Source organism: Corynebacterium efficiens YS-314 (genome assembly GCF_000011305.1).
Taxonomy (GTDB): Bacteria; Actinomycetota; Actinomycetes; order Mycobacteriales; family Mycobacteriaceae; genus Corynebacterium; species Corynebacterium efficiens.
In genome coordinates this window covers 2,298,701-2,356,371 of sequence record NC_004369.1, presented here as the reverse complement: position 1 = coordinate 2,356,371, position 57,671 = coordinate 2,298,701, and the positions used below count along the sequence as shown (strand labels likewise).

General features: G+C 63.0%; 55 protein-coding genes and 1 tRNA gene (2 of these 56 running past the window's edge). 32 read left to right on the top strand and 24 right to left on the bottom strand.

From position 1 onward, the window contains the following. Positions 1-342: the end of a BCCT family transporter gene (locus CE_RS11005; protein WP_006768221.1), read on the top strand. 1,506 nt of this gene lie to the left of the window's left edge; the window shows 342 of its 1,848 coding nt (coding positions 1,507-1,848); the start codon falls outside the window, past its left edge; its stop codon occupies positions 340-342. A gap of 236 nt (positions 343-578) precedes the next feature. After that, entirely contained in the window at positions 579-1,028 is a 450-nt protein-coding gene (locus CE_RS11000) for a DUF4383 domain-containing protein (RefSeq protein ID WP_006768220.1), read from the top strand. A 69-nt stretch (positions 1,029-1,097) separates the two neighbouring features. Here CE_RS11000 and CE_RS10995 read toward each other — a convergent pair whose 3' ends face one another. After that, positions 1,098-1,355, bottom strand: a complete 258-nt coding sequence (locus tag CE_RS10995) for a hypothetical protein (RefSeq protein WP_231295032.1) — start codon at positions 1,353-1,355, stop codon at positions 1,098-1,100. A 147-nt stretch (positions 1,356-1,502) separates the two neighbouring features. Further along, entirely contained in the window at positions 1,503-3,515 is a 2,013-nt protein-coding gene (locus CE_RS10990; RefSeq protein WP_006768218.1) for a carboxypeptidase regulatory-like domain-containing protein, read from the bottom strand. Between the two features lie 14 nt (positions 3,516-3,529). Between CE_RS10990 and CE_RS15285 the strand changes: the two genes are divergently transcribed. After that, a complete protein-coding gene (locus tag CE_RS15285) occupies positions 3,530-3,805 on the top strand; it encodes a hypothetical protein (protein WP_143758462.1) in 276 nt (91 codons plus the stop codon). A gap of 96 nt (positions 3,806-3,901) precedes the next feature. Here CE_RS15285 and CE_RS10985 read toward each other — a convergent pair whose 3' ends face one another. Genes CE_RS10985 through CE_RS10975 form a run of 3 tightly spaced genes read right to left on the bottom strand, consistent with a single transcriptional unit; the run spans position 3,902 to position 7,291 of the window. Next, complete coding sequence (locus CE_RS10985; protein WP_006768217.1) at positions 3,902-4,888, bottom strand: LLM class flavin-dependent oxidoreductase; 987 nt, start codon at positions 4,886-4,888, stop codon at positions 3,902-3,904. 18 nt (positions 4,889-4,906) lie between these two features. Continuing rightward, complete coding sequence (gene brnQ, locus CE_RS10980) at positions 4,907-6,184, bottom strand: branched-chain amino acid transport system II carrier protein (protein WP_006768216.1); 1,278 nt, start codon at positions 6,182-6,184, stop codon at positions 4,907-4,909. Further along, positions 6,185-7,291, bottom strand: coding sequence for a MalY/PatB family protein (locus CE_RS10975; RefSeq protein ID WP_006768215.1), 1,107 nt, complete (start codon positions 7,289-7,291; stop codon positions 6,185-6,187). A gap of 163 nt (positions 7,292-7,454) precedes the next feature. Here CE_RS10975 and CE_RS10970 point away from each other — a divergent pair, with 163 nt between their 5' ends. From CE_RS10970 to idi, 4 genes are all read left to right on the top strand, one after another. Beyond that, on the top strand, positions 7,455-7,868 hold the full coding sequence (locus tag CE_RS10970) for a hypothetical protein (protein WP_231295031.1): 414 nt from the start codon (positions 7,455-7,457) through the stop codon (positions 7,866-7,868). A 105-nt stretch (positions 7,869-7,973) separates the two neighbouring features. Further along, positions 7,974-8,552: a DUF3558 domain-containing protein gene (locus tag CE_RS14980; RefSeq protein ID WP_006768213.1), complete on the top strand. Its 579-nt coding sequence runs from the start codon at positions 7,974-7,976 to the stop codon at positions 8,550-8,552. A 481-nt stretch (positions 8,553-9,033) separates the two neighbouring features. After that, a complete protein-coding gene (locus CE_RS10965) occupies positions 9,034-10,191 on the top strand; it encodes a hypothetical protein (RefSeq protein WP_231844055.1) in 1,158 nt (385 codons plus the stop codon). A 25-nt stretch (positions 10,192-10,216) separates the two neighbouring features. Next, positions 10,217-10,789, top strand: a complete 573-nt coding sequence (idi, locus tag CE_RS10960; protein WP_006768211.1) for an isopentenyl-diphosphate Delta-isomerase — start codon at positions 10,217-10,219, stop codon at positions 10,787-10,789. 101 nt (positions 10,790-10,890) lie between these two features. Here the strand turns inward: idi and CE_RS10955 are convergent, their stop codons facing one another. The 3 genes from CE_RS10955 to CE_RS10945 all read right to left on the bottom strand — a co-directional run bounded on the left by CE_RS10955 (position 10,891) and on the right by CE_RS10945 (position 15,096). Further along, entirely contained in the window at positions 10,891-11,979 is a 1,089-nt protein-coding gene (locus CE_RS10955; RefSeq protein WP_006768210.1) for a phosphotransferase, read from the bottom strand. Continuing rightward, entirely contained in the window at positions 11,976-13,769 is a 1,794-nt protein-coding gene (gene treS, locus CE_RS10950; RefSeq protein WP_006768209.1) for a maltose alpha-D-glucosyltransferase, read from the bottom strand. The genes CE_RS10955 and treS overlap by 4 nt, the downstream gene beginning before the upstream one ends. A gap of 73 nt (positions 13,770-13,842) precedes the next feature. Then, positions 13,843-15,096: an alpha/beta fold hydrolase gene (locus tag CE_RS10945; RefSeq protein WP_006768208.1), complete on the bottom strand. Its 1,254-nt coding sequence runs from the start codon at positions 15,094-15,096 to the stop codon at positions 13,843-13,845. A gap of 396 nt (positions 15,097-15,492) precedes the next feature. On the opposite strand from CE_RS10945, the gene CE_RS10940 reads away from it, so the two are divergent. From CE_RS10940 to CE_RS15475, 3 genes are read left to right on the top strand one after another with little or no spacing between them, the layout of a single operon-like run. Beyond that, on the top strand, positions 15,493-17,529 hold the full coding sequence (locus CE_RS10940) for a M3 family metallopeptidase (protein WP_006768207.1): 2,037 nt from the start codon (positions 15,493-15,495) through the stop codon (positions 17,527-17,529). Between the two features lie 40 nt (positions 17,530-17,569). After that, positions 17,570-17,824 (top strand): hypothetical protein, encoded by a 255-nt coding sequence (locus CE_RS10935; RefSeq protein WP_006768206.1) that lies wholly within the window; start codon positions 17,570-17,572, stop codon positions 17,822-17,824. Positions 17,825-17,842: 18 nt separating this feature from the next. Next, entirely contained in the window at positions 17,843-17,983 is a 141-nt protein-coding gene (locus CE_RS15475; RefSeq protein WP_006768205.1) for a hypothetical protein, read from the top strand. Positions 17,984-18,070: 87 nt separating this feature from the next. Here CE_RS15475 and CE_RS10925 read toward each other — a convergent pair whose 3' ends face one another. Then, the gene (locus CE_RS10925) at positions 18,071-18,460 is read right to left on the bottom strand and encodes a MerR family transcriptional regulator (RefSeq protein WP_006768204.1); all 390 of its coding nucleotides are present in this window, start codon (positions 18,458-18,460) and stop codon (positions 18,071-18,073) included. 165 nt (positions 18,461-18,625) lie between these two features. Between CE_RS10925 and CE_RS10920 the strand changes: the two genes are divergently transcribed. Continuing rightward, on the top strand, positions 18,626-20,176 hold the full coding sequence (locus CE_RS10920; RefSeq protein ID WP_006768203.1) for a SulP family inorganic anion transporter: 1,551 nt from the start codon (positions 18,626-18,628) through the stop codon (positions 20,174-20,176). Between the two features lie 3 nt (positions 20,177-20,179). Here the strand turns inward: CE_RS10920 and CE_RS10915 are convergent, their stop codons facing one another. The 4 genes from CE_RS10915 to malQ all read right to left on the bottom strand — a co-directional run bounded on the left by CE_RS10915 (position 20,180) and on the right by malQ (position 26,109). After that, positions 20,180-20,488: a CHY zinc finger protein gene (locus tag CE_RS10915; protein ID WP_006768202.1), complete on the bottom strand. Its 309-nt coding sequence runs from the start codon at positions 20,486-20,488 to the stop codon at positions 20,180-20,182. An 11-nt stretch (positions 20,489-20,499) separates the two neighbouring features. Next, positions 20,500-21,897, bottom strand: coding sequence for a formamidase (gene fmdA / locus CE_RS10910; protein WP_011075815.1), 1,398 nt, complete (start codon positions 21,895-21,897; stop codon positions 20,500-20,502). 83 nt (positions 21,898-21,980) lie between these two features. Further along, a complete protein-coding gene (locus CE_RS10905; RefSeq protein WP_006768200.1) occupies positions 21,981-23,846 on the bottom strand; it encodes an ABC transporter ATP-binding protein in 1,866 nt (621 codons plus the stop codon). 136 nt (positions 23,847-23,982) lie between these two features. Continuing rightward, complete coding sequence (gene malQ, locus CE_RS10900; protein WP_006768199.1) at positions 23,983-26,109, bottom strand: 4-alpha-glucanotransferase; 2,127 nt, start codon at positions 26,107-26,109, stop codon at positions 23,983-23,985. A gap of 324 nt (positions 26,110-26,433) precedes the next feature. On the opposite strand from malQ, the gene CE_RS10895 reads away from it, so the two are divergent. The 3 genes from CE_RS10895 (at position 26,434) to CE_RS10885 (ending at position 29,534) form a co-directional block, all read left to right on the top strand. Next, positions 26,434-28,284 (top strand): AMP-dependent synthetase/ligase, encoded by a 1,851-nt coding sequence (locus CE_RS10895; protein WP_006768198.1) that lies wholly within the window; start codon positions 26,434-26,436, stop codon positions 28,282-28,284. Positions 28,285-28,288: 4 nt separating this feature from the next. Continuing rightward, on the top strand, positions 28,289-28,675 hold the full coding sequence (locus CE_RS10890) for a hypothetical protein (RefSeq protein WP_006768197.1): 387 nt from the start codon (positions 28,289-28,291) through the stop codon (positions 28,673-28,675). Positions 28,676-28,856: 181 nt separating this feature from the next. Further along, the gene (locus CE_RS10885; RefSeq protein ID WP_006768196.1) at positions 28,857-29,534 is read left to right on the top strand and encodes a hypothetical protein; all 678 of its coding nucleotides are present in this window, start codon (positions 28,857-28,859) and stop codon (positions 29,532-29,534) included. A gap of 99 nt (positions 29,535-29,633) precedes the next feature. Here the strand turns inward: CE_RS10885 and CE_RS10880 are convergent, their stop codons facing one another. Further along, the gene (locus tag CE_RS10880; RefSeq protein WP_143758461.1) at positions 29,634-30,302 is read right to left on the bottom strand and encodes a hypothetical protein; all 669 of its coding nucleotides are present in this window, start codon (positions 30,300-30,302) and stop codon (positions 29,634-29,636) included. A gap of 99 nt (positions 30,303-30,401) precedes the next feature. Between CE_RS10880 and hemW the strand changes: the two genes are divergently transcribed. From hemW to CE_RS10825, 11 genes are all read left to right on the top strand, one after another. Continuing rightward, positions 30,402-31,598, top strand: coding sequence for a radical SAM family heme chaperone HemW (gene hemW, locus CE_RS10875; RefSeq protein WP_006768194.1), 1,197 nt, complete (start codon positions 30,402-30,404; stop codon positions 31,596-31,598). 340 nt (positions 31,599-31,938) lie between these two features. After that, entirely contained in the window at positions 31,939-32,967 is a 1,029-nt protein-coding gene (gene hrcA / locus CE_RS10870; RefSeq protein WP_006768193.1) for a heat-inducible transcriptional repressor HrcA, read from the top strand. A gap of 70 nt (positions 32,968-33,037) precedes the next feature. Beyond that, on the top strand, positions 33,038-34,174 hold the full coding sequence (gene dnaJ / locus CE_RS10865; protein ID WP_006768192.1) for a molecular chaperone DnaJ: 1,137 nt from the start codon (positions 33,038-33,040) through the stop codon (positions 34,172-34,174). Continuing rightward, positions 34,174-34,899, top strand: coding sequence for a 16S rRNA (uracil(1498)-N(3))-methyltransferase (locus tag CE_RS10860; protein WP_006768191.1), 726 nt, complete (start codon positions 34,174-34,176; stop codon positions 34,897-34,899). Before dnaJ ends, CE_RS10860 begins: the two co-directional genes overlap by 1 nt. Positions 34,900-34,998: 99 nt before the next feature. Further along, positions 34,999-36,048, top strand: coding sequence for a PhoH family protein (locus tag CE_RS10855; RefSeq protein WP_006768190.1), 1,050 nt, complete (start codon positions 34,999-35,001; stop codon positions 36,046-36,048). Further along, complete coding sequence (ybeY, locus tag CE_RS10850; protein WP_006768189.1) at positions 36,045-36,647, top strand: rRNA maturation RNase YbeY; 603 nt, start codon at positions 36,045-36,047, stop codon at positions 36,645-36,647. The genes CE_RS10855 and ybeY overlap by 4 nt, the downstream gene beginning before the upstream one ends. 45 nt (positions 36,648-36,692) lie before the next feature. Further along, positions 36,693-38,015 carry a hemolysin family protein gene (locus CE_RS10845; protein WP_035108973.1) on the top strand — a complete coding sequence of 441 codons (1,323 nt, stop codon included), beginning with the start codon at positions 36,693-36,695 and terminating at the stop codon, positions 38,013-38,015. Positions 38,016-38,128: 113 nt separating this feature from the next. After that, positions 38,129-39,046, top strand: coding sequence for a GTPase Era (gene era / locus CE_RS10840; RefSeq protein WP_006768187.1), 918 nt, complete (start codon positions 38,129-38,131; stop codon positions 39,044-39,046). Positions 39,047-39,074: 28 nt separating this feature from the next. Then, complete coding sequence (gene recO / locus CE_RS10835) at positions 39,075-39,803, top strand: DNA repair protein RecO (protein ID WP_006768186.1); 729 nt, start codon at positions 39,075-39,077, stop codon at positions 39,801-39,803. Positions 39,804-39,851: 48 nt separating this feature from the next. Further along, complete coding sequence (locus tag CE_RS10830; protein ID WP_162096727.1) at positions 39,852-40,586, top strand: isoprenyl transferase; 735 nt, start codon at positions 39,852-39,854, stop codon at positions 40,584-40,586. A gap of 18 nt (positions 40,587-40,604) precedes the next feature. After that, complete coding sequence (locus CE_RS10825) at positions 40,605-41,711, top strand: VIT1/CCC1 transporter family protein (protein ID WP_006768184.1); 1,107 nt, start codon at positions 40,605-40,607, stop codon at positions 41,709-41,711. Positions 41,712-41,716: 5 nt separating this feature from the next. Here CE_RS10825 and CE_RS10820 read toward each other — a convergent pair whose 3' ends face one another. After that, positions 41,717-42,163, bottom strand: a complete 447-nt coding sequence (locus CE_RS10820; protein ID WP_006768183.1) for a Fur family transcriptional regulator — start codon at positions 42,161-42,163, stop codon at positions 41,717-41,719. A 46-nt stretch (positions 42,164-42,209) separates the two neighbouring features. Beyond that, entirely contained in the window at positions 42,210-42,620 is a 411-nt protein-coding gene (locus CE_RS10815; RefSeq protein WP_006768182.1) for an ArsR/SmtB family transcription factor, read from the bottom strand. 329 nt (positions 42,621-42,949) lie between these two features. Between CE_RS10815 and CE_RS10810 the strand changes: the two genes are divergently transcribed. The 3 genes from CE_RS10810 to CE_RS10800 all read left to right on the top strand — a co-directional run bounded on the left by CE_RS10810 (position 42,950) and on the right by CE_RS10800 (position 45,529). Beyond that, the gene (locus CE_RS10810) at positions 42,950-44,335 is read left to right on the top strand and encodes a glycine--tRNA ligase (protein WP_006768181.1); all 1,386 of its coding nucleotides are present in this window, start codon (positions 42,950-42,952) and stop codon (positions 44,333-44,335) included. Positions 44,336-44,412: 77 nt separating this feature from the next. Then, entirely contained in the window at positions 44,413-44,985 is a 573-nt protein-coding gene (locus tag CE_RS10805) for a hypothetical protein (protein WP_035108971.1), read from the top strand. Between the two features lie 55 nt (positions 44,986-45,040). Next, entirely contained in the window at positions 45,041-45,529 is a 489-nt protein-coding gene (locus tag CE_RS10800) for a hypothetical protein (RefSeq protein WP_011075804.1), read from the top strand. A gap of 15 nt (positions 45,530-45,544) precedes the next feature. Here the strand turns inward: CE_RS10800 and CE_RS10795 are convergent, their stop codons facing one another. Then, positions 45,545-47,584 (bottom strand): TPM domain-containing protein, encoded by a 2,040-nt coding sequence (locus CE_RS10795; RefSeq protein WP_006768178.1) that lies wholly within the window; start codon positions 47,582-47,584, stop codon positions 45,545-45,547. Positions 47,585-47,677: 93 nt separating this feature from the next. On the opposite strand from CE_RS10795, the gene CE_RS10790 reads away from it, so the two are divergent. The 3 genes from CE_RS10790 (at position 47,678) to glmS (ending at position 51,663) form a co-directional block, all read left to right on the top strand. Further along, positions 47,678-48,325 carry a YdcF family protein gene (locus CE_RS10790; protein ID WP_407921258.1) on the top strand — a complete coding sequence of 216 codons (648 nt, stop codon included), beginning with the start codon at positions 47,678-47,680 and terminating at the stop codon, positions 48,323-48,325. Between the two features lies 1 nt (position 48,326). Next, positions 48,327-49,607, top strand: coding sequence for a deoxyguanosinetriphosphate triphosphohydrolase (locus CE_RS10785; protein WP_006768176.1), 1,281 nt, complete (start codon positions 48,327-48,329; stop codon positions 49,605-49,607). Between the two features lie 184 nt (positions 49,608-49,791). Then, positions 49,792-51,663: a glutamine--fructose-6-phosphate transaminase (isomerizing) gene (glmS, locus tag CE_RS10780; RefSeq protein ID WP_006768175.1), complete on the top strand. Its 1,872-nt coding sequence runs from the start codon at positions 49,792-49,794 to the stop codon at positions 51,661-51,663. 6 nt (positions 51,664-51,669) lie between these two features. On the opposite strand, the gene CE_RS10775 is transcribed toward glmS, so the two are convergent. Both CE_RS10775 and CE_RS10770 read right to left on the bottom strand, forming a co-directional pair. Continuing rightward, the gene (locus CE_RS10775) at positions 51,670-51,930 is read right to left on the bottom strand and encodes a hypothetical protein (protein WP_006768174.1); all 261 of its coding nucleotides are present in this window, start codon (positions 51,928-51,930) and stop codon (positions 51,670-51,672) included. 3 nt (positions 51,931-51,933) lie between these two features. After that, the gene (locus CE_RS10770; protein ID WP_006768173.1) at positions 51,934-52,407 is read right to left on the bottom strand and encodes a ribonuclease domain-containing protein; all 474 of its coding nucleotides are present in this window, start codon (positions 52,405-52,407) and stop codon (positions 51,934-51,936) included. Positions 52,408-52,472: 65 nt separating this feature from the next. Between CE_RS10770 and dnaG the strand changes: the two genes are divergently transcribed. Next, positions 52,473-54,371 carry a DNA primase gene (dnaG, locus tag CE_RS10765; RefSeq protein ID WP_173362576.1) on the top strand — a complete coding sequence of 633 codons (1,899 nt, stop codon included), beginning with the start codon at positions 52,473-52,475 and terminating at the stop codon, positions 54,369-54,371. Between the two features lie 12 nt (positions 54,372-54,383). Here dnaG and CE_RS10760 read toward each other — a convergent pair whose 3' ends face one another. The 5 genes from CE_RS10760 to CE_RS10740 form a co-directional block, all read right to left on the bottom strand. Beyond that, on the bottom strand, positions 54,384-54,626 hold the full coding sequence (locus CE_RS10760) for a hypothetical protein (RefSeq protein ID WP_006768171.1): 243 nt from the start codon (positions 54,624-54,626) through the stop codon (positions 54,384-54,386). 54 nt (positions 54,627-54,680) lie between these two features. Then, positions 54,681-56,513 (bottom strand): glycoside hydrolase family 15 protein, encoded by a 1,833-nt coding sequence (locus CE_RS10755; protein ID WP_006768170.1) that lies wholly within the window; start codon positions 56,511-56,513, stop codon positions 54,681-54,683. 53 nt (positions 56,514-56,566) lie between these two features. Then, the gene (locus tag CE_RS10750) at positions 56,567-57,022 is read right to left on the bottom strand and encodes an OsmC family protein (protein ID WP_006768169.1); all 456 of its coding nucleotides are present in this window, start codon (positions 57,020-57,022) and stop codon (positions 56,567-56,569) included. A gap of 193 nt (positions 57,023-57,215) precedes the next feature. Next, a tRNA-Asn gene (locus tag CE_RS10745) sits at positions 57,216-57,288 on the bottom strand. 93 nt (positions 57,289-57,381) lie between these two features. Further along, positions 57,382-57,671 carry the 3' portion of an alkaline phosphatase D family protein gene (locus tag CE_RS10740; protein WP_006768168.1) on the bottom strand. 1,282 nt of this gene lie beyond the right edge of the window, so the window shows 290 of its 1,572 coding nt (coding positions 1,283-1,572); its start codon lies beyond the right edge, outside the window — the gene reads right to left on this strand; its stop codon occupies positions 57,382-57,384.

Below are 57,671 nucleotides of genomic sequence, written 5' to 3'. Positions count from 1 at the left end.
ATCATGATGTATTCCCTGCTCAAGGGTATGAGTGAGGATGCCGCGGCCACCCGTCGTGTGCAGACACGCAAGTGGGAGAAGACCGACACCCCGGAGAAGCTCGAGGAGCACCAGTCCCGTCCCGCGCCGGGGTATGACGAGGACGGCAACCCGCTGCCGATCCCGGCACTCGAGCACGATGAGGACGGGAATATCCGGATCCCGGGCAATGTGGTCATCGGTGGTGATCTCGGTGTCGTGGGTGATGTTGTTGACGATCCCAACGAGGCCCAGGACATGGAGGACCGCTTCAAGATCGTTGAGCAGACCCGCCCACAGTCCAGGGACGATTACAAGGGCTAAACACCCGCGACATGCTTGTCGACGCCCCGCCGCCACCCATCGTGGCAGCGGGGCATTTATAGTACAAACTATTTATTGATAGTGGTTTCCACAATGAATTGTTACCCTGGTCATACCGTGACAGTAACGCCTGGGGCGCATGAGAACCTGCTTCGCCCCGCGGCATGTGCCTCGTCATTGGCCCGTGAATCGATCCTCCGTCGAATCCGCGGTCGGCCGACACGAAAGGTACAGACATGTCAATACCTACTCAGCCCGACACACGCACCACCTCCACCCAGCGCACGCCCGTCCAGATCGCCGCCCTCGTGGTGGGAGTTGTCTTCCTCCTGGTCGGTGTGGCCGGTTTCATCCCCGGCCTGACCCAGAACCTGGGTGACCTGCAGTTCGCAGGCCACGAGGGCCACGCCATGCTCCTGGGCATCTTCCATGTGTCCATCCTCCACAACGTTGTACACCTGCTCTTCGGTGTGGCCGGCGTGGCACTGGCCCGCACCCCGAACGCCGCCCGCCAGTTCCTGCTGTGGGGTGGTGTCATTTACCTGGGCCTGTTCGTCTACGGCCTGATCATTGACTTCGACTCCACCGCCAACTTGGTGCCCCTGAGTGATGCCAACAACTGGCTGCACCTCGCCCTCGGCCTGGGCATGGTGGCACTGTCCTTCCTGCCCCGCCACCGCGACTGACCGCGCTTGTCGACGCCCCGACCCCCGCCGCCACGCACCGTGGCAGCGGGGGTCGCGGTCGTCGGTGGTCTAACAGGCCCGGGTGTCGTGTAACCCGCACTGTGGAATGCCGATCGCCGAGGAGAGGATCGAGCTGCCGATGACCGGCACCGCGAACACGAGCCAGAGAACCTCACGGATGGGTTCCGGCAGAACCGAGGAGAGCATCTCCGTGGTGAACTGCGGCTCGGGGACTTCGGATTGTGCCTGGGCTGGTGTGGCTATGGCACCGCTGAGCAGGGCAGCGGTGGAGAGCGCCACCACTGCGGAACGGAAACGATGTGACATGGGGTCCTCCTTGAGGGGCATCGAGGTGCTATTACTTTCAAACCTATCAGTGAAATAGGGGCTGTCGGTATGGGTGGCGATCGCTGAAATAGGGCCACCACCGTGGTCGCGCGACCACGGTGGTGGGAAGGGGCTGAAGGGCGAGGGTTACCTACTGGACCCGGTGAAGAAAGAGGTGATCCAGTCGAAGAAGATCTTGAAGACGCCCCCGATGCCGGAAATCACGCTCACGATGCCGTCAAGGACGGAGCTGCCGGTGGAGGAACCCCCGGGTGTGGGGTCCGGGTCCGGATCCGGGTCGGGATCCGGGTCGGGATCTGGGTCGGGATCTGGGTCGGGATCCGTCGAGTACAGGGTCAGAACGAGATCAAGGTGCTCCGGCGGGACGGGCAGGACATCCGTCCAGGCCAGTTCGCTGCCATCCTGCGCGAGGTAACCCGGGGCCGAGGCACTCACACGGTAGTAACCGGGGACGGTGTCCCAGGAGAAACGTCCCTGGGCATCGGTGCGGTCGGGGTTGGTGCGGTTGCTCGGGGAGAGCAGTGCACTACCATCGGGGACCTGCTCGAAGGGGCCATCCGGATTGTCGGAACGGTAGATGATCACCTCGGCCCCAGCGATGGGCCGGCCGTTCTGGTCCACCACAGTTCCGGCAGGGTCGATGTAGATATCAAAGGTGAGTGGAACACCGTTGACGTAGATGACCACCTGTGCCAGGCCCGACTGCGCGCTCGCGGCCAAGAGGCTGGAGACCGTGGCGGTGAACAGCCCGGGCTGTGTGGAGCTCTCTGCGAAGTCACCGGTGAGCAGAACAGTGCCATCCTGGACGATCTCGAAGGTGACGGTTGCTCCGGGGGTTGCGGTGTGGGTGATCTCGAAGGGGTCATTCCAATAGACCGAAGGAATGCCGGATGTCTGGTCCACACCCTGATTAATGACGGTGCCCTCGGGGATGGTCCGCGGTCCGCTGAGGGTGAAGTCCACCGTCAGTGGGGTGCCGATGGCGGTGGTCACCGACCGTGCCGGCGCGTCCAGGGCGCTACCGCTCGGTGGGCTCACACGGACGGTGGCTGGCCCGGTGCCCAGGCCACTGAGGGCATAGGACCCATTCGGACCGGTGATGGTGTTGGAACTCCAGGATCCGTCCTGGGCGATGATGGAGACAATCGCACCGACGATGGGCTGACCCGAATCGTCGCTCACGGTACCCGTGACGTTACCTGCAATGACATCAGGCCCCTCGGAACGAATGGGGAAGATGTAACGGCCCGGGGTGCTCAGGGACCCGATGCTGTTGGTGAACAGGGCGCGTTCCCCACCATCGGTGAGGGCGGTACTCACACCGGATCCGGCGAGTTCGAAGAAGGTGCCTTCGATGCCGGTGCCCAGTGAGTACCCGACGCGGACGGGATTACCGCCGAAGCCGTCGGTGCCACCGGAGGCGTCGCCGGTTTCCCATTCGATGGAGCCGTAGTTGAAGGTGATGTCGAAGTCACCCTCGCGGTAGGCAGGTCCTGAGCGCTCGGTCAGGACAAGCTGCGCGGAGATCAATTTGTCGCTCCGGGTGGCGTAAAAACCAACATCAATCCAGTTGACCACGAACTGCTTGCCATCGGGGCTGGCACCATAGGTGACCAGGGCGGAATTCTCCCCGCGGGTGTCGATGTCGGCGAAGAACGGGGCGATGATGGGAATGTTGGTCTCACCAGTCAACGCGAAGGGCGTGTAGGTGCTCATCGACTCATTGAAGGTGACATTGCCGTTGTTGTTCACATAGAGAGCGGAGTACCGATTGTCGAAGAAGTTGATGGGAAACGGCAGGGGCACCAGTTCGGATGATCCATCATCATTGCGGGGGACCTCATCGAGAACCCAGCCGTCGGTGGACACCAGGGCGGGGGCCGCTGGCCGGGCCTGTACCACCGCAAAGGTGGACATCGTGTCGGTTTCAGGTGCCGGACCTCCGAAGGCCTCCAGCTCCTTGGGTGTCACCACATCAATGGTGGCTGGGGGTGAGACCTCATCCTCCTGGGCCATGGCGGGAGACGCCCCCGAGAGGATGAGGGCCACGATGGCGATGAGGGCGGTGATAGCCGCGGCGATGGAGGCGCGGAGGGTTGATGAGGGGGATTGTCGAATGGAGTTGGGTGGGGGATACACGGGGAATCCTTACTGTGAAAGCGCTGGCAAAACAGCGCGAGACAAGGGAAGAACTCAGGGAACAAGCAATCAATACCCAGGCAGGGCAATTGCTGTGCAGTGCCCTGCCTTTCTGGCTTGTTTCAATGGTAGATCCCTATTTCACGGCCCTGGCCGATTATCGATTTCACTACACCCGTATATATCTGCAGGTAAGAGCGTTATCTGCACGGCCACATCCCTGGACCACTGCCCTCTTAGATTATTTTCAGGAAGGCTCGGGCGGTACCCCACTGTTTCGGTATCCCTAGCTGGGATAAGGGAAAGCAGGAAGATGACGGATAAAATTCCGGGAAAATGCTGAATTCAAACTGTGAATACAGTACATTTGTCCTGGTGGGGGGTGTTTAGGCCCGGAACCATGCCTCCGCGAGAATCTCCATGCTGCGCGAGGTCGCCTCGGTGCCGGGGGACTGCAGCGAGATCATGAGCTCATCGGCCTGAGCTGTGCGTGTGAAATCCTCTAGGAAATCCCTGACCTCCGTTCCGGTGCCGATGGCGGTGTAGCGGAGCATGTCCACAATCTGGCGACCCGAGGGGGAATCCATGATGGCATCCAACTGCTCATCGGTGATGGTCGCACGGCCGCGGGCCGCCATGCTGCGCACCCGGGCACGCGCCACGGTGGCGAAGTGCTCGTGGGCAACATCGGTGCTGTCTGCGGCGGTCACGTTGACCGCGGCGATGACATACGGCTCCGGGTGTTGCTCCGAGGGCTGGTAGTTCTCACGGTAGGTGGACACCGCCTGCTCCAGGTGGGCGGGGGCGAAGTGGGAGGCGAAGGAGTATGGCATGCCGAGCTGGGCAGCAAGCTGGGCGCCGAAGAGGGAGGAACCCAGGATGTAGAGCGGCACATTGGTGCCCTTGCCGGGGATGGCCTCCACACCGGGCAGACGGGAGCGGCCAGCCAGGTAGGACTGCAGCTCGACGACATCCTGCGGGAAGTACTCCGCGGAGGAGGGTTCGCGTCGCAAAGCGCGCAGGGTGTTCATATCCGTGCCCGGGGCACGGCCCAACCCCAGATCAATGCGGTCCGGGTAGAGCTCCGCGAGGGTACCGAACTGCTCGGCGATCACATAGGGGGAGTGGTTGGGCAGCATGACACCACCCGCGCCCAGGCGGATGGTGTTGGTGTGCGCACCGATGTGGGAGATGAGCACCGCGGGAGCCGACGAGGAGATGGTGGGCATGTTGTGATGCTCGGCGTACCAGATGCGCTTAAAGCCCAGGGCCTCCGCTTTCTGTGCCATGGCGACGGAACGTTTGAAACTGTCCCCGGGGCGTTCACCCTCAAAAATGGTGGCAAAGTCGATGAGTGAAAGTGGCACAGACATTAATCGTTCCTTCTCAGGCTAGGTATTTACTGCAGCCTTCTCTTCAACCCGTGTACGCGTCCGGTTATTCCAATCCGCGACCATACCCAGAACGGACATGAATGCGACTGGGACAACCCAACCCAGCTGCATGCTGTGCAGTGGTGCCCATTCGATGAAGGGGACCAGGGCGGGCACGCTCATGAAGAACGCCCACACCACTGAGGTCCAGATTCCCAGCAGGAAGGTGTAGCGGAATCGGAACAACAGTGGTTCCAGCAGGGTGAGAGCCACCAAGGTGATGGCCGCGGGGTAGATGAACGTGATGATCGGTGCCGCGATGGACAGGACTGTCTCCAGCCCCAGAGTTGCGACAGCGAAGGAGATCAGCGAGAACACCACCGCCCACACGTGATAACGGATACCTGGGAACAGGGAATTGAAGAACTCCGAGGTGGCGGTGATCAGACCCACTGCCGTGGTGAGGCAGGCCAGCACTACGATGACGGCGAACACCCACCGGCCGGTTCCACCCATGGTCTGCTCGGCTGCATGATTGAGGATGGCGGTTCCGTCGGCGTGGTCACCACCGGCGACACGACCCACCGCCCCGAGTCCCAGATAGACCGCAGCCAGCAGGCCACCTGCGATGAGGGCCGCGTACACCGTTGCGGTGCGGACCTTCTTCACCTTCTGGTATTTGAAGGCGGAGATGACCACGATGCCGAATGCCAGGGCGGCAATCGAATCCATCGTCATATAGCCCTCAAACAATCCGGCACCAACAGCCTGCTCAGCGTAGGCGCCGCGTGGCTCACCGGGAGAACCGGTCAGCATGGACAGCGACAGGACCACCAGCAGCAGGATCAGGATCAGCAGGGCGGGCGTGAGCCACTTGCCCAGCTTATTGGCCACCCCGTTCGGGTTCCAGGACAGTGCCAGAGCGATGCCGAAGAAGACGAAGTTGAAGATGCCCGAGTAGAGAACACTGTCCGCACCGACCGCGGTGGAATAGCTCACCGCACCGGTGCGGGGCAGGGCGTAGAACGCGCCGATGGACAGGTATGCCAGGATGGGAAAGGCCAGCCCAAACACCTTGCCGGCGCGTGAGGCCATGTCCCGGGCGTCATTACCGGAGACCACCACCGCGATGATGGCAATCACCGGCAGCAGAACACCCGTGGACAGGAAGCCGATGATTGCAGGAAGGTACGCCGTACCTGATTCCTGTCCGAGCATCGGCGGGAAGATGAGGTTTCCAGCTCCGAAGAACATGGAAAACAACATCAGTGATGTAACAAGTACGGCTTTTTTCATTTAGAGAACGCTGGCGATACGGCGTAGACCCTCCTCCAGGGTTTCGCGGGAACATGCAAAATTGAGGCGCGCGCAGTTTGTGAAATCGCCGAAAGCCGCACCGTCATTCAGCATGACTTTACCCTCTTCCCGCAAAATGATAGAAGGGCTCTCTGCAATCTCAGTGTCTGAGAAGTCCAACCACATCAGATAGGTAGCATCAGGAACATAAACCTTGACACCTAGTTTCTCCAGCTCAGCGGCTGCATAGTCCCTGTTTTCCCGCAGGTATTGCAGGGACTCATCGAGGAAGGGCTCGCCCTCGTTATAGACCGTTTCTGCGGCGATCAACCCGAGGATGGACACGCCATCGCGTGTGATGCCAGACAGTTTCTTCCACGTCTTCACATCATTTTTATTGGTGAAGAAGATCTGGGCGCATTTCAACCCGGCAGTGTTCCATGCCTTCGAGGTTGCGGTGATGGTGATGCATGCCTCCGCGGCATTGGGTGAGACACCCGCGGCAACCACATGGGTTCCTTCAAAGACAAGTGGTGCATGGATCTCATCGACGATCACGCGGGCTTCATATTTCACCGCCAGGTCGGTGAGTTCACGGATGAACTCCTCACTGAAGACAGTGCCGAGCGGGTTGTGTGGATTACAGAAGAGAATGGATCCCGCGCCCTCGGCGAAGGCCTCCTCGATCTCATTGAGGTCGAACTTGTAGGCATCCAGGTAGATGATCTTGCGGCCGGTGACCTTGGGCAGCTCGATGAAGGGCGGGTAGGCGGGGATAGGAACAATGACGGCGGAACCCGGTTTGGTGAAGTGCTCGATGGCCAACTGCAGACCACGCACCACATCAGGGATGGCGAATACGTGGTTAGGATTCGGGGCGAAACCATAACGCCGTTCATAGAAGCCCACTAACGCCTCGGGTAGGCCGGTGCGGTCTGGTGGATAACCGAAGACTTCACGCTCGACGGCGTCGGCGAGAGCCTCCTTGAGGGGTGGGCAGGTACCGAAATCACTCTCGGCAACCCACAGGGGAAGCACGTCTTCGTCATAACGGGTCCATTTGAGGGTGCGACGATTTTGCAATTCGTGGAGTTCGGGGAAGCGCATAGGCTCTAGGCTAGTAAACTTTCCAAAAGTACCGATGAATTCTAAGGAGCCCGAAGTGAAGTTGAGGATTATTCCAGTGCTTGCAGCAGCTGCACTTTTGGCAGGTTGCTCCGGGGATAGCGCTGGTGAGGAGGGTGCTGCCACCCCCACTGAATCAATTGCCGTGAGCACTTCGGAGACCCCCTCCTTTGAACCGCAGCAGGTAGATCCTGTGTTAATGGATGAGGGGGAGGATGTTGCCGAAGACCCCGGTTTGAACATCCGCGTCCATTTCCAGGGCACCGGTTATGGTACCAACGGCGGCTCCATCATCTACGTGGCCGTCACCAACCTCAACGAGGTTCCCCTCCCCACCGACGCATTCGAACGACCAGTGCTGAAGATTGTCGACTACGACGGTGACCTCATGGAGATCGAACCCATCGAAGGCGACGACAACATCCCCCTCGATCTACCCCTGGGGGCAGGCGCCACCACCAACCTCCAGTGGGCCTACAACACCTCCAACGGATCCCTGTGGGCTGCTCAATTCCAGATCGGCAACATCATCTTCGACGGCAACCTGAACAACCTCTAGAAGAACTTTTCTCCCCGAGGGAACCTTCCCCCAAGTTCCGCAGTCTAAGTAAACGAGTACCTTCACCGTACTCACTCACAGACCACGAAACTCTGGGGGTTTCCCATGCACCGAACCGGCCCGATTCTCCTGGCCGCCGCCGCCCTACTGACAGGTTGTTCCCCGGGGAGCAGCACACCAGCCACCGACCCATCACCGGCACCTGCCGCAGCAACCTCACCCGCCGAATCTCCCACCCCTACCGATTCCGGTATCTTCGCCAGCCAGTTTCACCCCTGCGAAGTATTCACCGAAGAGCAATTCGCAGCGGCGGGGTTGGGGAAGCGCTTGATTGCTGCTGAAGATCCCGCGAGTCGAGTGAAATCCTGTGGCTTCGCGCATCAGAGAACAGATGTCTACGAAGGCTCTTTCTTGATTGCCACTGACACTATGGATAAATGGAAAATCTTGGAGCGCGAATTGGAACCAGTGGATTCGGCGGAGTCCGAGGTGGAAGGCATTTACACTCACCAAATGCCTACCGAAGCTCAGGGCTGTTCGGCAGCTCTAGATTTTGAATGGGGACGCTTCTCTGTGGATTATCGAGAACTGGGTGAGATCGCTGATCAAGAGTTCTTGTGTTCTGTTTCGGTCGCAATTCTGGAATCTTTAATAATCCAATCTGGGGGGAAATATGGAACTTAAAGTTGATCAAGGCTCAATTGAAACCGCTTTGAACCACTTGAGTGAATTGGCAAGAACGTCTATCAATAGTTCTCAATCTGCTGCATTGAAAACGATTGATAGTAGCTACTCACCTGTCACTGGCCTAGACCAGTTGGGGGCCAACCACGGCAATGTGCTTAATGGGGGCGCAGGATCCGCACGTACCGTACTCCTGTCTTATGCGGAACAGATCCAATGGCTCCGCAATGCGCTCAAGGCCTCGGTGGAGGCTCTGAATAGCCAGGATGAGATCTTCGCGCGGGGGATGGACATTGCGGATATCGGTGGGAGCGTGGGGGAGGAGTCGGTGTCGTTTCCTGAACGGCCGGCGCCGCGGTTCGATTCCTTCTCGTTCACACCGCCTGTGGTGACAGCACCGAATTCGCTTGATCAGCTGTGCAGTGACTTTTCCGGAACCAACTCGGGGGCGGTTTCGGCGGCACAGAGTTCGTGGACCACGATGGCGTCCACGATCTCGGAGGTGTCTGCGTCACTGGATCGCGTGGCGGGTGAACTTCTGGCGAGTAATGCGGGGGAGGTGTTTGAGCAGGCATCGGCACGCATAGCGGAGGTTGCTGAAGCCGGGTCGGTGTTTTCCCAGAATGCGCGGGAGATGTCGCGGTCGGTGGGGACCTTGAATCAGATCTACATGGGGCACAAGATGAGTGTGTTCATGGCGGCGGCGTCGATAGCCATGATCAAGGAACCGGCGGAGCGTGCCGCGGCGGAAAGCGCCTACCTGGCGTCGTTCCAGTCTGCTTTTCAGGGTGATGTCCGGGCGGGTGTGCCGGGTATCGACAATCTGATGCGCGTCAAGGGGGCTGACGGAAGCGGCGGTGGGCTTGCCCTGGGGATGTCGGATATCGCGGGTAGTGGTGCCGGGTTCACCACCCATGGTCTGACCCCTCAGGGGTTCTCGGCGGCCGGCGGTGGTGGCACAGCAGCGGCACATTCCGTGGGGGCGGGTGATTTCGGTGCAGTGGCAGACAACCTCGGTGGCCTGGATGTCGGTGATCTGCAGACATCCACCGCGTCGGTAGCGGGCGCGGGGTCCACGCTGAGCAACGCCTCCGGTCTGTCCGGTGTCGGTGGCATGAACGCTTCTGCCGGCGGTGGGGCCATGGCTGCCGCACCCTTCATGGGGATGAACGGGCGCCATGGTCCCACCGCCGGGCAGCGGTTCTCCAATGCCGGACTCAATCCGATGAATGCCCGTACCCAGAGTGCATCGGCGATGGGACCGATGGGATCCATGCTGGGCTCGGCGGGCGCAGGGGGTGGTGCGGGCGTCGGCGGTGTGGGTGCTGCGGGAAGCAACACCCACCGTGGCGGGATGCGGCAGGCTCTGGCACCACAGACCGGTAATCCCGCATCCGCGGCCGGGGCTCAGACACCCTCCGGGATGATGACGGGTGGGGTGGGTAAGGCGTCGCAAAGCACAGCACGCCCGATGATGCCGATGATGCCCATGGGCGGTGCGGGAGGCGCACAACCCAAGAACACCGGGAAGGTGAAAACGGTGACGTCTGCGGTGGAACAGGACGCCAATCTCGCGGCGCTGCTCGGGGATCGGGGGCCTGTCGTGCCCGGTGTCATCGGTGATTGGGTGAGGCGCTGACTTCAGGGTTGCTAAGCTGGTGGGCATGACAAATGAGGAAGAACTGGTCGTGCTCGCCGACGAAGAGGGCAATGCCATCGGCACCGCCCCCAAGGCGACGGTTCACACTACTGACACCCCGCTGCATTTCGCATTCTCCAGCTACATCCTCAACCCCCGGGGCGAACTGCTGGTGACCCGACGCGCACTGAGCAAGAAGACCTGGCCCGGTGTGTGGACCAACTCCATGTGTGGTCACCCGGCACCGGATGAGACGAATGCGGATGCGATCCGTCGTCGTGGTGTGTCCGAGCTCGGCCTGGACTTCGGGTCCTTCCTGGATATTCAGGTTGTTCTCGACGATTACCGTTACCGGGCTGAGGATTCCTCCGGCATCGTGGAATGGGAGATCTGCCCGGTCCACCTGGTGCGCCTCGCCGTGGGGGAATTCGTGGAGCCCCTGCCAGACGAGGTGGAGGAGTTCGCCTGGGAGGAGCCACAGAAGGTCTTCGATGCGGTGGATGCCACCCCGTTCGTCTTCTCCCCCTGGATGGTGGACCAGCTTTCCCATCCTGAACTGCGTCAGGCCATCCTTGAGGCCTTTGACCCGGAAGCCTAGACCCGAAAGTCTAAAGACGCTCGTAAAGCGATAGATGGGCCCGGGGCCGGTGTAGGTACGCGCCGGCCCCGGGCCCATCGCTGTCCTGTGGGCAGCGGTTTCTAGCCCAGGACCTGCTTCACCGCCGCGAGGGGGATATGCACCCAGTCGGGACGGTTGTTGATCTCATAGGCCACCTCATAGAGGGCCTTGTCCAGGAGGTAGACATCGAGAAGCTGCTGGTCCAACTCCATCGTCCCGTAACCCTCGAGGAAAGCAGCCGTGGCCTCGGCGCCCCACTGCTCGTGGGTGCCGTCGAAGTGGGCGGCGTAGTCGATGGACCGCAGCATGCCCGCCACATCGCGCAGGGGAGAGTCGGGGAGTTTACGCTCGGCCAGGGGACGGGCGGGTTCACCCTCGAAATCGATGAGGATATAGCGGTCCGCGGTGCATAACGTCTGACCCAGGTGCAGGTCACCGTGAATGCGCTGGAGATCGATCTCCCCGCGCAGCTCCCGGTACACCGTCACCGCCGCCTCCCGGTAGTCAGCCAGTTCAGGGGCTTGTGTGATCAGCCCGTCGAGGCGGGTGATCAACCCCCCGACCACGGTTTCCGCGGGTACGGAGGAGGTGCCGAACTCCCTGGCCAGTGCCGTGTGAACCGATGCGGTGGCCTCACCCAGCATGCGTGCATCCTCGGCGAAGCTACCGGCCACGGTGGACAGGGCATGTTTCCAGCCGTCGATGCCCGGGATGAATTTCTGGGTCATCACCAGGGTGTGTTCCTCACCATCGAGTTCGGTGGAGGCGTACCCCAGCACCGGGGCCACGTGTGGGCAGTCGGGGATCCGGCTGAGCAGTTCCACATCGGGGTTGAGGCCGGGTTCGATCTTGCGGAAGTACTTGACCATCACATCGCCTGCCACCAGGGAGGTGTTGGACTGCTCCCCACGCAGCGGCATGTAGGGGCCGTCAGGGAAGGGGGTCTCGGATCGCCAGACACCCAGGCCCTCGCGGATCTCGTCGACGTGATCAACGAGCCGGTCCCAGCCCTCGGAGTCCACGAACAGCTGGTACAGGGCATCGTTGACCCGGGCGAGCACGAGCATGTGCTCGCCGTACTTCTTCTCCAGGACGATATCCACATCGGTGATGGTCTGGGATTTTGCACCGTAGAAGCGTTCCTTCACTATGTGTTCTGCAATGCTCATTCCTCCTCCTCACCGGTGAGATCGAGCCAGAAGAACCCATGCGGTGCCAGGGTGAACACACACTGGCGCTCACCGATGGTGGGGAAGTACTGGCCGCCGGAGACCTCACGCGGGGTGATGCCGGCGAACTCGCTGAGATCCAGGGCCACCGCCTGTGGCAGCTTCGACATGTTGTTGACACACAGAATGGTCTGGCCTTTGTACTCACGGAGGAAGGTCAGCACCGCCTCGTTGGTGGAGTCGATCTCCCGGTAGGTGCCCTTGCCGAAGGCCTTGTACTGCTTGCGGATCATGATCTGGTTGCGGATCCACTGCAGCAGGGAGTTCTCCTGCTTGAGCTGGGTTTCCACATTGACCTGGGCATAACCGAAGCGGTCATTCTGGATCGCTGGCAGATAAAGACGCTCGGGATCTGCCTTGGAGAAACCCCCGTTGCGGTCATTGGACCACTGCATGGGGGTGCGCACGCCATCACGGTCCGGCAGCCAGATGTTGTCGCCCATGCCGATCTCATCGCCGTAGTACAGCACGGGGGAACCCGGGAGGGACAGCAACAGCCCGTGCAGGAGTTCGAGCTGGTTGCGGTCGCCGTCGACAAGCGTTGCTAGTCGACGCCTGATACCCACGTTCGCGCGCATCCGAGGCTCGGGGGCGAACTGCTGGTACATGTAGGCGCGTTCCTCTTCGGACACCATCTCGAGGGTCAGCTCGTCATGGTTGCGCAGGAAGATACCCCACTGGGCGGTCTTGGGGATGTCCGGGGTGTGCTCGAGGATCTCACTGACCGGGGTGCGGGACCCCTGGCGCACACCCATGAAGATGCGGGGCATGAGCGGGAAGTGGAAGGCCATGTGGCACTCATCGCCCTTCTCCTTCTCACCGAAGTACTCCACCACATCATGGGGCCACTGGTTGGCCTCCGCCAGGACGATGCGGCCCGGGTACTCCTCATCGATCACCCGACGGCACCGCTTGAGAAACTCGTGGGTCTCCGGCAGGTTCTCACCGTTGGTACCCTCACGCTCGAACAGGTAGGGCACGGCATCCAGACGGAACCCATCCAGACCCAGATCCAGCCAGAACCGCAGCACATCGAGCATCGCCTCCTGCACCGCCGGGTTGTCATAGTTCAGGTCCGGCTGGTGGGAGAAGAACCGGTGCCAGTAGTACTGCTTGCGCACCGGGTCGTAGGTCCAGTTGGATTCCTCGGTATCGACGAAGATGATGCGGGCTTCCTTGTACATCTCCGGATCATCCCCCCAGACGTAGAAGTCACCATAGGGGCCATCCGGATCCGTCCGGGACTGCTGGAACCACGGATGCTGATCGGAGGTGTGGTTCATCACCAGGTCGGTGATCACACGCAGACCACGGCGGTGGGCCTGGTCAACCAGCTCCACGAAATCCTCCACCGTGCCGAACTCCGGCAGGATCTCACGGAAGTTCCGGATGTCATACCCACCATCACGCAGGGGAGAGTCGTAGAAGGGCGGCACCCAGATGCAGTCCACACCCAGCCACTGGATGTAATCCAGCTTCTCCGTCAGACCCTTCAGGGTGCCCGAACCGGTGTTGTCCGGGTCGTAGAAGGCACGCACCAGCACCTCATAGAACACAGCGTCCTTGTACCATTCGCGGTCATGTTTCTCCCAGGGCTGTTCACCGGGGGCGGGGGTGGGAGTGTGGTACTCCTCCGACTCATGCTCAATGATGAAGCCCTCGGCATCGACTACCGGGCGGGCGGTGCTCTCTGGGATCAGGTCCGAACTCAACGGGGTAGTGTCAGTCATACCCACAAGGGTAGAGACATTTTCCACGTCTCGTCGACCCTGCATTTTGTGCTATAAGTGAACGCCAACCCACCTACAGCACCCGGCCACCGAGCCCCTCCACAGTGGTTCCCCGCTGCGGCAGGAACGAGGTGCGCACCAGATTCAACGGGTCGCGCACCACCTCCGGTTCGCCATGAACCAGCGACAACGCCGCCCTGTCCTCCGGCGAGTACTGCGGCCATGGTGGTGTCTCACCACGGGCGAAGGAGGCGATGATGCGGTGGGCTGCGGTGTCACGGACGAAGATCTCCGCGAGATCATCACAGTGCCTGCCCGGGAATTCAATCCACCAGCCCTTCTCCGTCTGGGCCACATAACGACGGATCATGGAATCACCGATCATGCGTCCCACCACACGGTCATCGATGCGCCGCGCCCGGGTGATATAGGACTCCGGAACCGAGACCCCCAGCATCCGCGCCGCCAGACGGGGACCGAACCTCCTGCGGTCCAGGGAGATGCCCGTGGCATGGTTGTACATCTCATCCCGGGTGGAGGTGATGATCAGATCAATGTCGGCGAGTTCATCGGGGTCATAACCGGTGGGGCCGAGCGCCAGGTCATGAAAATAACGACGCGCGAAACGCTGATAGGCACGATCCAGCCGCCGGGGGTCGAGTTTCGCCAGGGCGTCGCGGGTGACGGGGCGGCCGAGGGTGCGTCGTAAAGCTCCCTTACGCCTGGCAAAAGACCCGCGCGGGAAGCTCGGCGACAACGCCACCACCCGGCGGAACGCACCGCGGTAATGATCGCGCCGGGCCAGCCACAGCACCATGCCACCACCCGCGGACTGACCAATCAGCGTCACATTCGTGGGATCACCCCCGAAATGCTCAATATTCTTCTGCACCCACTCCAGGGCCAGCACGCAGTCATCGGTGCCCCGGTAATGATTCGGCTCATCATCATGGAAGGGCACAAACCCCTCCAGCCCCAGGCGGTAGGAAAGCTCCACCACCACAAACCCGCGACTGGTGAAGAACAACGGATCATGCCGCGGATCAAAACGCGTGCCCGAGTGGTAACCACCGCCGTGGATGAACACGATCACCGGATAATCCGCCCCGAATTTGACCTCCGGCGTGGACACCGTCAGGTGCAGACCATCATGGGTGCCCGTCGCGTCGATCTGCAGGGGCTCCAGGCGCTGCGCATCCTGGAAATGCCCCGCCCGGGCATAGGGGATGGAACGGAAATAGGGGATGCTGTAGGTGCCATCCGGTGCTGTGAAAGTGGCGAGTTCACCGGTGATGGTGCCGGCGGGGCAGGAGACCGTAACAGACATGGGTCCAACCCTAGCAACTGGCCGCGCGGGTGGGCGGGGTGCCGGTCTGGTCGCCTCTGATCGCCTTATGCGGGGCGGCTGTGGGGTGGGGTTCGATTTTTTCGACACAGCACGGGTGTTTCGGGGTGGCTGTGTCGAGTTTTTCGCGGTTCCCCGGCACCCGGGTTCGACTTTTTCGACACAGTGGCTTCTCCACCGTGGTGTGTGTCGGAAAATGCCAACCCCGCGCCAGGAGCCGCCCAATCGCCCCTAAAAAAGTGCCCTCCCAGAATCCCGCTCAAGCCCCTGAAACACTCCCGGGAAGGGTGGAGGTCATCCGGGCATATCCAACGCCTCTGATCGCCTTGTGCGCCCACATCGTCTCTCTTCGCCCCAACGCAGCTAGGATCAAGCCCTATGAGTGTTGATGCCCTGCTGACCGCAAGTACCCTGCCCTACCAGCTGCCTGATTTCGCCGCGATCGAGACCGCTGATTTCCTCCCCGCCTTCGAGATCGCCCTCGCTGAGCACCTGGCGGAGATCGAGGGTATTACCGCCAACCCGGAGCCTGTGACCTGGGAGAACACCGTGGAGGCCCTCGAGCGTGCAGGCCAGCCGCTCAACCGTGTGGCCGCGGTGTTTTTCAACCTGCAGGGCACCGATTCCTCCGATGAGATGGACGCGATCGCCCAGGAGATCGCCCCGAAGCTGGCGGCGCACTATGACGCGATCTACCACAACACCACGCTGTTCCAGCGACTGGAGTCGCTGACCGCCCCGGCCGATGAGGAGTCCGAGCGCCTGCTGGCCCACACCCTGCGTGCTTTTCGACGCCGCGGTGCCGCCCTCGACGCCCCCGGCAAGGCCCGCCTGTCGGAGATCAACCAACGCCTTTCCGCCCTGTCGGAACAGTTCGGCCGAAATCTGCTCAAGGACACCCGGGATCTCGCGGTTTCCTTCGAGGACACCGAGCTCGCGGGATTCAGTCCCGCGCGGGTGGAGGCGGCCGCAGCCTATGCCGAGAGCCTGGGCCGTGAGGGGTATGTGGTTCCCCTGGAGCTGCCCACCGTGCAGGCCGAGCAGGCGGTGCTGACCTCCCCTGACGCCCGCGCGAAACTGTATGAGGCCTCCCAGAAGCGAGGGCAGGAATCAAACACTGAGGTGCTCCTGGAAACCGTCCGCCTGCGTGCCGAGCGTGCCCAGCTGCTGGGTTATCCCACGCATGCCGATTATGTCATCGAGGAGGAGACCGCCGATGATGTCGACGCCGTGCGCGGACTCCTCTACGATCTGGCACCCAGCGCCGCCTCCAATGCACGGGCGGAGTACAAACTGTCAGCCGAGGAGGCGGAGGCCGCGGGGGAGAAGGTCGATGCCGCGGACTGGCCGTTCTGGGAGGCGAAGGTGCGCGAACGCGATTACGCCCTCGATGATGCCGAGCTGCGCAAGTATTTCCCCCTGTCCCGTGTGCTGGAAGATGGCGTCTTCTACTCCGCCAACCGCCTCTACGGCATCACCGTGACCAAGCGCCCCGACCTGCAGGGGTACGCCGAGGGCGTGGATGTGTGGGAGGTGAAGGACCACGACGGGTCCGGCATCGGCCTGCTGCTCACCGACTATTTCGGCCGCCCCTCCAAGCGCGGTGGGGCCTGGATGAGCAGCTTCGTCGACCAGTCGCACCTGCTGGGCACGAAACCGGTGGTGGTCAACGTCATGGGCATCACCAAACCGACCTCCGGCGAGGCGTTGCTGTCCCTGGATGAGGTGACCACCCTGTTCCACGAGTTCGGTCACGGGCTCCACGGTCTGCTCTCCGATGTGCGCTACCCGAGTTTCTCCGGCACCTCGGTGCCCAGGGACTATGTGGAGTTCCCCTCCCAGATCAACGAGAACTGGGCCTTCGACCCGGCGGTGGTGCGCAACTACGCCCGCCACCATGAAACAGGTGAGGTCATCCCCGATGAGATGCTCGCCGCCATTGAGGCCTCCCGCCAGTTCGGGCAGGGGTTCGCCACCTCCGAGTACCTGGCCGCCTCCATCATCGATCTGGCCTGGCACTCCCTGACCCCGGAGGAGGCCGCCGCGGTCACCGACATCGAACAGTTCGAACAGGATGCCCTGCAGCACGCCGGCCTGGACGTGGACCATGTCGCCCCGCGCTACCGTTCGACCTACTTCAACCACATCTTCGCCGGTGGGTACTCCGCCGGCTACTACTCCTACCTGTGGGCTGAGGCCCTGGATGCCGATGGTTTCGACTGGTTCACCGAAACCGGTGCCGCCGGGGAGGAGGCATCGCAGGACACCGCCCGCGAGGCCGGTCAGAAGTTCCGGGACCTGGTGCTCTCCCGCGGTGCGGCCGCCGATTACTCCCGTTCCTTCGAGACCCTGCGCGGCCGGGCAAAGGACATCCAGCCGCTGCTGCGTCGCCGTGGCCTGGCAGGTGCGATCTAGACTCCCGGGATGGTGTTTGGGCGGTGTATGGTTTTAAGCCATGACCGCCTTCCTCGACTGGATCTCCCAGCACCTGACCACGGCACCGCTGTGGATCCAGTCGCCGATCGTGATCCTGGGCGCGGTGCTGGTCTGTGCGCTGCTGGCCGTGCCACTGCTCGCAGCCGTGGATTTCCTCTGGGCCTGGACGGTGCGTATCACCAGCGGCGACAGCACACCAAGGCCACACCGGGGGCAGGGCCCGCGCAGGAAGCCCGGCGGAACACACATCATCAGCGAAACCCGACCTATCTAAAGGACACCAGAGAAACTCATGGCTAACCCAGAAGAGCTCCGCAAGCGCGACCAGGAGCTGCCGAAGCGTAAGCGCAAGTACCCGCAGTCGCGTGTGACCCAGGCGCTGGTGCTCCTGCTGGTCATCGTGGTTATCGCATGGCTGGTGTCCCTGTTCTAGGTACCCGGCATCCTGCTCCCGGGGTTCGTCTCCCACCTTCCCAGGTGAGGGAGGCGGGCCCCTTTTTTCAGTTGTCGCGAAGGGGGCTCAGGACTCCAGGCCGGTGACCAGCTCGAGGAATTCCTCGGCGTAACCCAGTTGCTTGAGGAGCTTCTCATAGCGGTTGCGGGCCTCCTCGCGGATGTTGGCCAGGGTGGCCTCCGCCTGTTTCCGTTCAGCAGCAGGAATGTCATCGGGGTTCTGGATGATTTCGGCGGCGTCAAGAAACTCGCGCATCTGGTCGAGGGTGAAGCCCAGTGGTTTCATGCGCCGCACCAGCAGGATCCGGCGGAGGTCGTCCTGGCTGTAGAGGCGGAAGCCTCCGGGGCTGCGGGCGGAGGAGGTGATCAGTCCGTGGCTGTCGTAGTGCCGCAGGGTGGTGGCGGATAATCCCGTGAGTTCGGTGACCTCACCGATCTTCAAGCCGTTGTCGTCCATGACTGTTCTCCTCCACTGTGACCCTGGCCATAAATCTGGGTTGGTGCTTTGACGTGCAAAGGGGCTCCCGCTACGGTATTCACGGTCACCAACCTTAAAGTTACTAGAGGGTTGGATTTCTCCATCGGGCGTTGCGCCCTCCCCCGTCCTCATGATCGGATACCCATGACTGAAACTAACACGGCGGGTTCCAGACCCACACCCGCCTCCCCGGAAGCGCTGCCGCCCAACGGGGTGGTGGCGTCCTTCCGTTACGCCTTCTCCTCGCCGGCGCGTCTGCGGATCGAGGTGCTGGCAGGGCTTGCCGTCTCCCTCGCCCTGATCCCGGAGGCGATCGCCTTCTCCATCCTGGCAGGTGTGGATCCCTCCATGGGATTGTTCGCCTCGGTGGTCATGGCCATTGTCATTGCCTTCACCGGTGGGCGCCCCGCGATGATCACCGCGGCCACGGGGGCGGTGGCACTGGTGATCGCACCGGTCGCGCGTGAGCATGGAATTGACTACTTCATCGCCACGGTCCTGTTGGCCGGTGTGCTGCAGATCGTGCTCGCCGCACTCGGTGTGGCCAAATTGCAGCGGTTCATCCCGCGGTCGGTGATGCTCGGTTTCGTCAATGCACTCGGCATCCTCATCTTCACCGCGCAGCTCGAGCATCTCATCGACGTCCCGTGGCTGGTCTACCCGCTGTTCGTGCTGGGCCTGGTCATCATGATCTTCTTCCCCAAGATCACCACGGCGATTCCCGCCCCGCTGGTCACCATCGTCGTGCTGACCGCCCTGGTCATCATGGCCGGGATCAACGTGCCGAATGTCTCGGACATGGGGCAGATGCCGGATTCACTGCCGTCGCTGTTCATCCCCGATGTGCCCTACACGCTGGAGACGCTGCAGATCATCGGCCCCTACGCACTCGGTATGGCGATCGTCGGCCTCATGGAGTCCCTCATGACCGCCAAGCTTGTCGACGACATCACCGACACCCATTCAGACAAGACCCGGGAATCCTGGGGCCAGGGTGTCGCGAACATTGCCTCCGGTTTCTTCGGTGGCATGGGCGGCTGCGCCATGATCGGCCAGACCATGATCAACGTCCGCGAATCCGGGGCACGCACCCGTCTGTCCACGCTGCTCGCCGGTGTCTTCCTGCTCATCCTCATCGTGGTCCTCGGCGACATCGTCGGCCTGATCCCGATGGCGGCCCTGGTGGCCATCATGGTCCTGGTCTCCCTCGGCACCATCGACTGGCATTCCGTGCACCCGCGCACCCTGAAGTTCATGCCACTGTCCGAGACCGCCGTCATGGCAGTGACCGTCATCGCCACCCTGGCCACCAACAACCTGGCCATCGGGGTGGTGCTCGGTGTGCTCACCGCGATGGTCATGTTCGCCCGTCGGGTGGCACACCTGGTCACCATCGAGATGGTTGAGGCACTCGATGTGGATAAGGACGGCACCATTGATATCCGCACCTACCGCGTGCACGGCCAGCTGTTCTGGGCCTCCTCCAATGACCTGGTCTACCAGTTCGACTACAACGACGAGGCCGATCACATCATCATCGACATGTCAGCAGCGGAGATCTGGGATGCCTCCACGGTGGCCACCCTTGATTCCATCACCCAGAAGTTCCAGGAACGCGGCAAGACGGTGGAGATCACCGGTCTGGACGGCCCAAGCCGGGAGCGTCTGGCAAAGCTCTCCGGCAGATTGAACTAGCTGCTACACCTCGAAGTACAGCGGGGCGTGTAGGGAGCATCCCGGGTTGAACAGGTGGTCACAGGCCGGGCACGCCGATGCCTGCGAGTACACGTGGTAACCCATGACGTGTCCGCAGGCACCACACAGCACCGAATCGGGGGCGTCGGTGCTCATCCGCCCGAAGGGGTGATCGGTCAGTTCATCGTGGCAGCGGTGGCAGGCGAAGAAGCCACCGCAGGTGGCGCACCGGTTGGCGACCACATCGCGGGCACCACCGTAATGGGCGCAGCGGCCGCGGGCGTCGATAAGCACACCCTGGATCTCGCTCATGCGAGACAATCCTACCGTCCGAGCAGGCTGCGCAGCTTCCCGAAGACCATGCCCGCCGGGCGGGCGGCCTGGCCACCGAGGCGCCGTGCCGTGGGCAGCAGTGCGCGCTTGTTCTTCGGGATGGCCCGCAGGACATCATCCTCGGGGAGGAGATCGGCGTCGGCACGCGGTGGGTGCAGGGTGGAGACCACCTGGTGTGGGCCGTCGGTGCTGGGTCGGATGTCGAAGTCGAAGATATCGGTGGGGAGATAGAGCGTGGCGCAGGCATTGGGGATGTCCACCACACTGGACAGATGCCCCTCGATGGGGGCCGCACCCAGCAGGAGGAAGGCCTGCTCGCGGGAATAACCGAAGGCGGTCAGGTAGTCGATCGCATGCAGACACGCCCGCTGGTAGGCGAGGTAGGGGTCGAGATAATGCTGCTTGTCGTCCTCGGTGACGGAGATCCCGGAGAACGAGATCCAGTCCTCGCGGCGGGGTGCCTCATCGCCGGGGACGAAGATGGCGTTCTCCGTGATGTTATAGGTGTCCATGCCGCCCGGGATGATGCCAACGTGTAGGTCGATGTGACCGCCCATCTCGATGGCACCACACAGGGTGATCTCGCCGTCGCCCTGGGAGAAGTGCAGGTCACCCACCGAGAGGTTCGCGCCCTCGACGAACACCGGGTAAAAGACCCGGCTGCCGCGGGTGAGGTCCTTGATGTCCTGGTTGCCGCCGTTCTCCCGCGGCGGGGTGGTCTGTGCGGCCACGCTGGCCACCAGGGCCGCCTTCGCATCCGACAACTGCCCCAACAGGGCCCCCTTCGGCAGCGGGGGCAGCGCATAGGGTGGCACCCGCAGCGGACGCCGAGCCACCAGAGTCGCCTCGCGTTTGTTCCACCTCGCCAGCAGCTCCGGCGAGGGGGCCGTGCCCATCACGCCGGGGTGCGGTGCGCCCTGGAAGGACACCCCGGGGATGTGGCGTGAGGTGGCGCGTCCATCACGGAAATCCCAGATCGCCTTATGGGCATCGGGGAAATGCTCGTGGAGGAAACCACCGCCGTGGGAGGGAGCGAAGATACCGGTATATCCCCAGCCCTGCCCCGCCAGGTCACCGGGTGCTGAGGCATCGGACATCGGGGCCACATCGACGATATCGACCACCAGGAGATCCCCTGGTTTGGCACCCTCCACGCGGAACGGTCCCGACAGTGGGTGGCCGATGTGGAAGGGGGCGGTGAGGACGTCCTCGGCGGATTCGTCGTTACGCACCGCCCCGTCGAACCAGTCGCGACAGTCCACCCGGAAGGTCTCCCCGGGCCGGATGGTCTCCACCGGGGGGATATCCGGATGCCACCGGTTGTGGCCCAGGCGATCCTGATGATGGAAGGGTCTGGATGGGTCCAGTTGGAAGAGTTGCTTGGTCATGGCGCCCAGGATAGGCAGGGTATGTGACATGGGACACCGGGATCGGGTTCTGTTACCCTCGGGCGGTTACCTGCCGTGGTGTGTCAGTCCGTCTCCTCCACCGGTGCATCGCCGGTGAAACCGAAGGACCGCAGGCGCTCACGGTCGGCCTCGGCGGTGGACTGGGTCAGGCGCAGCAGCTCGGCGTAGATACCACCGGAGACCGCCAGCTCAGCAGGGGAGCCGATCTCATCAACCTCACCGTCGCGGATGGTCACGATGGTGTCCACATCGGCGATGGTGGACAGTCGGTGGGCGATCATGAGGGTGGTGCGGTTGGCCATCAGCTGTTCCAGGCCTGCCTGGACGGCGCGTTCGGATTTGGTATCCAGGGCGGAGGTCGCCTCATCCAGCACCAGCACGGGGGCGTCCTTGAGCATGGCGCGGGCCACGGCCACACGCTGTTTCTGCCCACCGGACAGCTTCAGGCCACGTTCACCGATGACGGTGTCATAACCGTCGGGGAAGGCCTCGATGAACTCATGGGCGTTTGCTTTCTTCGCCACCGCCACGATCTCATCCAGGCTGGCACCGGGACGGCCGTAGGCGATATTCTCCGCGATCGAACCGGAGAACAGGCTGGCATCCTGGAACACCACGCCCACCGAGGCACGCAACTTCTCCGTGGTCAGGGACGACACATCCTCACCGCACACCAGCATCCGGCCGGCACTGGGTTCATAGAGCCCCAGCAGCAGGTTGACCAGTGTGGATTTACCACCGCCGGATTCACCGACCAGTGCGATGCGTTCGCCGTGCCGGGCCTCGATCGTGACATCCCGGATCACCGGTTTGTTCTCCTCATAGGCGAAGGTGACGTTCTCAAATTTCAGGGCGGGCTCAGCCGGGGGCAGGGGCTCGGGCACCGTCAGCGTCAATGCCGGGGTGTCGGAGGTTTCTGTCGTGCGCACCAGTTCCTTGTTCGCGGTGGGTTCGACGGGCTCGCTCATCACATCGAAATAATCACGGGAACCGGCGACGGCGCGCTGCGCGGCATCGACGATGAAACTCATCATGAACACCGGCTGCTTGGCCATGTTGACCAGCTGGATGAGCAGGACCATGTCACCCAGGCTGAAGAAGCCGTTGAGGGTGCGGTAGAAGAGCATGAGGTAGATGCCCAGGAAGATGAGGTTCAGGGCTGCACCACGCAGGAAATCCATGCGGTGCCACCAGTTGGACTGGGGGCGGGCAATGGTGACCACCTTGCCGTAGCGGCTGCCGAAGTCATCGAGCTCCCGGGTCTCCGAGACGAAACTCTTGACCACCTTCATCTGACCGACCACCTCGGCGAAGCGGCCGTTGGCCAGGTCGATCTGGGCGTTCTTCTCCCGTTCCATCTTCTGCCAGCGCACCGAGGTCAGCGCCGTCACCCACATGTAGATGGGGAACAGCAGGGCCAGCAGGATGGTCAGCGGCCAGTAGAAGATGGCGGTGATGATCAACACCGCCACCATGGTGATGATCATGGGGAAGAAGTTGTTGGAGAACCCCTTCATGAACTGGGTGATGCCCGTGATCGACCGGTCCAGGCGCGCGATGATGGTACCGGTGACCTGGTTGTCGAAGTACTTCTGCGGCAGCGCCAGCAGTTTGGCGTAGTAGCGGGTGGACAGGATCTGCCGCATCCGTTCGGACATGATGTCGCCGAGGTAACCACCCACATTCGACATCAGGGTGTTGAGGATGTCGGCCACGAAGAGGGCCACCGCCAGCACCAGGATGGTCTGGGTGACGGACTCCACCGTGACCTCGCCCTGGAGGGCCGCGACGATCGTGTCGGTGGCCTCACGCAGGATGAAGGGGGAAACCAGCGACAACCCGGCCACCACGATGGAGGCCAGCACGATCCCGAGGTAGTAGGGCCACAGGGCGGACGTGGATTTGAGGATGCGTCCAAGCAGTCGCATGACAGACAGGCCTTCTTCTCATCAGTACTTTTTCAGTTCGATCAAATAGTCGACACCATTGTCTATCACACGCACCGCTGCCCCCAATGCCAGACGCCCGGGAGGAGGTCACCCCCGGGCGTCGATAAGCACATTCCTAGTCGCGCCTGGCCGCATCCGAGACGACGCGGTAGAGCGGATGCTCGCGCAGCGCCTCGATGGTGACCGGGGTGCCGTCGTTGTCGCACAGCGGGATGCACCAGTTGGGGTACATGTCGCGGGTGGTGCCGGGCTGGTTCTGGGCGCGCTTGTCACCGACCATGTCCACCAGGGACACGCACGTCAGGGCGGAGGGGGTGCCGGCCACGAAGCGTTCCAAACCGGCCAGCAGGTCCGCGAGCTCACCACGCTCGGACCGTTCGAGGCCCACGTAGGTGCCACCCTCGGGCATGGGCAGGGCACCGGCGGCGGCGACCACATCGAGGATCTCAGCCTGCCACTGCAGGTCCTCCTCGTGCTCGATGGCCGGGTCGCGGGTGAGCACACCGAGGCGGTCGCGCAGGTCGATGTGTTCGCCGGCGAGGTAACCCGCGGTGGGCGGCAGATCATGGGTGGTCACCGAGGTCAGCGCCAGCGGACGGTACTCCTCCTGGCGACGGGGACCCTCGTGTGTCGGGGAATGCTCGAACCACAGGATGGAGGTGCCCATGATGCCACGGCTGGCCAGCACGTCCTGGACCCAGGGCTCGAAGGTGCCCAGGTCCTCGCCGATGACGACGGCGTCGGCAAGCTCGGCCTCCAGGGCCAGGATGCCCACCAGCGCGTCGTGGTCGAAGTTGAGGTAGGTGCCGGTGGCGGGTGATTCCATGCGGGGCATGACAAACAGACGGAACAGACCCAGGACGTGGTCCACGCGGATGCCACCGGAGTGGCGCAGGACGGTGCGCAGCAGATTACGCCACGGGATGTACCCCTCCTCGGCGAGCCTGGTCGGATTCCATGGTGGCTGGGACCAGTCCTGGCCCTGCTGGTTGTAACCGTCCGGCGGTGCGCCCACCGAGATGTCCGGCGCGAGCACATGCGCCAGGTTCTGGGAATCGGCACCACCGGGGTGCACACCGACGGCGAGGTCGGCCATGATGCCGATCGACATGCCTGAGTCCACCGCGCGCTTCTGGGCGGCGGCCAGCTGCTCATCGCACAGCCACTGCAGCCACATGTAGAAGGTGGTCAGCTCATCGCGGTCCGGTTCGGCGTGGTGCGCGGAGGCCAGCTGGGTGATCTCCCGCTCGGCGCACCAGGACGCGAAATCAACCAGGCCCTGACCCTCCTGCTCCACGAAATCGCGGAAGGCCTGCTCGCGCCCGGGGGAGCGCTCGACGCGGAAGATCTCGTGCAGCACCTGCAGCTTGGCCTCGAAGACGGGGTTGCGTTCGATGATGTCGGGGGTGAAGTTCTCCTCGCGGAACTCGTCGGCAAGCTCGGCGACATCGTCGCGCAGCTCCACCGGGAGCTGGTTGAACTCCGGCACATCCTCCACGCGGAGGTAGATCGGGTTGATGAACCGCCGGGTGGTGGGCAGGTACGGCGAATCCTCGGTGGGCGGCAGTGGCTCCGCGGCATGCAGGGGGTTGATGAGGAGGAAATCGGCACCGTCGACGGCCAGCACACTGGCGAGGTGACCCAGGTCGTTGAAATCACCCATGCTCCACGACAGATTGGAACGCACGGAGTAGATCTGCGCCATGACACCGGTGCGGGGGGATTCCAGATACTTGTCCGCGGTGGACAGACGTTCCGGGGTGATGGTCAATCCGCAGGTCACGGTCATCTCCCCGGAGGTCAGGCGCAGCTGGTGCCAGCCGAGCGGCAGGTCGGCGGGCAGCTTGAAGCTCGCCTCACCCCAGGTGGTGCCGTCCACCTCGCGCGGCGGCGTCCAGTTCTCCACCTGGTGTGCTTCTCGACGCTCGCCCGATTCGAACTCAATATGCACCTCGGCGGGCGCGCCATCGTGCACATGGACGGGGAAGACCACCTCATCACCCTGCACCGCCACCACACACGGTGGCAGGGGACGGGAGAACTCCCTGTCGTGGAAACGTTCAATGGCGGCGTTGATGGTCCCATCCGACGGCTCACCCTCACCCAGATCCACATCAAGGGCGCGGAGAACCTTGATCAGCGTGTCATCACTGACCTCAATGTCGGCGCCCTTGTAATCCGTGTATGAGGTGGAGATGCCGTACAGGCCGGCCAGGTCTTGTAAAGGTCCTCGTGCAGTCACAAGTTAACATCATGCCACTCAAATCCACTTTCGACAGGCTAACTGCTTTGAAATGATCATTACTTTCCTAAACTCCTGTTCAGGTCCCGCGGTGGATGAAAAGAAACAGGTAGATTTGGTGACAAATTGATATGGTGCCGGTCGTTCAACGAGGTGACCCTGGTTGTCCCGGCCGGAGCCGGTACTGAAACACTATGGATTAATGAACCGATAGGCCCGGGGGAACACACTCCGGGCGGAAGCCGGGGCCCACACACCCCAAGGGCTCCGATGCCCCGTTGGATCCGGGGTGAACCGACAACACACGGAAGGCGAGAACACGAAATGACTTCAGCGTCCCAACCCAGGGAATTCACCGTCGAGGCCGAATACACCATCGGGGAGAACGAAACCTGCCTGACCGCCCTCATCGACCAGGTCAAGACCCGCCCCTACGGTGTGCTGTTCACCCGGCCCGCGAACTTCGAGTGGGTCAATGTCACTGCGCAGGAATTCCTCAATGAGGTCTTCGCCGTGGCCAAGGGCATCATCGCCACCGGCGTGGAACAGGGGGACCGCGTGGCCCTGCTCGCCGACACCCGCTACGAGTGGTCCGTTCTCGACTACGCCATCTGGGCAGCCGGTGCCGTGAGTGTCCCGATCTACAGCTCCTCCTCCCTGTCCCAGGTGCAGTGGATCATCGAGGACTCCGGTGCGGTCCTGGCCATCACCGAGACCCCCGATCACACCGACCTGATGAAACATCTCGTGCTCACCGAGGACGGCACCCCGGCGCTGAAGGGGTCCACCTCCAAGCTGCGTCGCATCCTGGAGATCAACTCCTCCGCACTGGACACCCTCAGGTTTGAGGGCCGCGAGCTGTCCGACGACCTGGTCCGGGAACGCATCGAAGCCACCCGCTCCGCCGACCTGGCCTCCCTGGTGTACACCTCCGGAACCACCGGGCGTCCCAAGGGCTGCGAACTGACCCACCACAACTGGCTGGCCGAGGTCCGCGCGCTGCTGACCCACCCGATCGGCGCGATCGCGGTACCCGGCTCCCGGGTGCTCACCTTCCTGCCACTGGCACACGTCCTGGCGCGTGCGGTCTCCCTGGCGTTCACCATCGGCGGCGCCACCCAGTCCCACTGGTCAGACTTCTCCACCCTGGCACTGGAACTGCAGCGTGCCCGCCCGAACTTCATCCTCGGTGTACCACGTGTGTTTGAGAAGGTCCGTAACTCTGCTGCCACCAATGCCGCTGACGGTGGGCCGGTCAAGGCCGCCCTGTTCGCCCGCGCGGAGAAGGCCGCCATCGACTACTCCCGGGCCCAGGACACCGAGGAGGGGCCGAGCAGGGTCCTGGCTGCCGCCCACAAGGTCTTCGACCGTCTCGTCTACGCCAAGATCCGTGCGGCCGTGGGCAACTCCGTGCAGTACGCGGTGACCGGTGGATCCGCGATGAGCCATGATCTGCTGCACTTCTACCGTGGCATCGGCATCCCGATCTACGAGGGTTATGGTCTGACCGAAACCGCGGCGGCGGCCGCGATCGATTTCGAGGACCAGAAGATCGGCACCGTGGGCAAGCCCCTGCCGGGCATGACCATCCGCATCAATGACCAGGGGGAGATCCTGCTCAAGGGGCAGATGCTCTTCCGCGGTTATTGGAACAACCCGAAGGCAACCGCGGAATCCATCGTCGATGGTTGGTTCAACACCGGTGACCTGGGTGAACTGCTGGATTCCGGACATCTGGTGATCACCGGCCGCAAGAAGGATCTCATCGTCACCGCCGGCGGCAAGAATGTCTCACCCGGACCACTGGAGGACATCATCCGGGCGCACCCGCTGATCAGCCAGGCAATGGTGGTCGGCGACGGCAAGCCTTTCGTCGGTCTGCTGGTGACCCTGGATCCGGATGCACTCAAGCGGTGGAAGCTCAACCGCAACATCCCGGAGTCCCGGACCATTGAGGAGTTGGCCACGGAACCGGCCCTGCGCGGTGAGATCCAGGACGCCATCAACAACGCGAATGCCACCGTCTCCCACTCCGAGGCCATCAAGCGGTTCTACATCCTCGACCGCGACCTCACCGAGGAGGACGATGAGCTGACCCCGACCCTCAAGGTCAAGCGCAATGTGGTCTACCGTCGCTACGCCGACGCCATCGAGCACATCTACCGCGGAAAGTAGACGGTTGAACACAGTAGAAGAAATCCAGTTCAACTGGGATGGTGTGGCCTGGCAGCAGGCGGAGGTCGGTTCGGAGCCTGAACGGTTCGCCCTCGGGATCATGGATGAATTCGCCTACATCGCCGCCACGGGTTCCGCGGGGGACCCTGAGTTCTTCACCCTCGGGTCCAACCCCGGCCTGGCCTTCGGTGACCCGGAGTGGTTGTTTGCCCAGGATAATCCCGGTTATGTGGCGGGCTGCCTCGGGTTGGCGGAGGCGCACCGGGATGCGGTGACCCGGGTGGTGGACCGGTACCTCTCCCGGTTGGATGACACCGAGCGCAGGGGGGAACCACGGGAGATCCTCGAGCAGCTGGTGTCTGCTATGGGGCTGCCGGCACTGCCCAGGTAGCTGCCGGGTGGTTCAGTTGACGGTGTTCCACAGGAAGGTTCAGGTTCCCCCGGCGTGCCTGCCGACAATTCCAAGCGAATTCACATAGAGTCGGAACCCGTTAGAGAAACTCTCAAGTGTTACTTGAGGGTCTCGTGTGATTCCTGAGGCTGAATGCAAGAAAGGATGTGTGCTGGAACGTATGGGCACCACCACCGCGCAACTGCGCCACCGCGAGCTCACCCAGGAGATCTACAACATCGGTGATGAGGTCGCCGACTACATTGAACACATCATGGAAGCCATCTCGGACTGGGATGCCGAGCTGGTCGATGACTGCCTCGCGGAATTCGAGGAGATCATCGCGGAGGCCCGTGATGATTCCCGAACCGTGGTAGCCGAACTCCTGGGACTGCGTCACGCACTGACCTCGGGTCTGCGCCAGGGGACCGTCAGTGCACGCTCCGCGGTCAGGGTGGGGCTCACCCAGCCGGAACGCATCACCGCCTCGCAGCTTGAGGATGCCCACCCCATCGGTGAGATCGTCATGGTGGGTGAGATGGCGGCGGCACTCAACGCCCGCACCGAGGCGGTCATCGCGCACCTGGAACAGGTGGTGGACTGGGTGCTGGCACAGACCGCCTGTGTGGCCGACGACCTTGATGCGGTGTCACTGCCCATGGTCTACGGGCGTGTGGCCGACGATGTGTGCACCTCCACCCGCGCCTGGCTGCACGTGGTGGCAGACGCGCACCCTGATTATGTCTGGACCAAGCGGGGCTGTAACCCTCCCTCCTTCCTCCTGGAACGCGCCCGCATCGATTCGGTGGTGGCGCGTGTGGCGGAGCGGATGCAGAACGAGCGGGGCCAGGTGTCCTAGGCGGACTCCAGGGCGGATTCCAGGGGTCGAACCCAGAAAGCCACCTACCCGGGGATTAGTTCCGACAGGGAGGTGGCTTTCTTCTTTCGCCTACAGGCGTCAGGACTTGAACAGGTGGCTGATGAACGGCAGCTGCGGCAGGCGGAAGGCGATGTCGGAGATCAGGCGTGCCAGCGGGGAATCGGGTTCAGTCTCCGTGGTGCCGGACCGTGGATACTCCACCGTGACGGAGAAACTGTCGAGCTGGCCGTGTGCGTCAGAGACGGTGAAGACCGGGGTGATGGTGGCGCCGGTGGTGAAATCAGAGGGCACGAAGACGATGATCGACTGGTCCTGCAGGATCAGCGTGCCGAAGGTTGCGAACTGCGCGGGGACCTCAATGCTGAGATCGCGATAGATGCGATCCCCCTTGAACTTCACGTGCAGTGCCTGCCCGGGTTCCGCCACGGCATCATCCCACAGGCCCCGGTCGGTAGCATCCCGATCTGTTCCGGTGCTGTCAGCAACCTGGGCGCCCTGTGTGGTACGGAGGGTCGGCTCCGTCCCGGCCTCGTGGGAGGGGGTGGCGGAGGGACTGGATTCGGCGGCGGCATCAGCCACGGCCTCAGCGACGGAACGCGATGACGGATTGACACCAGCCGGACTGACTGTAGTGCTCTGAGCTGCGGTTTCAATGATGACGGGAGATGCGGCCTCATGCGCATAGCAGGGGGTGACACCCGCCAACAAAGCTGTTGTGAGTGTCGCGACCACCGTCATGCGTTTCATGCTCTGCACTCTACTACTTTCTTGGCAATTCCGTATAGTCCACCTTGGTTCCGCCTGTAGATTCTGTCGAAAAAGACCCACCCACTACTGTTGGGTGCTATGTCAGTTCCTCGCTCCGTCTTCGGTGTCTATGTCCATGTCCCATTCTGTTCCACCCGGTGCGGGTACTGCGACTTCAACACCTACACGGCGGGTGAACTGGGCAGCACCGCCGGGCCCGATACCTATCTCGATGCGCTCGAGGTGGAATTGGAGATGGCTGTCGCCCGCCTCGCCGCGGCCCATGAGGCCGATTCCGACCAGCCGGGCCCACGTCCCGCGGAAACCGTCTTCATCGGCGGCGGCACACCTTCACTGATCGGGGCGGATGGGCTCAGCCGGGTGCTCTCCGGCATCCGCAATACCTTCGGCCTGGCGCCGGGGGCGGAGATCACCACCGAATCCAACCCGGAGTCCACCTCGCCGGAGTTCTTCGATGCCCTGCGCGAGTCCGGGTACAACCGCATTTCGCTGGGGATGCAGTCGGCGTCGTCAAGCGTGCTTAGGGTGCTGGACCGCCGGCACACCCCGGGCAGGCCGGTGGCCGCCGCGAAGGAGGCACGCGCGGCCGGTTTCGACCACGTCAACCTCGACATGATCTACGGCACCCCCACCGAAACCGACGAGGATGTCCGTAAAACCCTCGACGCCGTCCTGGAGGCCGATGTTGATCATGTCTCCGCCTACTCCCTCATCGTGGAGGACGGCACCGCCATGGCCCGCAAGGTCCGCCGCGGCGAATTGCCCGCCCCCGACGAGGATGTCTACGCCGACCGTTACGAGATGATCGACCAGCGCCTGCGTGCCAACGGCTTCGACTGGTATGAGGTGTCCAACTGGGCCAAACCCGGCGGGGAGTGCCGCCACAACATGGGGTACTGGGTCGACGGTGACTGGTGGGGGGCCGGCCCCGGTGCCCATTCGCACATCGGCGACCACCGCTTCTACAACGTCAAACACCCCGCCAGGTACTCCGCACAGATCGCGGGCGGGGAGCTGCCGATCATGGATACCGAACTCCTCACCGCCGATGACCACCACACTGAACGCGTCATGCTGGGCCTGCGTCTCAAACAGGGGCTGCCCGCCGGGATCTTCTCCCCATCGGCGCACCGGGTCATCGACCGCCACATCGACCGGGGTCTGCTGCACCGGGTCGGCGGCAACATCGCGGTCACCGACGCCGGACGCCTGCTTGCCGACGGCATCATCGCCGACATCCTCCTCGCCGAGGACGATGACCTTCCAGGCGCCTGAGTGGGTGCGGATTTAAGGGCTTGGGGATCGCCGGATGGGCGCGGGTATGGCTGAGCGCGGTTCAACCGCTCAGACGGCGATCTGGTGCGTCGGTTTTCCCGGCGGTGTTCTCGGGGTGGGGAGGTCTTTTCGACTTTTTCGACACATCCCCGCGGCCACACCGCCCTTGTGTCGGAATAGTCGAACCCGGGGACTGCGTACACGTGATTTTTTCGACACATCCCACCCGGAGGCCTGTGCCTGTGTCGAAAAAGTCGAACCCGCCCACCTGCCACCACCTAGCCGGGGTTCTCCCGCCGGAGTCTCATTAATAATCAGCAAGTCCAGTAAGGTACTGGTTATGGCTAGTGCAACGGAGAAACGCAGATATGAGGTCCTGCGGGCCATCGTCGCCGACTACATCGAATCCCAGGAGCCGGTGGGTTCCAAGGCGCTGTTGGAGCGCCACAAGCTCAATGTCAGTTCTGCGACGATCCGCAATGACATGTCAGTCCTTGAATCAGACGGTTACATCGTGCAGGAGCATGCCAGCTCGGGGCGCGTGCCCACGGAGAAGGGCTACCGCCTGTTTGTCGATTCCATCCATGACATCAAGCCGCTGTCGCTGGCGGAGCGTCGGGCGATCCTCGGTTTCCTGGAGGGCGGCGTGGATCTGGAGGATGTGCTGCGCCGGTCGGTGCAGTTGTTGTCGCAGTTGACGCACCAGGCGGCGGTGGTGCAGTTGCCCACGTTGAAGACTGCCCGGGTCAAACATTGTGAGGTGGTGTCGCTGTCGCCGGTGCGTCTGCTGTTGGTGCTCATCACGGATACCGGTCGAGTGGATCAACGCAATGTGGAGCTCGATGAGCCGTTGGAGGCCGATCAGGTCACGGTGCTCAAGGATCTGCTCAATGGTGCGCTGGCGGAGAAGACGCTGACCGATGCCTCGGAGGCGTTGCAGGAACTCAGCCGCAATGCCCCGTCGGATATCCGCAGCACCATGGAGAAGTGCAGTGGTGTCCTGGTGGCCACCCTGGTGGAGCAGCCCTCCGACCGGCTCATCCTCGCCGGTGCCAGCAACCTGACGCGCCTGACGCGTGAGACCGCCGCGAGTGTGCCGATGGTGCTGGAGGCGTTGGAGGAACAGGTGGTGATGCTGAAGCTGTTGTCCAATGTCACGGATCTGGATCATGTCACGGTGCACATCGGTGAGGAGAATGAGGATCTGCAGTTGCGCAGCGCCTCGGTGGTGACAACGGGGTATGGTTCTGCGGGTAACACCCTGGGTGGGTTGGGAGTGGTGGGGCCCACATACATGGACTATCCGGGAACAATCTCGAAGGTGTCGGCCGTTGCTAGATATGTTGGCCGGGTACTGGCTGGCGAATAAGCGCGCTATACTAGGCCATTTGTTCACCTATTCGCGATAAATCTTCACTCATAAGGGAGAATCACCGACCGTGGCACGTGACTATTACGGCATCCTCGGAGTTGACCGCAACGCAACCGACTCTGAAATCAAGAAGGCGTACCGCAAGCTTGCCCGCAAATACCACCCTGATGTGAACCCCAGTGAGGAGGCGGCGGAGAAGTTCCGTGAGGCCTCCGTGGCCCATGAGGTGCTCACCGATCCGGATAAGCGCCGGATTGTGGATATGGGTGGCGATCCCATGGAGCAGGGTGGTGGTGCCGGACATCCGGGTGGTTTCGGCAGTGGCGGTCTGGGTGACATCTTCGATGCCTTCTTCGGTGGCGGTGCGGGTTCCCGTGGGCCACGGTCGCGTGTACAGCCCGGCAGTGACACCCTGTGGCGCACCTCCATCACCCTGGAGGAGGCGTTCACCGGTGTGAAGAAGGATCTCACCCTGGACACGGCTGTGCTGTGTTCCAAGTGTCATGGTTCGGGTTCCGCCTCCAATGCCAAGCCGAAGACCTGTGGCACCTGCCATGGTTCCGGTGAGATCCAGGAGGTGCAGCGCAGTTTCCTGGGCAATGTCATGACCTCGCGTCCGTGCCACACGTGTAACGGCACCGGTGAGGTCATTCCCGATCCGTGTGATGAGTGTGCCGGTGATGGTCGTGTGCGTGCGCGCCGTGACATCGTGGCCGATATCCCGGCCGGTATCCAGTCGGGTATGCGCATCCGGATGGCGGGTCAGGGTGAGGTCGGCGCCGGTGGTGGACCCGCCGGTGATCTCTACGTCGAGGTGATGGTCCGTCCGCATGCGGTGTTCACCCGCGATGGTGATGATCTGCACGCCAGTATCCGCGTGCCCATGATCGATGCGGCACTGGGGTCGGAGCTTGAGGTGGAGTCGCTGACCGGTGAGGAGATCACCGTGGTGATCCCGGCCGGCACGCAGCCGAACCAGGTTATCACCCTGGAGGGTGAGGGCATGCCGCGTCTGCGCGCCGAGGGTCGCGGGGACCTCATGGCACATGTGGACCTGTTCGTCCCGACCGAGATCGATGACCGCACCCGTGAGCTGCTGGAGCAGATCCGGGATTACCGCAGGGACAATTCCTCGGTGCACCGTGAGGGTGAGGAGCATGGCGGGTTGTTCGATAAGCTCAAGAGCAAGTTCCGCAACCGCTGATGTCTCTTCCCGTCTTCATCTCCGATACGGTCGCCGCTGCCGGTGAGCATGTCACCGTCACCGGCCCGGAGGGGCGCCACGCCGTCACCGTCAAGCGCATCACCCCGGGTGAGCGCGTGATGCTTATCGACGGCCACGGCACCGCCCGCACCTGTCAGGTCACCGCGGTCAGTGGCAGGGACCGCATGGATGTGGTGGTGGAGAGCGTGGAGGAGATCCCACCTCCTGATCCCCGCGTCACCATCGTTCAGGCCATCCCGAAGTCCGAGCGCTCCGAACTGACCGTCGACCTGCTCACCCAGGCCGGTGCGGACCGGATAGTGGCGTGGCAGTCGCAGCGCACCATCGCCAAGTGGGCGGGCAAGGAGGCCAAGTCACTGACGAAGTGGCAGGCGGCCGCGGAGGCGGCCGCGAAACAGTCGCGGCGCGCAACCATCCCCGAGGTGGTCGGGGTGGTGGATACGGCGGGCGTCGACAAGCTCATTGAGGAGGCGGACCTGGCGATCATCCTGCATGAGGAGGCCAGCCAGCCGTTCCGGGAATTGAATTTCACCGGCGATGTTGTAGTGATTATCGGGCCTGAGGGCGGGGTGTCACCGGAGGAGATCCACCGGTTCACCGCCGCCGGGGCCCACACCGTGAAACTGGGCCCAGAGGTGCTCCGGACAGCATCGGCGGGGATGGTTGCCCTCGCGGCGATCGGCGTGCTGTCCAACCGCTGGTAAACTTCTCGCTAATAGTCGGAAAATGACCTCCCCTGACCAAACCAGAAAGCAGGCAGATACAGCACTGTGACTACCCCGCGAAGCACACGCACCGACGTTGTGTCCACCGTCTACAACCTCCAGCGCGATCTGGCGCCCACGGTTCTCGGCGTCACCGACGACAACCTGAGGGTGTTGGACAATCAGGTGGATGCTGATTTCCACGCCCGGGGTAGCCGCATCGAGCTGACCGGACCGGCCCATGAGGTCTCCCGCGCCGGGAAGATCCTCGACGAGCTGCAGGCCATTGCCCGCCGCGGCCATGTGATCAGCACCGACACCGTCAAGAACGTCATCAGCATGATCAATGTCGAGACCCCGCAGTCGGTGTCCGAGATCCTCACCGGTGACATCATCGCCCGCCGCGGCAAGGTCATCCGCGCCAAGACCCTCGGCCAGAAGGAATACGTCGATGCCATCGATGAGAACACCATCGTCTTCGGCGTGGGTCCCGCAGGTTCCGGCAAGACCTACCTGGCCATGGCCAAGGCCGTGGCGGCGCTGCAGTCGAAGCAGGTCAGCCGCATCATCCTGACCCGGCCGGCCGTGGAGGCGGGGGAGAAGCTGGGGTTCCTGCCCGGCACCCTCAATGAGAAGATCGACCCGTACCTGCGTCCCCTCCATGACGCCCTGCGCGACATGGTCGAGCCCGAGGTCATCCCGAAGCTGATGGAGGCCGGGATCGTCGAGGTCGCCCCGCTGGCCTATATGCGTGGCCGCACCCTCAATGATGCGTTCGTGATCCTCGATGAGGCCCAGAACACCACCCCGGCCCAGATGAAGATGTTCCTCACCCGACTGGGTTTCGGGTCGAAGATGGTGGTCACCGGTGACATCACCCAGGTCGACCTCCCCGGTGGACAGAAGTCCGGCCTGCGCCTGGTGCGCCACATCCTGCGTGATGTGCCGGATGTGCACTTCACCGAGTTGACCTCCGAGGACGTGGTGCGACACCAGCTGGTCGGCCACATCGTCAACGCCTATGACGAGTACGAGGAGCTGCAGGAAAAGCGCGAGAACGAGCGTCGCCGCGCCCGCGAGGAACGCGAGGAAGCTTTACGACGCGCAGTCGAGGCCGAAGCACGCGAGCAGGAGGGTCTCCAGTCATGAGCATTGAGGTTTTCAACGAATCCGGTTACGACGGCGTGAATGAGGAGATGCTCATCGATGTCCTCTCCTTCGCCCTCGGTGAGATGGACATCCACCCCGATGCGGAGGCCTCCATCCACATCGTGGACTCCGACACCATCGCGGAACTGCACGTCAAGTGGCTGGACCTGGAGGGCCCGACCGATGTGATGAGCTTCCCCATGGATGAGCTCACCCCCGGTTATTCCCGCCCCGACGGCGGAGCCCCCGGCCCGGCGATGCTCGGGGATATCGTGCTGTGCCCGGAGTTCGCGGAGAAACAGGCCACCAAGGCCGGGCATGACCTGTCCCATGAGTTAGCGCTGCTCACCGTCCACGGGTGCCTGCACCTGCTGGGATACGATCATGTCGAACCGGCGCAGGAACGCGAGATGTTCGCCCTGCAGAATGAACTGCTGGCCGACTGGTATGACGACGTGGACCGACGTGGGGTGGTCTACCAGCCCAAACCCACCGGACCCGGTGCCTTCCCGACAGCGGCGGACCGCCTCGAACTCGATCAGACCATGATCGCCGAGGAACAGGGCGAACCCGGCGAATCTGGCGCCTCCGCCCGTTAACCCACCGCGGATGGAGAACCAGGAAAATTTATGATCACCGCTCAGATGGATGAGACCGTCCTATGGCTGGGGCTGGCCACCGTCGTCTCCCTGTTGTTGTCCGGACTGCTCGGGGCCATCGAATCCGCTGTCTCCACCGTCTCCCGGGCCCGCGTGGAGCAGATGCACAAGGACGAAGTCTCCGGCTCGGCGGCCCTGCTGCATGTCATCGACAACCGGGCCACCAACATCAACATCCTGGTGATGCTGCGGACCCTGCTGGACACTTCCGCGGCCGTGCTGGCCGGTGTCATCGCGGTCCATCTGGTCACCAGCGATGCCTGGGCGATCTTCCTGGCCATCGTGGTGGTCTCCCTCATCACCTTCGGCGTGGTGGGTGTGTTCGGCCGGACAGTGGGGCGGAAGAACCCCTATACCGTCTCCCTGCGCAGTGCGGTCGTGCTCACCGGCGTGGAGAAGGTGCTCGGCCCCCTGGCCAAACTGATCATCTGGGTGGGCAATGTCATCGCCCCGGGCCCGGGCCTGCGCAACGGCCCCTATGCCACCGAGGTGGAGCTGCGCGAGATGGTCGACATCGCCCAGGAACACGGGATCGTGGAGGTGGAGGAACGCCGTATGATCCAGTCGGTGTTCGACCTCGCCTCCACCACAGTCCGACAGGTGATGGTGCCCCGACCCGAGATGATCTGGATTGAATCCGGCAAGAGCGCCGGCCAGGCCACCGCCCTGTGCGTGCGGTCCGGGCATTCCCGTATCCCGGTCATCGGTGAGAATGTCGATGACATCATCGGTGTGGTCTACCTGAAGGACCTGGTCAAACAGACGTACTACGCCACCGATGGTGGACGTTCCGTCACCGTCGACGAGGTCATGCGCCCGGCCAAGTTCATCCCCGATTCCCGCCCCCTGGATGCCCTGCTGCAGGAGATGCAGGAGGAGCAGAACCACATCGCCATCCTCATCGACGAATACGGTGGCGTGGCGGGGTTGATCTCCATCGAGGACATCCTGGAGGAGATCGTCGGTGAGATCGCCGATGAATACGACAATGATGAGGTCGCCCCGATTGAACAGATCGCCGAGCGTACCTACCGGGTGATGTCGCGCCTGTCCCTCGAGGACCTCCGGGACCATCTGCAGGAGGAACTCGAGGTGGACATCGATTTCACCGATGACATCGATGATCAGGTGGACACCGTCGGTGGGCTCATCGCCTTCGAACTCGGCCGCGTCCCGTTGCCCGGGGCCACCGTCGAGACCTCGGGCCTGCGGTTGACCGCGGAGGGTAAACGCAACCGCCGTGGCCGACTGCGCATGCATTCGGCCGTGGTTGAGGTGCTGCCCGCGGTGGAGCAGGCTGAGAACTGAGTCGGGGCGTCGTAAAGCCGCATCGCCGGATAGCTACGGGATAACTACAACCGGGCCGGGTGGGACTATGCTGGTTAGTCACACTTCCCACGAGAGACCCAGTTAGAGGATCAATGAGCTTTACCGACACCCCGGAAGGTTTCCGTTCAGGCTTCGTCAGCTTCGTCGGCCGCCCCAACACAGGCAAATCCACGCTGACCAACGCCCTGGTGGGTGAGAAGATCGCCATCACAGCCGATCAGCCTGAAACCACCCGTCACCCGATCCGCGGCCTGGTGCACCGCGAGGACGCCCAGATCATCGTCGTGGACACCCCCGGCCTGCACCGCCCACGCACCCTCCTGGGCGAGCGTCTCAATGAATCGGTCAAGGACACCTACTCCGATGTGGATCTCATCGGCCTGACCATCCCGGCCACCGACAAGATCGGCCCCGGTGACCGCTGGATCCTCGATGCGGTGCGCACCGCCGCACCGAAGACCCCCATCGTGGGTATTGTCACCAAGATCGACAAGGCATCCTGGGACCAGGTTGCGGCCCAGCTCATGGCGGTCCATGAGCTGCTCGGGGGCGAAAGCGAGGTGGTTCCCGTGTCCTCCGCCTCGGGTGAGAACATCGACACCCTCGCTGCTGTCATCGCCGGTCTCCTGCCGGAGGGCCCCAAGTACTACCCGGATGATCACATCACCGATGAGGACATCGAGACCCGCATGTCGGAGCTGATCCGTGAGGCGGCCCTGTCCGGTCTCAAGGATGAACTGCCGCACTCCATCGCCGTGGAGATCGACGAGGTCCTCCCGGATGAACCCCGTCCCGGCATGCTTACCGTCCATGCGATCATCTACGTGGAACGCCCGGGCCAGAAGGACATCATCATGGGCCACAACAACCAGCGCATGGGGCGGATCATCCACAATTCCCGCCAGCAGCTGACGAAGCTGCTCGGCAAGAACATCTACCTGGATCTGCGCATCAAGATCCTCAAGAACTGGCAGTCCGACCCCAAGGCACTCAACCGCCTGGGGTTCTAGACCACGTCGGTGGGGATTGGTGTAACCGGTGCGCAGGGAGAGTTACCGGGACCGTGCCCTGGTGGTGCGGACCCACGACTTCGGTGAGGCCGATCGCATCGTTGTCCTGCTCACCCGTGACCACGGTATTGTCCGGGGGGTGGCCAAGGGGGTGAGGCGGTCGAAATCCCGGTTCGGTTCCCGGCTCCAGCTGTTCGTGGAGCTGGATGTCCAGCTGTATCCGGGGCGTAATCTGTCCACGATCTCCGGTGCGGACACCGTGGGGTACTACGCCTCCGGCATCATCGATGATTTCAAACGCTATTCCGCAGCCTCGGCCATCCTGGAGATCGCCTCCAGCATCGCACCGATGGAGCAGGGGCCGTACCTGTTCGATGCCACCACCGCCGCACTGCAGCGCATGCAGAATGCAGAGCACCCGGTGCTGCTCCTGGATGAGTACATGCTCCGCGCGATGGATCATGCGGGGTGGGCCCCCAGTCTCTTCGACTGTGCGCAGTGCGGACGCCCCGGGCCCCACACCGCCTTCCATCCCGGTGCCGGTGGGGCGGTCTGTCTCTACTGCCGCCCCCAGGGTAGCGCGAAGATACCCGCGGAAACGCTGCATATGATGTGGCTGCTCGCCCACGGGCAGGGTGGGCGGGTGCTGGCGGAGCACCCCGGGTTGACCGGGGCTATCCACCGGCTGACCACAGCACACCTGCAGTGGCATCTGGAACGCAAACTCCCCACGCTGGAGGTCCTGGATCAGGTGTGAGAGCGGGTGTTGGTCCGGGGATGTGCGGTGGGCGTGGCACAATGATGGATTGTGAGTGAACTTGTACCCCCCAACATCCCTGCTGAATTCCTGCCCCGGCATATCGCGCTGGTCATGGATGGAAACGGCCGCTGGGCCACGGAGAAGGGCATGAAACGCACCGAGGGCCACCGGCGTGGTGAGGCGGTGCTGCTCGACGTGGTGGATGCCTGCCTGGCACTCGGTGTTCCGTACCTGTCCGCCTATGCCTTCTCCACGGAGAACTGGCGCCGCTCCACCGAGGAGGTCCGTTTCCTCATGGGGTTCAACCGGGATGTGCTGCGTCGACAGCGTGATGGCCTGCATGAGAAGGGCGTCCGTGTCCGGTGGGTGGGGCGTCGTCCCCGTCTGTGGCGTTCGGTGATCCGTGAGCTGGAGGCCGCGGAGGAACTGACCAAAGACAACACCAACATGACCCTGGCGATGTGTGTGAACTACGGTGGCCGCGCCGAGATTATCGATGCCGCCCGCGAGATCGCCCGGCAGGCGGCTGCCGGCCAGCTGCGGCCTGAGCAGATCAATGAGAAGACCTTCCCGGATTTCCTCGATGAGCCGGACATGCCGGATGTCGATCTCTTCCTGCGTCCCTCGGGGGAGAAGCGCACCTCCAACTTCCTGCTGTGGCAGTCGGCCTATGCTGAGATGGTGTACCAGGACAAGCTCTTTCCTGATTTCACCCCGCAGGATCTCTTCGACGCGGTCGAGGAGTACGCCCGTCGCGACCGTCGCTTCGGCACCGCCTGACCCCCTGGGAGACATGACATGAGTGAGGATCCCGACCCCGACCAGCCGGCCACAGCTCCACCCACCCCGGATCAGGTGCGACGGTGGCAGCGTTACCTGGCCAATGAGCGTGCCGAGGCGGAGGTCTACCGTGACCTCGCCCGGAAACGCACCGGGGAGGAACGCGAGATCCTGTTGAAACTCGCTGAGGCGGAATCCCGCCATGAGGCGCACTGGCGTGGTCTGCTCGGGGATGCCGGGGGAGGACCCGTCAAACCTGATCTGCGCACCAGGGTCCTGGGGATGCTGACACGGCGTTTCGGGTCGGTGTTCTCCCTGGCTCTGATGCAGTCGGCGGAGTCCCGCAGTCCCTACAGCTCCGATGATGATGCCACGGAGCAGATGAGTGCGGATGAGCGCATCCACGCCGAGGTCATCCGCGGTCTTGCCACCCGTGGCCGGGAACGGATGAGCGGCAATTTCCGTGCCGCGGTCTTCGGCGTTAACGACGGGTTGGTCTCCAACCTCGCGCTGGTCATCGGCGTGATGGCCAGTGGCGTCGCCCCGCAGATCGTGCTGATCACCGGCGTGTCCGGCCTCCTGTCAGGGGCGTTGTCCATGGCGGCCGGCGAGTACATCTCCGTGCGCTCCCAGCTGGAGCTTCTCGACGCCTCAACCCCCGACCCGGAGACCCGCACCGCCATCCCGGAGCTCGATGTCGATGCCAATGAGCTGGAGCTGGTCTACCGCGCACGTGGCATGGGGGAGCAGGAGGCGGCAGCCAGGGCGGCCGCTGTCTTCGGGGCCCTGGTTTCCAGCAGGGGTGAGCTTGACGACGCCCACCTCATCCCCACCACCGACCGTGAGGAGACCGGCTCAGCCCGATCTGCGGCGCTGTTCAGCTTCCTCAGTTTCTCCGTGGGGGCCTTCATCCCGATCATCCCCCTGCTCTTCGGTCTTGCCGGTGTGGCGGCGGGAGTCCTGGCACTGGTGCTGGTGGGCATCTCCCTCCTGTTCACCGGTGGTCTCACCGGGGTCCTGTCGGGCAAACCACCGCTGTACCGGGCGATCCGTCAGTTGCTGGTGGGGTTGGGGGCCGCCTCGATCACCTACGTCCTGGGGTTAGCCTTCGGCACCATGCTCTAGACGTGTCAGGCCTGCCCATCGACGGTATCGGGGCGGCATGCCGGACAGAGTCCGAAGATCTCAGCCTCGTGGCTGCTCACACTGAATCCGTGGGTCCGGGCGACCTCCCCGGCCCACCTCTCAACCGGGCCACCGTCGATCTCCTCGGTGCGGCCACACTGGGTGCACACGAGGTGGTGGTGGTGTCCCTCATCGTGGCACTGACGGTAGAGGGTTTCACCCCCGGTGACCGTGAGCACATCCACGGCGCCGATCTCGGCCAGCGACTGGAGGGTGCGGTACACGGTGGTCAACCCCACGGAATGCTCCCGCGCGTTGAGTTCCGCGTGGATGGCTTTGGCAGAGGCGAAATTGTCGATCTCCTCCAGAATGTCCACCACCGCCTTGCGCTGCCGAGTGCTGCGCACGCCGAGCTTGGGTGTGGACTTCTCTCCGTGTCGATTCAGGCCCATGCCACCCTCCTGAGAATCTGGGAAACAGTGGTTATTTCCCCTGATCCTACTCCGAAGTGGTCTCGAGGGCTTTTTCAGCAACCCGTAGGGCGAGTTTGAGGATGTCGATGATCATCGGTTGGGCAAGCGAATAGGACATCTGCCTGCCCCGGCGGTCGGCATGGACCAGACCGGCAGCTTTAAGAACCTTGAGGTGCTGGCTGACCAGGGGCTGGGAACTACCCACGAGGGCGACGAGTTCCGAGACATAGTGCGGGCGCTCATGCAGCGCCACCAGCATCTGGATCCGGAGTGGGGAATCCACGGCACGGATAATGCCGCTGAGTGCGGCGATATTGTCTGCGACGCTGAGCTCAGCGGAATCCACGACCTTGTCCGGGGATAGGTAGATCGCGGTGGATGGATTCTCGTCATCGTCTGGTGGCGTGATCATCCTGTTAGTGACGTCTTGGACCACGAGACGCCTCCTTCCTGTTTCAAAACCGGTGGCTTCACCACCGGCATATTTAGCACAATTGCTAGAATAACTGCTTATGATGCTTCTGGTGGGGTATATGGGGAAATAAAAGAAATGTCCTATAAGTGATTTTTATCCAATTCACCGGCTGTTATATCTCAATCTCTAATGTTAACTGTTGGTTATAACATCTGGTTGACTAATCGAGTGTGACCTTGGATAAACGGGCCCAGGTCAACCCCGCTTGTCAGGTGGGCTAGGATTGGAAAGGTCTGTCCTTAATCTGGGGACTAGTGAACTGCCCATCGACCTGGAGGAGAGCATCCGACGTGGCTCAGCAATCGATCATCGACACTGTTGTGAACCTGTGTAAACGACGTGGACTGGTGTACCCCTGTGGTGAGATCTACGGCGGCACCCGCTCGGCCTGGGATTATGGTCCGCTCGGTGTGGAGCTGAAGGAGAACATCAAGCGTCAGTGGTGGCGTACCATGGTCACCTCCCGACCCGATGTGGTCGGTGTGGACACCTCCGTCATCCTGCCACGACAGGTCTGGGTCACCTCCGGGCACGTCGAGGTCTTCACCGATCCGCTGGTGGAGTCCCTGCACACCCACAAGCGTTACCGCGCCGATCACCTGCTCGAGGCCTACGAGGAGAAGCACGGCCACCCACCGGCCAACGGTCTCGCCGACATCAACGACCCGGAGACCGGCCAGCCCGGCAAGTGGACCGAGCCGAAGGCCTTCTCCGGCCTGCTCAAGACCTTCCTGGGGCCTGTTGATGATGAGGAGGGCCTGCACTACCTCCGCCCGGAGACCGCGCAGGGCATCTTCGTGAACTTCAAGAATGTGATGAACTCCTCGCGCATGAAGCCACCGTTCGGCATCGCCAACATCGGCAAGTCCTTCCGCAACGAGATCACCCCGGGTAACTTCATCTTCCGCACCCGTGAGTTCGAGCAGATGGAGATGGAATTCTTCGTCAAACCGGGCGAGGATGAAGAGTGGCACCAGCACTGGATCGACGCCCGCCACCAGTGGTACATCGATCTCGGCGTGAACCCGGACAACCTGCGTCTCTATGAGCACCCGCAGGAGAAGCTGTCCCACTACTCCAAGCGCACCGTGGACATCGAATACGCCTTCAACTTCGCCAACTCCAAGTGGGGTGAGCTGGAGGGTATCGCCAACCGTACCGACTACGATCTCCGCGTCCACTCCGAGGGTTCCGGAGAGGACCTGTCCTACTTCGATCAGGAGACCGGCGAGCGCTGGATCCCGTATGTCATCGAGCCGGCCGCCGGCCTGGGCCGTGCGATGATGGTCTTCCTCATGGATGCGTACCACGAGGATGAGGCACCGAACTCCAAGGGTGGCGTCGACAAGCGCGTTGTGCTCAAGCTGGACCGTCGCCTCGCGCCGGTCAAGGTCGCGGTCCTGCCGCTGTCCAAGAAGCCCGAGCTGTCCGGCCCGGCCGAGAAGCTGGCCGCCGAGCTGCGCCAGTTCTGGAATGTTGAGTACGACACCTCCGGTGCGATCGGTCGTCGTTACCGTCGTCAGGATGAGATCGGCACCCCGTTCTGTGTCACCGTCGACTTCGACACCCTCGAGGACAACGCAGTGACCGTCCGTGAGCGTGACACCATGGAGCAGATCCGTGTGCCACTCGATGAGCTCCAGGGGTACCTGGCACAGCAGCTCATCGGCTGCTAATGGCACCGCTGTCGACATGATGGGCAGCACATGAGGGGTAGCACCGGTTGGAAACGACCGGTGCTATTCTTATGTCCATGACCACGAAGGATCTCGCCGTGACCGAGTACACCTCCTGGGGCAAGCGCACCAGGACCGAGGGCCAGCTGTCCACCGACCTGCTCCGCGGGGAGGAACAGGAACGGATCGCCACCTTCGGTGATGCCACCTCCAAGGCCTTCACCTCCACCGCCACGGTGGGGGACCGGGAATGGCAGCTGTCCTTCGATATCGACGGAACCGCCTCCGCGACCCTGCCCGATGGCCGGGTGTTCACCGCCGATCCCGGTGAGAAGGGGTTCTCCAAGTCGAAGAACATCCGGATCGACATGGACGGCACCCACATGGAAGCCATCAACGAGAACAAGAACAACTGGATCATCGATGATGCCGCATCCCAGAAGGTGGCTCAGTTCACAGGGGTGAACAATGGCATGCGTCGGGCCATCCTCGAGTTCGACAAGGGGGTGCGTCTGCCGGTGGATCAGGAGGTCTTCCTCTCCTGGATCACCCGCAAGACCCTGGAATCGAGGATGTTGGGAACCAGTTGGGCCCTGACGCTCTTCCTGGTGGTGCTCACCCCGATCATCATCTTCCTCATGTTCACCTAATGCACCCGCCGAGAATGTCAGTTCCCCGAGGTAGATGAAGCCAGAGGATTCCGATATGGACAGCAGCAAACGCCCGAAGGCGGGAATCTTCGGAGACCACACCCGCGAGACGTGGGTGTGGTTGGGTAATGAGCTTTTCGACGAGAGCGGCGAGATCATCGCCGATGTCCGATCTGATGTCCTCTATGTTGCCAACGAGCGTCTGCTCATTGAATCAACACCGGGAACAATGCGGTTCAGGTGCCGGGCCACCACCTCCGATGGTTCCGTGTTCACCATCAACCAGCAGTCCTTCTCCGTGGCTGAACTGGTGGCACGGTGCGGGACCCGCCGTTATGAGCTCCGTCGGGTCTCCCCGTGGCGTAAGGAACGGGTGATCCTCAATGGTGGGGTGGAGGTGGCGCGCATGCGCCCCATGACCAGTGGGCGGGTGGAGTTCCACGTCGGTACCGTCGGTGGTGACAAACTCCCCTTCGTCGATGCGGTGTTCCTCAGCTGGGGGTGTGTCCTGGTGGATTCCTCGGTGCGCCGACCGCGGATCTAGAACCAGGACCGGTGTTTAGAAGCGACCTCCGCCGCCGAAACCGCCCCCGCCGCCGAAACCACCGCCGCCACCCCCGAAGCCGCCCCCGAATCCTCCACCGCGGCCACCGCTGTTGAGGATGGAGTTGATGACCATGCCGGCCACGAGTGCGCCGCCGGCACCGCCACCGGGCCTGTGCTGGCGGTTCATCCGGTTCTGGTAGTCGTTGATATCGGACTGTGCGGAGGATCTGGCACGTTTGCCCGCCACCGCGGCCTGACGTGCGTAGTCGATGGCGGCCGGGGTGTCAGAGGTCCGGTGCTGGGTGGCCATGGCGTGCAGTTTCTTGGCGTTGGCCAGGTGTGTGCGGGCCTCTGACTTCACAATGCGACCACGGGTGGAGATCAGGTCCTCTGCTGCCTGGATCTGGCTCGCCGCAGCGCGTAGCTGCTGGTCGAAGACACGCAGCTGACGCTGCTGATCGGCGGCGGTGGACCGTACCGCATCGAGCTGGGTGTCCAGGGCGGAATCGATGTCGGTGAGTTCGGTGTAGGTACCCAGGGGGTCCCTCTCGGCGTCGGCACGCGCGCTGGACAGCGCCTCGACGGCGCGTCGTACCGCCTCGTCGAGGGCGTTCCAGTCCGCCCGGGTTCCGTCACGACCCGCCTGGTTCTTCAGCTGTGCGGCCTCGGCGATCTCCTCCTCGATCTCGGTGATCAGGTCGGCAACATTGGCGCGTGCCACCGCGATGTTCTCATCGGCATGTTCGATGCCCTCGAGGAGACGGTCGGCGGTGGACACAGCGTGTTCCGCCTCGCGGATGGCCTCCACCAGCCCGCCCTGTTGTCCGGCGGGTTTGGCCTGCAGGTCACGTGCACGCGACAGCGCCTTCTCGGATTCCTCCAGGGCCGCGGTAGCCAGGTCCGCATTGTCGTCGATGCTCTCCAACACTGTGCTGCCGTAGCGGGTGCGCAGGTCGGACAGGGTCTGTTCCACACGGGGCAGGCGGGCGCGCACATCAATGGTCTTCTGGGTGATCTCATCCAGTTTGGAATCCGCATTGACCAGGAGGTTGCGCATCTCCGCGAAGTTCTCGGCCTCCGCGTCGAGGGCATCATCCGCCTGTCCGCAGGAGGAGACGATCTGCACCAGCATGGCGCGTTTCTCGGCCTCGGTCTCGGGAATGGAGTCGTTGAGGCGTTGCTGCAGTTCAAAGGCCTTCTGCAGGGTGGCCTGGGAGTGGTTCATCGCCCGGGTGAAGCTGCGGGTGCGTTCCGGCCCGAATTCCGCCATGGCGATATCGAGCTCCTCCCGACCCCGTCGGATGGACTCATCCGTGGAGGACAGCTCCTCCTCCGCCAGGGTCTCCAGGGTGTCAATGGGCAGCTGCATGAGACGGTTGGTGTCGCGTGGGTCGATGTTGCGGGCATCGGACAGGGTCTCGGCGCTCTGCTTCTTCTGGCGTTTCCGGTTGTAGGCCCACAGACCACCACCGGCGGCCACGGCACCCACCCCGGCCACACCCAACCAGGCTGCGCCAGAACCGGAATCACCGGAACCACCACCCGCGCCTGTGACAGCCCTGGCCGCGGCCACGGCGGACTGGGCGAATTCATCATTGACCAGCTGCGCATAGGCGGCGTCGATGGTGTCGTTGATCTCCGACTCCGTCCACTGCGAACCACCCCAGACCCCGAACAATCCCTCCTCCGGGGAAACCGCGTAGACCATGACATTGCCGCCGCCGTTGATTGCCACGGCCTGCTCGGTCCACTCTTCCGGGGTCACACCGTCGAAGGAATTGAGGAAGACCACGAAAACCTCCCGCTGTTCCTCCACCTGGGCCTCATTGATGGCCTCCTCGATGGCGGCGATATCAGAGCCGGACAGGGTCCCCGTGTAATCGGTGACGTGGTCACTGTAGAACTCGGGGGCCTCCGCAACGATGAGGGTTTCCGCCGCCACCGCGTGACCGATGGGCATCACACCGGTGAGGATGATGCCACCGGCCCCGACTGCCAGGGCGGCGGACAGACGGGCAGCGATCAACCGGATATTGTGCACACGCGTGTTCATGGGCACCACATTACCGGCATAATCCCCCTGAGCCCTGGCACACTGGTGAAGGTGAGGAGAATATCCAGAGGGACTGTCTACGCCGCCGTCATCGTGGGGGTGGTGGCGCAACCTGTCCTCCGCAGCCTGCTGTATTCCCTGTGGCGCCCCGGGAATGATCGGAGGGTGATCGAGTCAATCCTGGTGCTCGGCACCGCGCAGTATGACGGTCGCCCGTCACGGCAGTTCGCCGCCCGGTTGCGGCACGCCGCGCAACTGTGGCGTCAGCATGAGAGCCAGCGGGTGTATGTCGTCGGTGGGAAACTGCCCGGTGACCGCTTCACCGAGGCAGAGGTGGCTCGGGAGTACCTGATCCGGGAGGGGGTGGAACCTGATCTGATCATCTCCCAGCCCACCGGTAATGACACCCGCGGTTCCTATGCCCCGCTTGATCCGGCGGACGTGGGACGTGTTTTGATTGTCACAGACCCGAACCACTCCTACCGTGCGGTGCGGATCGCACGCCGCATGGGGTTCGATGCGTACCCGGCCCCGACGCCTTATACGCCGGCCACCTTCCCGTCGAAAAGCTTTTTCACCACGCTGTCCCACGAGTGGGGCGGGGTGCTGGTACTGGATGTCGCTGCGGTGGCGGGGGAGCGGGCGGCGGAGCACGTGGAGGATGTCATGAGAGCGGTGCAGGGATGGCTGCGGCCGTCGCGGCGCGCCCGGCACGAGGAATTGCGGAGGTTGAGGAAATAAGATGTACCCCTATTCGGAGTCCGATGCGCAGCGCCTGCACCAGGAGGCGCCCAAGGCCAGCCAGTTGGCCCACAGCGAGGTGGATCTGCGCAGCGACTTCTCCCGCGATCGTGCGCGCGTGCTGCACTCGGCTGCTTTACGACGCCTCGCCGACAAGACCCAGGTCGTCGGCCCCCGCGACGGGGACACCCCGCGTACCCGTCTGACCCACTCGCTTGAGGTGGCGCAGATCGCGCGTGGCATGGGCAGCGGCCTAGGCCTGGATCCGGAATTGTCAGAGCTGGCGGGGCTGTGCCATGACATCGGTCATCCCCCCTACGGCCACAACGGTGAGAAGGCCCTCAACGAGGTCGCCGCCGCCTGCGGTGGATTCGAGGGTAACGCCCAGACGCTGCGCATTCTCACCCGCCTGGAACCGAAGGTCGTGTCCGCCGATGGCACCAGCTTCGGTCTCAACCTCACCCGTGCCGCACTGGACGCCGCCTGCAAATACCCCTGGACCAAGACCAGCCCGGACGGCACCATCAACCGGAAATACGGTGCCTATGACGAGGACGCCCACATCCTGGAGTGGGTGCGCCGGGGACACACCGACCTGCGGCCCAGCCTGGAGGCGCAGACCATGGATTTCTCCGATGACATCGCCTACTCCGTCCACGACGTGGAGGACGGCATCGTCGCCGGACGCATCGATCTCAAGGTGCTGTGGGATCTGGTGGAGCTGGCGGCGCTCGCGCAGAAGGGGGCGCGAGCCTTCGGCGGTGACCCGGAGGAACTCATCGAGGGTGCCGCCACCCTGCGGGAACTGCCCGTGGTGGCCGCCGCCGCTGATTTCGATGCCTCCCTGAGCTCCTATGCGGCGCTGAAGGCCATGACCTCCGAACTGGTGGGCCGGTATGTCGGATCCACCATCGCCGCCACCCGCGCCGCCGCGCGCCTGGGGGAGTATGAGTTCGGCCGCATGCACGGTGAGCTGGTCATCCGCCCCGAGGCCGACCGGGAGGTGCGCCTGCTCAAGACCCTGGCGGTGCTCTACGTCATGGATGATCCCGGGCACCTCGCCCGGCAGGATCGCCAACGTGACCGCATCTTCCGGGTCTTCGACTACCTCACCCTCGGGGCACCGGGATCCCTCGATCCGATGTACCGGCAGTGGTTCCTCGAGGCCGACGATGATGCCGGGCGTGCCCGTGTGGTGGTGGACCAGATCGCCTCCATGACGGAATCCCGCCTGGAGCGTCTGGCCCGTAATGCCTCCGGGATCTCGGGTTTCCTGGGGTAGCCCACCGGCTGGACAACCACGCCGGAACGGGACGGTTTTTCTTCCCGGAAATGCGCTGATTTCTTTCCACTGACAGGTGCTGTTTGAGCAGATAGACACCTGTTTGTAGTGGTCAGAAACACGAGGAAAAAAACTGCCCAATTCAGGTGGTGCAGCAGATAAAACCTGATGTACAGTTTCGGGAATGTGTGGAATTGTCGGATACATTGGCCAAGCGGGTGACACCCGCAATTACTATGCGCTGGACGTGGTCTTAGAAGGACTGCGTCGCCTGGAATACCGCGGGTATGACTCCGCCGGTGTCGCGGTGTACGCGGACGGGGAGATCAGCTTCCGCAAGAAGGCGGGCAAGGTCGCAGCCCTGGAGACGGAGATCGCCCGCGCGCCGCTGCCGGATTCGGTTCTCGGCATTGGACACACCCGGTGGGCCACCCACGGTGGTCCCACCGATGTCAACGCGCACCCGCATGTGGTGGCCGGGGGCAGGCTGGCTGTGGTCCACAACGGCATCATCGAGAACTTCTCCGAGCTGCGCGCCGAGCTGACCGCCAAGGGGTACAACTTCGTCTCCTCCACCGACACCGAGGTGGCCGCCACCCTGCTGGCGGAGATCTACAAGACCGAGGCCGAGGGCGATCTGACCCGGGCCATGCAGCTGACCGGTCAGCGCCTCGACGGTGCCTTCACCCTCCTCGCCATCCACGTCGACCACCCCGACCGCATCGTGGCCGCCCGCCGCAACTCCCCGCTGGTCATCGGCCTGGGCGAGGGGGAGAACTTCCTCGGTTCCGATGTCTCCGGGTTCATCGACTACACCCGCAGCGCGGTGGAGTTGTCCAATGACCAGGTGGTCACCATCACCGCCGACTCCTACGAGATCACCGACTTCCACGGCGCCCCCTCGGAGGGTAAGCCGTTCGCCGTGGAGTGGGATGCCGCCGCCGCCGAGAAGGGTGGTTTCCACTCCTTCATGGACAAGGAGATTCATGACCAGCCGGCCGCCGTCCGCGACACCCTGCTGGGTCGCATGGACGAGGACGGCAAACTGATGCTCGATGAGCTGCGCATCGATGAATCCATCCTGCGTTCGGTGGACAAGATCATCGTGGTGGCCTGTGGTACCGCGGCCTACGCCGGCCAGGTGGCCCGCTACGCCATCGAGCACTGGTGCCGCATCCCGACCGAGGTGGAGCTGGCCCATGAGTTCCGCTACCGCGATCCGATCGTCAATGAAAAGACCCTGGTGGTGGCGCTGTCGCAGTCCGGTGAGACCATGGACACCCTGATGGCTGTGCGCCACGCCCGCGAGCAGGGTGCGAAGGTCGTCGCCATCTGCAACACCGTCGGCTCCACCCTGCCGCGTGAGGCCGATGCCTGCCTGTACACCTACGCCGGCCCGGAGATCGCCGTGGCCTCCACCAAGGCCTTCCTCGCGCAGATCACCGCGTCCTACCTGCTGGGTCTGTACCTGGCGCAGCTGCGCGGCAACAAGTTCGCCGACGAGGTCCGCGTCATCCTGGATTCCCTGCGTGAGATGCCCGCGAAGATCCAGGAGGTCATCGACAATGAGGAGCAGATCAAGCAGCTCGGCCGCAGCATGGTCGATGCCAAGTCGGTGCTCTTCCTCGGACGCCACGTCGGCTACCCGGTGGCCCTCGAGGGTGCACTGAAACTCAAGGAGATCGCCTACCTGCACGCCGAGGGTTTCGCTGCCGGTGAGCTCAAGCACGGCCCCATCGCACTGGTGGAGGACGGACAGCCCGTCTTCGTCATCGTCCCGTCCCCGCGCGGTCGTGATTCCCTGCATGCCAAGGTGGTCTCCAACATCCAGGAGATCCGCGCCCGTGGTGCCGTCACCATCGTCATCGCCGAAGAGGGCGACACGGCTGTTGATGAGCACGCCAACTACATCATCCGCATCCCGCAGGCTCCGACCCTGATGCAGCCCCTCCTGGCCACCGTGCCGCTGCAGATCTTCGCCTGCGCGGTGGCCACCGAGAAGGGCTTCGACGTGGATCAGCCCCGCAACCTGGCCAAGTCCGTCACCGTGGAGTAGAGAGCTTTACGACGCGGGGTCAGTCCCCGCCGGCAGCCTCAGCGAGACACCGAGATCCCCACAGATCCGGTTGATCGCCGAGGCTGTTTTCTCGTCCACCGCCCAGGTGCCCTGGATGATGATGCTGCGCAGACCGGTCTCCTTGATCAGGTCGGCCAGCCCGTCGAGGTTGGTGGGTGCGGGCCGTTCACTGCCCCAGGCGGCCCGGCCGATGAGCCCCAGGACATCCGCCCGGGTGCGGAAGGACCCGCGGATCACGATGTGCATGGTCTAGCCCTCCGCATCGGTGATCTCGCAGAAGGACTCATAGTGGTCCCCGGTGAAGTACCAGACATCGGGATCGGTGTCCTCGCTGCCCCCGGTGACGATGCGCAGCGGACCCCGGTGGTTCAGCCCCGGGGTGTCCACGGTGTATTCCCGGTAGTAGCCTGCGGGCTCCTCCGGCAGGATGCCCTCGTAGTTGCCGAAGCGGGTGCCGTCATTATCGGGGTAGGCGAAGGGGCCGCCGGTCAGGATGTCCTCCACCACGGGTTCGGTCTGATCGGGCAGGCTCTCCAGGGAGCAGGCGGGCAGGCCGCTGATGGTGCGCTGTGGGGCCACCGAGGTGGTTGCTGTGGTGGTTGCCGTGGCCCGTGTGGTGTCCGCCTGGTCCTCACCGGAGGCGTTGATCCCCAACCAGGTGGCCGCGGCGATCAGCGCCACCCCGAGCACACCCGTGATTTTCTTGTTGCCGCTTCTCTGCATGGGGTCAATCCTCTCACATTCCGTGGATGGGATTCATGTCCCGGCAAGGGGCTAGAGTGTTGAGCATGACAAAGGGACGCATACCGGAAAGCGATATCCAGGCAATCCGTGAACGAACCCCGATCGAGGAGATCGTGGGTGACTACGTGCAGCTCAAAAGCGCCGGCGCGGATTCACTCAAGGGACTCAGCCCCTTCAAGGACGAGAAGACCCCGTCGTTCCATGTCCGCCCCAACCGCGGGTACTACCACTGTTTCTCCACTGGCAAGGGTGGGGATGTGTATTCCTTCCTCATGGAGATGGAACACATATCATTCCCGGAGGCGGTGGAGGTCTGCGCGGAGAAGATCGGCTACCAGATCAACTACCAGGGAGGCGGCCCGGGGCGGCGGGAGGAACCCGGTACCCGTCAGCGTCTCATCGCCGCGAACAAGGCGGCCCACCAGTTCTACCGTGAACAGCTGGAAACACCCGAGGCCCAGCCCGGCCGTGATTTCCTGCTGCAGCGTGGTTTCAGCAAGGAGCACATCTACCACTTTGAATGTGGTTACGCCCCGGCCGGGTGGGACACGCTGACCAAACACCTGTTGAAGAAGGGTTTTGAGTTCAGGGAACTTGAGGCCGCCGGGTTGTCCAAGATGGGCAGGCGGGGTCCCATCGACCAGTTCCAGCGTCGACTGCTGTGGCCCATCAAGAACCTCGCGGGTGATGTCATCGGTTTCGGAGCCCGGAAGCTTTTCGACGATGACAAGATGGGCAAGTACATGAACACGCCCGAGACCCTGCTGTATAAGAAATCCAAGGTGCTCTTCGGCCTGGACACCGCCAAGCGGGCCATCGCCCAGAGTCACCAGGCCGTGGTGGTGGAGGGTTATACCGATGTCATGGCCATGCACGCCGCCGGTATCAACACCGCGGTGGCCTCCTGTGGCACCGCCTTCGGCGATGAACACCTCCAGATGCTGCGTCGGCTGATGCTCGATGACAACTATTTCCGCGGGGAGCTCATCTACACCTTCGACGGTGATGAGGCCGGCCAGAAGGCCGCGATGCGCGCCTTCGAGGGTGATCAGAAATTCACCGGCCAGTCCTATGTCGCTGTGGCGCCCCAGGGCATGGACCCCTGTGACCTGCGTTTGGAACGCGGGGATGCGGCCGTGCGGGATCTGGTGGCCAGCCGGGTCCCCATGTTCGAGTTCGTCATCCAGTCCATCATCAGTGAGTACCCCCTGGACACGGTGGAGGGACGACTCAACGCGTTGCGCCGAGCGGTGCCGATCGTCGCGGGCATCCGCGACCGGACCCTGCAGTCGGAGTACGCCCGGTTGCTCGCCGGCTGGGTGGGTTGGCCCGATCCTGCGGAGGTGCTCCAGCAGGTGCACGAGGAGGTCCGTCGACCCAAGCCGCAGAAGAGACAGATGCGGGCCACCCGCTTTGATGCGCAGAACCTGGAGGATCAGAGCAGTCGCCCCCAGATGGTCATGCCCGACCCACGTAACCCCGCCCTGTGGCAGGAACGTGAATCCCTCAAGATTGCCCTCCAGCACCCGGAACTGGCGGGATCGTACTTCGACGGGCTGGCGGTGGATTGTTTCACCAACCCCGCCTACCGCATGGTCCGGGATGCCATCACCGCAGCCGGTGGGTGTGAACAGGCCACCGGAGGGGTGGACTGGTTACCGCGGGTATCTGAGAACATGGCGGATATCCTGGGCACCTCGCTGGTGTCAGAACTGGCGATGGAACCCATCGAGGTGGAGGCCCAGGATCTCGAGTCCTATACCGACGGGGTGTTGTCCCGACTCCAGGAGACACGGGTGGGGAACCAGATCGCGGTGCTCAAGAGCCAACTGCAGCGCATGCGGCCCTCCGATGATGAGCAGGCCTACAACTCCCTGTTCGCAGACCTGGTGGCCCTGGAACAGGCCCGGCGGGAACTGATGGCGCGGGCGTTCCGGAGCTGAACCGGTCTCTGACTAATCCTCGTCCGGCTCGAGGACACTGTGGCCATCATCGGTACGCAGATTGCGTACCTCCTTCATCCGAGGTTCCGGGTCGAGCTTGTTGGCGATGGCGCGCCGGGTGGCGTTCACCGCAGCCTTTGTCGCCGGGGAGTTGATGGCGGTTTCATATCCCTTCTTGATCTGGTGGTATCGCTTACGCCCGGCCTTGGTGCCTAACACGTACCCGGCGGCGGCGCCGATAACAAGCTGGATCATGGGTGGATGGTCTCCCTAGGAAATCGGATGTCTTCGTTGGTGATAACCGACAGCCTACCTGGTTCTGGCGGTCTCAAAATTGATGGCGCGGGCCGCACGGATCAGACCGATGTGGGAAAACGCCTGTGGAAAGTTACCGGCCTGACGTCCGTGGGTGGGGGAGTACTCCTCGGAGAGGAGTCCCAGGGGGCTCTGGACGGACAACACACGCTCCATCATCTCCTTCGCGTCCTCGAGTCGTCCCGACAGGGCATACTGCTCGATGAGCCAGAAGGAGCAGATGAGGAACGGGTACTCGTCACCTTCCAGGCCATCGGAACCATCGGTGATGTAGCGGTGGAGGAAGCCATGCTCATCGAGCAGTTCCTCCTCGATGCGGGCGACGGTGTTGAGCATCTTCGGATCGGTGGGGGAGATGAACCCCATCTGCACGATGTGCAGCAGGGAGGCATCCACCCGGGTGTTGTCATAGCACTGGGTGAAGGATTGGATCTCCTCGTTGTACCCGTGCTCCATGATCTCCTCATAGAGCCGCGATCGGAGTTCACGCCACCGGTCCGCCGGGCCGTCCAGGCCATATTCCTCCACGGCTTTCACCCCACGGTCGAATGCCGCCCACATGGCCACCCGGCCGTGGGTAAAGTACTTCGGCTCGGAACGCATCTCCCAGATGCCCTGGTCCTTGCGGTGGTAGTTGAGTTCCTGGAATTCCAACATGGCCTTCTGCATGCCCCAGGAGAATTCATCCTCCAGGCATCCCGCCCGGCGGATGGTCTCCAGTGCCACCATGACCTCACCGACCACATCGGCCTGGTACTGCTCGGCCGCGCCGTTACCCACCCGGACGGGCACAGAGTTCTCATATCCGCGGAGGTGGGGGAGTTCGCGCTCCGGGAGGTGGCGTTCACCCCCGAGTCCGTACATGATGCGCAGTTTCTCCGGGTCACCGGCGATCGCGCGGAGCAGCCAGGCCCGCCACTGCATGGCGGCCTGGGAGAAACCGTATTCCACCAGGGCCTCGATGGTGAAGGCGGAATCCCGCAGCCAGACATAGCGGTAATCCCAGTTGCGTACCCCGCCGAACTCCTCCGGTAGGGAGGTGGTGGGGGCCGCGACGATCCCCCCGGTTTTCAGGTCGGTTAGTGCACGCAGGACGAGCATGGAGCGGCGCACCTCGTCGTAGTAAAGCTCCTGGTGCGGCAGCGTCTCCACCCAGTGGGACCAGAAGGCAACCGTCTCCTCGAAGGAACGGGAGTAATCGGGTAACGGTGGATGCTCCTCGAATGACGGTGACCAGGTGAGCACCCACTTCAGGGATTCCCCCTCCGTCAGTGTGAACGCGCCATGGTGGCAGTCGGAACTGGGCCGGTGGGGCATCTTCGGACCACGGACGTAGACCGCATTGGGGCCGGCCACCGCCTGGATCACACTGTGATTCCCGTGATCCTCGGAACGGAAATACGGGATGGACTCGCCGTAGTCGAACCGCAGTCGCAGCACCGCCTCCACATCGACCTCGCCCTCCACACAGTGCACGGTACGCACCAGGTCGGTGAGGGAATCCCCGTGACCGTGGATCGGCATGAAATCCACCACCCGGGCGATACCGGTCGGGGAGCGCCAGACGGTCTGCACCACGAAGGAATCACCCAGATAGGCCTGGCTGATCACCTCACCATCCGGGACGTGGATGCGCCAGTGGCCATGATCATGATCACCGAGCAGACGCGTGAATACAGCCTCGGAGTCGAACCTGGGTAGACACAACCAGTCGATGCTGCCGTGCCTGGACAGCAACGCCCCGGTGTGGGTGTCCGACAGCAGGGCGTAATCCTCCAGAGGCGTATCCAGTGGGACAGGTGGTGCTGTGCTCGCGGTTTTCTCCATATCCGCCAGGGTAGAGCGGTTCACAGCGCGGTGACAATCGAAGCCACAACCAGTCACACCCTGCCGGTCGGTCCAGCGCTTCCGTTGACCACGGTGGTTGTGGTCTCGATGCCGTGGGTGAGTGATCTCTTCACCGTGCACAATCTGCCCACGGAACGCTCCGCGGCCTGGATGAGTTTGTCCATTCTTTCCATCGGCAGGGAGGTCATGTCGGCGGTGATTGTGGTGTCCAGGTGGATGATCCGGTTCGCGTCGGGGGCGTAGGTGGCCTGCACGGTGGAGGAGACGGACACATCGGCGCCGAGCTTGTCCACCAGTTGGGCCTCCGCGGATAGTGCGGTGCACCCGGCGAGCGCGGCCTGGAGCAGTTCGACGGGGGAGAAGCTGCCGTCGGCGCCCTCCATGCCGATGGTGAGGGTGGCACCCCGGCCATTGTCGACGGACAACGTCCACGGCCCGGTGCGGGTGGCGGTAACGGGTGCGGTGGGGGAGGTGGGTTCTGTGCTCATGGCTCCCAGGCTACGTCGACCGACCCGGGTGCAGGATGGTGTGAACGTTTTCGTTGGCTTGCGCGGGAAACCGGCCGGAATGGGGCGCCTCTGAGTGCAAACCAACGTTTTCGTTCAGCGTCACCCCTGGAATCAGCCCCCTGCCAGGGCAATGCAAAAACCCACCGAATAATTTCGGTGGGTTTTATTTCTGCTCCTCCAACTGGGCTCGAACCAGTGACCCTTCGATTAACAGTCGAATGCTCTGCCAACTGAGCTATGGAGGAATACTGTTGTTGTTTGAGTAGTGGCTGTGTGCCGCTTCCCTGCAACGAGAATTAACTATAGCCCGATGCTTTCAAAACACACAAATCGGCAGCTCAGGAGGTAAATCCGGTGCCGTAAACCCAGTCCAGTGACACCGCTGGGGCGACCGGGGAGTCAGGCCTGGTGATGTCGGCGACCCGCAACCAGCGCAGCTGGACGGATTCCGGCCCGAGGGAGGCGATGGCGTATCCATGGGCATCCAGATCCACATGGCGTACATGGGGGGCGTTGGTCCGGATGAAACCCTCACTGCTGAGGCTGACGGGATTGTCCTCGGGCAGTCCCAGGAAATCGTTGACATTGGCGGAGGTGATGGAACTGCCGACCAGTTCCACCCCGACGT

Bases quoted from the DNA above. Each gene is read 5' to 3' on its own strand.
- CE_RS11000 (WP_006768220.1), top strand. From the start codon at position 579: ATGTCAATACCTACTCAGCCCGACACACGCACCACCTCCACCCAGCGC.
- CE_RS10995 (WP_231295032.1), bottom strand. From the start codon at position 1,355: ATGTCACATCGTTTCCGTTCCGCAGTGGTGGCGCTCTCCACCGCTGCC.
- CE_RS10985 (WP_006768217.1), bottom strand. From the start codon at position 4,888: ATGTCTGTGCCACTTTCACTCATCGACTTTGCCACCATTTTTGAGGGT.
- brnQ (WP_006768216.1), bottom strand. From the start codon at position 6,184: ATGAAAAAAGCCGTACTTGTTACATCACTGATGTTGTTTTCCATGTTC.
- CE_RS10975 (WP_006768215.1), bottom strand. From the start codon at position 7,291: ATGCGCTTCCCCGAACTCCACGAATTGCAAAATCGTCGCACCCTCAAA.
- CE_RS14980 (WP_006768213.1), top strand. From the start codon at position 7,974: ATGCACCGAACCGGCCCGATTCTCCTGGCCGCCGCCGCCCTACTGACA.
- CE_RS10965 (WP_231844055.1), top strand. From the start codon at position 9,034: ATGGCGTCCACGATCTCGGAGGTGTCTGCGTCACTGGATCGCGTGGCG.
- idi (WP_006768211.1), top strand. From the start codon at position 10,217: ATGACAAATGAGGAAGAACTGGTCGTGCTCGCCGACGAAGAGGGCAAT.
- CE_RS10955 (WP_006768210.1), bottom strand. From the start codon at position 11,979: ATGAGCATTGCAGAACACATAGTGAAGGAACGCTTCTACGGTGCAAAA.
- treS (WP_006768209.1), bottom strand. From the start codon at position 13,769: ATGACTGACACTACCCCGTTGAGTTCGGACCTGATCCCAGAGAGCACC.
- CE_RS10945 (WP_006768208.1), bottom strand. From the start codon at position 15,096: ATGTCTGTTACGGTCTCCTGCCCCGCCGGCACCATCACCGGTGAACTC.
- CE_RS10940 (WP_006768207.1), top strand. From the start codon at position 15,493: ATGAGTGTTGATGCCCTGCTGACCGCAAGTACCCTGCCCTACCAGCTG.
- CE_RS10935 (WP_006768206.1), top strand. From the start codon at position 17,570: ATGACCGCCTTCCTCGACTGGATCTCCCAGCACCTGACCACGGCACCG.
- CE_RS15475 (WP_006768205.1), top strand. From the start codon at position 17,843: ATGGCTAACCCAGAAGAGCTCCGCAAGCGCGACCAGGAGCTGCCGAAG.
- CE_RS10925 (WP_006768204.1), bottom strand. From the start codon at position 18,460: ATGGACGACAACGGCTTGAAGATCGGTGAGGTCACCGAACTCACGGGA.
- CE_RS10920 (WP_006768203.1), top strand. From the start codon at position 18,626: ATGACTGAAACTAACACGGCGGGTTCCAGACCCACACCCGCCTCCCCG.
- CE_RS10915 (WP_006768202.1), bottom strand. From the start codon at position 20,488: ATGAGCGAGATCCAGGGTGTGCTTATCGACGCCCGCGGCCGCTGCGCC.
- fmdA (WP_011075815.1), bottom strand. From the start codon at position 21,897: ATGACCAAGCAACTCTTCCAACTGGACCCATCCAGACCCTTCCATCAT.
- CE_RS10905 (WP_006768200.1), bottom strand. From the start codon at position 23,846: ATGCGACTGCTTGGACGCATCCTCAAATCCACGTCCGCCCTGTGGCCC.
- CE_RS10895 (WP_006768198.1), top strand. From the start codon at position 26,434: ATGACTTCAGCGTCCCAACCCAGGGAATTCACCGTCGAGGCCGAATAC.
- CE_RS10885 (WP_006768196.1), top strand. From the start codon at position 28,857: ATGGGCACCACCACCGCGCAACTGCGCCACCGCGAGCTCACCCAGGAG.
- CE_RS10880 (WP_143758461.1), bottom strand. From the start codon at position 30,302: ATGAAACGCATGACGGTGGTCGCGACACTCACAACAGCTTTGTTGGCG.
- hemW (WP_006768194.1), top strand. From the start codon at position 30,402: ATGTCAGTTCCTCGCTCCGTCTTCGGTGTCTATGTCCATGTCCCATTC.
- hrcA (WP_006768193.1), top strand. From the start codon at position 31,939: ATGGCTAGTGCAACGGAGAAACGCAGATATGAGGTCCTGCGGGCCATC.
- CE_RS10860 (WP_006768191.1), top strand. From the start codon at position 34,174: ATGTCTCTTCCCGTCTTCATCTCCGATACGGTCGCCGCTGCCGGTGAG.
- ybeY (WP_006768189.1), top strand. From the start codon at position 36,045: ATGAGCATTGAGGTTTTCAACGAATCCGGTTACGACGGCGTGAATGAG.
- CE_RS10845 (WP_035108973.1), top strand. From the start codon at position 36,693: ATGGATGAGACCGTCCTATGGCTGGGGCTGGCCACCGTCGTCTCCCTG.
- era (WP_006768187.1), top strand. From the start codon at position 38,129: ATGAGCTTTACCGACACCCCGGAAGGTTTCCGTTCAGGCTTCGTCAGC.
- CE_RS10825 (WP_006768184.1), top strand. From the start codon at position 40,605: ATGAGTGAGGATCCCGACCCCGACCAGCCGGCCACAGCTCCACCCACC.
- CE_RS10820 (WP_006768183.1), bottom strand. From the start codon at position 42,163: ATGGGCCTGAATCGACACGGAGAGAAGTCCACACCCAAGCTCGGCGTG.
- CE_RS10805 (WP_035108971.1), top strand. From the start codon at position 44,413: ATGACCACGAAGGATCTCGCCGTGACCGAGTACACCTCCTGGGGCAAG.
- CE_RS10800 (WP_011075804.1), top strand. From the start codon at position 45,041: ATGGACAGCAGCAAACGCCCGAAGGCGGGAATCTTCGGAGACCACACC.
- CE_RS10795 (WP_006768178.1), bottom strand. From the start codon at position 47,584: ATGAACACGCGTGTGCACAATATCCGGTTGATCGCTGCCCGTCTGTCC.
- CE_RS10785 (WP_006768176.1), top strand. From the start codon at position 48,327: ATGTACCCCTATTCGGAGTCCGATGCGCAGCGCCTGCACCAGGAGGCG.
- glmS (WP_006768175.1), top strand. From the start codon at position 49,792: ATGTGTGGAATTGTCGGATACATTGGCCAAGCGGGTGACACCCGCAAT.
- CE_RS10775 (WP_006768174.1), bottom strand. From the start codon at position 51,930: ATGCACATCGTGATCCGCGGGTCCTTCCGCACCCGGGCGGATGTCCTG.
- CE_RS10770 (WP_006768173.1), bottom strand. From the start codon at position 52,407: ATGCAGAGAAGCGGCAACAAGAAAATCACGGGTGTGCTCGGGGTGGCG.
- dnaG (WP_173362576.1), top strand. From the start codon at position 52,473: ATGACAAAGGGACGCATACCGGAAAGCGATATCCAGGCAATCCGTGAA.
- CE_RS10760 (WP_006768171.1), bottom strand. From the start codon at position 54,626: ATGATCCAGCTTGTTATCGGCGCCGCCGCCGGGTACGTGTTAGGCACC.
- CE_RS10755 (WP_006768170.1), bottom strand. From the start codon at position 56,513: ATGGAGAAAACCGCGAGCACAGCACCACCTGTCCCACTGGATACGCCT.
- CE_RS10750 (WP_006768169.1), bottom strand. From the start codon at position 57,022: ATGAGCACAGAACCCACCTCCCCCACCGCACCCGTTACCGCCACCCGC.